The following is a 57671-nucleotide window of genomic DNA, read 5'->3' on the forward strand; positions in this document are numbered from 1 at the left end:
CGCAAGGATCTTCAAGAGATCTAAAAATATTTTTTGATCATACAGAATATTTACCGTAAATCGTCTAAAGTTATCCCCAGCATGTGGAAAAATGACAGCAAATTAAGATAACCCGGTCTATTTCTTCTTTATAACGGGTGCCTTATCACATTTACCTGTGGATAAAAAGCATAAAAACTGTGTAAAAGAATGGAGATCTCTGACTAATTTTGCGGTATGATCGCAGGTCTATTTCTGATCTAACGATCGGCAATATGCAGTAAGTAAGAGTTAATCTAAAACATTTTTGGGTCATGCTACTACATGCGATTAAAAGTAAGCCCGAGAAATTTCTTTGTTTACATCCGTACTTCTTGTTCCATTGACCTTGTTTAGGGGAGTCCAACGTGTCACTTTCGCTTTGGCAGCAATGTCTTGCCCGATTGCAGGATGAACTACCTGCCACAGAATTCAGTATGTGGATACGCCCCCTTCAAGCTGAATTAAACGACAATACACTGGCACTTTATGCCCCAAATCGTTTCGTTCTCGACTGGGTTAGAGACAAGTACATCAATAATATCAATGAATTATTGAATGACTTTTGTGGAACTGACGCGCCTGCACTACACTTTGAGGTAGGCAACAAACCGATTACAGTCGCACCGGCAGCAACACAAGCTCGTACCGCTCAACAAGTACCTGCGTTTGCCGTTCCGTCAGCCCCAATTAAACCGAGTTGGGACAACTCAGCCAAAGTACAACCAGAAGTTGCTTATCGTTCAAATGTAAACCCTAAGCACACTTTTGATAACTTTGTTGAAGGTAAATCGAACCAATTGGCTCGCGCCGCAGCGAGGCAAGTGGCAGAAAATCCAGGTGGGGCCTACAACCCATTATTTCTTTATGGTGGGACTGGTTTAGGTAAAACCCACTTATTACATGCTGTCGGCAATAGTATTATGCAGCATAAAGCCAACGCTCGCGTGGTTTATATGCATTCAGAACGTTTTGTTCAAGATATGGTCAAAGCTCTACAGAACAACGCAATTGAAGAATTTAAACGTTATTACCGTTCTGTAGATGCATTGCTTATTGACGATATCCAGTTTTTTGCTAACAAAGAGCGCTCGCAAGAAGAGTTTTTCCATACTTTTAATGCGCTACTTGAAGGTAATCAACAAATTATTTTGACCTCCGACCGTTACCCCAAAGAAATTAACGGTGTGGAAGATCGCTTAAAATCGCGTTTTGGCTGGGGTTTAACCGTGGCAATCGAGCCTCCTGAGTTAGAGACTCGCGTGGCGATTTTAATGAAAAAAGCAGATGAAAATGAGATTCAACTTCCGGGTGAAGTGGCCTTTTTCATCGCCAAGCGCCTTCGTTCGAACGTTCGTGAGTTAGAAGGGGCGTTAAATCGTGTCATTGCCAACGCAAACTTTACTGGCCGCGCGATTACTATCGATTTTGTCAGAGAAGCACTGCGTGACCTATTAGCACTACAAGAAAAACTGGTAACTATTGATAATATTCAAAAAACAGTTGCTGAATATTATAAAATTAAGGTAGCAGATTTACTGTCTAAACGCCGTTCCCGTTCTGTCGCACGTCCGCGTCAAATGGCAATGGCACTGGCGAAAGAGCTGACTAACCATAGTTTACCTGAAATCGGGGATGCCTTTGGCGGCCGTGACCATACCACGGTGTTACATGCTTGTCGTAAAATTGAACAATTACGGGAAGAAAGCCATGACATCAAAGAAGATTTTTCTAATTTAATCAGAACATTATCATCTTAATTGCTATGAAATTTACAATAGAACGCGAGCAGTTATTAAAACCGTTACAACAGGTTAGTGGTCCTTTAGGTGGGCGTCCAACTCTGCCTATTTTAGGTAACCTTTTATTACAGGTAAAAGAAGGCACCCTCCAACTCACTGGAACCGACCTTGAAATGGAGATGATGGCCAATGTTGCCCTAACTGGGGAACATGAAATTGGCGCAACGACCGTGCCCGCACGCAAGTTTTTTGATATCTGGCGTGGGTTACCTGAAGGTTCTGAAATTCATGTAGAGCTGAATGATGACAGACTGCTCGTCCGTTCTGGGCGTAGCCGCTTTTCATTATCTACGTTGCCAGCCGCTGACTTTCCAAACTTGGATGACTGGCAAAGCGAAGTGGAATTTTCTCTTCCGCAATCAATACTGAAACGTTTAATTGAAGCAACTCAGTTTTCAATGGCGCACCAAGATGTCCGCTATTACCTCAACGGCATGCTATTTGAAACCGAAGATCAAATGCTCAGAACCGTTTCAACCGATGGGCACAGGCTCGCCGTGTGCGCGATGGATATTGGTCAATCGCTACCTTCTCATTCAGTGATAGTGCCTCGTAAAGGGGTAATTGAGTTAATGCGTTTGTTAGATGGCGGTGATACTCCTCTACAGCTGCAAATCGGCAGTAATAATATTCGCGCTCACGTGGGGGACTTTATCTTTACCTCTAAATTGGTTGATGGCCGTTTTCCTGATTACCGCAGAGTACTACCGAAAAACCCAGATAAAACCTTAGAAGCACGCTGTGATTTACTTAAACAAGCATTTTCGCGTGCGGCTATTTTATCGAATGAAAAATTCCGTGGTGTCCGTCTGTATTTCAGTGAAAACCAATTACGCATCACTGCCAATAACCCAGAGCAAGAAGAAGCTGAAGAAATTGTTGATGTAAGCTACCAAGGTACTGAAATGGAAATTGGCTTTAACGTCAGCTACATCTTAGATGTCTTAAATGCGCTAAAAAGTGAAAATGTGCAACTTCTGTTAACCGACGCCGTTTCCAGTGTGCAGATTGAAGACGCTGATAGTAAAGCAGCCGTGTATGTTGTCATGCCAATGCGCTTGTAATCGGTATTTATGATCCTTTCGCGTTTATTGATCCGTGATTTTCGAAATATTGAAAACGCGGATCTCTCCCTTGCTAATGGGTTCAATTTTTTAATTGGCCCCAATGGGAGCGGAAAAACTAGCATATTGGAAGCCATATATACACTCGGTCATGGTCGTGCATTTCGCAGCATTCAAGCGAACAGAGTTATTCGTCATGAGCAAGAACAATTCATTCTTCATGGTAAACTTAGCCATTTAGATGAACAGCGAAACGACCTTTCATTAGGTTTAAGTAAAAACCGTGATGGTGACAGTAAAGTTCGAATAGACGGTACTGATGGCCATAAAATTGCAGAACTAGCAAAATTATTGCCAATGCAATTGATTACCCCAGAAGGGTTTACCTTGCTAAATGGTGGCCCTAAATATCGGCGGGCTTTTATTGATTGGGGTTGTTTTCACAATGACCCACTGTTTTTTTCAGTATGGTCAGATTTAAAACGGTTATTAAAGCAACGTAATGCCGCTTTACGACAAGTTACCCGTTATGAGCAAATTCGTCATTGGGATAAACAACTGGCACCGCTTTCTGAGCAAATAAGCCAATGGCGTCATAACTATATTGCAGGTATTGCCGAAAATATTGAGCAAACTTGCCAACAGTTTTTACCCGAATTTTCACTCTCGGTATCCTTCCAACGTGGTTGGGATAAAGAAATTGATTATTCAGAACAATTAGAGCGCCAATTTGAGCGTGATAGAGCACTAACCTATACCGCTTCAGGGCCACATAAAGCGGATTTGCGTATACGAGCAAATGGAACCCCTGTTGAAGATATGCTTTCGCGGGGGCAATTGAAGCTACTTATGTGTGCATTAAGGTTAGCGCAGGGTGAATTTTTCACCCATCAGAGCGGGCAACGATGCCTGTATCTACTGGATGATTTTGCTTCTGAACTTGATGCAGGCCGTCGCCAATTGCTGGCAGCCCGCCTCAAAGCTACACAAGCGCAAGTGTTTGTCAGTGCCATTACACCTGAGCAAGTTAATGATATGATAGATGCAAATAGCAAGATGTTTAGTGTAGAACATGGCAAAATAGAAGTTCAACCTCAGGAATAGAAAGAGCAGGAAACGTTGATGTCGAATACATATGACTCCTCAAGTATCAAGGTATTAAAAGGACTGGATGCGGTGCGTAAGCGCCCGGGCATGTATATCGGTGATACAGACGATGGAACAGGTCTTCATCACATGGTTTTCGAGGTTGTCGACAACGCTATCGACGAAGCCCTCGCAGGCTTTTGTGATGATATCGTGATCACTATCCATGCCGATAACTCTATCTCCGTACAGGATGATGGACGTGGTATCCCTACAGGTATCCACGAAGAAGAAGGCGTCTCCGCCGCAGAGGTTATCATGACCGTTCTGCACGCTGGCGGAAAATTTGATGACAACTCCTATAAAGTCTCCGGCGGTTTGCACGGTGTTGGGGTTTCCGTTGTTAACGCCTTATCTGAAAAATTAGAATTAGTTATCCGCCGTGATGGCAAAGTTCATGAGCAAATCTACAAACACGGTGAGCCTCAAGGGCCTCTGACTGTAGTCGGCGAAACCGACCAAACAGGAACACGCGTTCGTTTTTGGCCAAGTATGGACACCTTCAAAGGTGTGACTGAATTTGAATACGACGTCTTAGCAAAACGCTTACGTGAGTTATCGTTCCTAAACTCAGGTGTTTCTATTAAGCTCGTCGATAAACGCGATGGCAAAGAAGACCATTTCCATTATGAAGGCGGTATTAAAGCCTTTGTTGAGTATTTAAGCCGTAACAAAACCCCTATCCACCCTTCTGTCTTTTATTTTTCAACTGAAAAAGACGGTATTGGCGTCGAAGTTTCAATGCAGTGGAATGATGGTTTCCAAGAAAACGTATACTGCTTCACCAATAACATTCCTCAGCGTGATGGGGGAACTCACCTCGCTGGTTTCCGTGCAGCAATGACGCGTACATTGAATAACTACATGGAAAAAGAAGGCTATCAGAAAAAAAGCAAAGTCAACGCAACTGGTGACGATGCACGTGAAGGCCTGATTGCCGTTATTTCAGTGAAAGTTCCAGACCCTAAATTCTCATCACAAACCAAAGAAAAATTAGTCTCTTCCGAAGTGAAAACTGCGGTTGAAACGATGATGAATGAGAAATTAGTTGAGTATTTACTGGAAAACCCAAACGACGCGAAAATCGTTGTGGGTAAAATCATCGATGCAGCACGTGCACGTGAAGCAGCACGTAAAGCCCGCGAAATGACTCGCCGTAAAGGCGCGTTAGACTTAGCTGGCTTGCCAGGTAAACTGGCTGACTGCCAAGAACGTGACCCTGCGCTATCTGAACTGTACCTTGTGGAAGGGGACTCCGCGGGCGGCTCTGCAAAACAAGGCCGTAACCGTAAGAACCAAGCCATTTTGCCACTGAAAGGTAAAATTCTAAACGTAGAGAAAGCGCGTTTCGATAAAATGCTTTCTTCACAAGAGGTTGCAACCCTGATTACGGCATTAGGTTGTGGTATTGGTCGCGATGAATATAACCCAGACAAACTGCGTTATCACAGCATCATTATCATGACGGATGCGGACGTCGATGGTTCGCACATTCGTACGTTACTGTTGACCTTCTTCTACCGCCAAATGCCTGAAATTGTTGAACGTGGTCATATCTTTATCGCTCAACCACCACTGTATAAAGTGAAACGTGGTAAACAAGAGCAATACATTAAAGATGACGATGCGATGGACGATTACCTGATTTCTATCGCACTTGATGGTGCTGAACTTCATTTAAGTGCCGAAGCTCCAGCAATGAAAGGCGAAGAACTGGAAAAACTGGTTGTCGAATATAATGCCGCACACCGTATTATTCGTCGTCTTGAGCGCCTTTACCCTCAAGCCCTACTTAACAACTTGGTTTATCAGTCAACCTTGACTGAAGATGATTTAAAAGTCAGCGAAAAAGTGGAAGAATGGGCTAAAACTCTGGTTAAGCGCTTAGAAGATAACGAGCAATTCGGTAGCACATATAGTTATACCATTAACGAAAACCGTGAACGTCAATTATTCGAACCAACTATCCGTATTCGCACCCATGGTGTTGATACCGACTATAATCTCGATTTTGATTTTGTTCATGGCAGTGAATACCGCCGTATCACTCATTTAGGTGACTTAATCAGTGGCTTAATTGAAGAAGGTGCTTACATCAAGCGTGGTGAACGCCGTCAAGATATCAGTAACTTCGAAGAAGCTTTGGCTTGGTTAACACGTGAGTCACGTCGCGGCCTATACGTACAGCGTTATAAAGGTCTTGGTGAAATGAACCCTGAGCAACTTTGGGAAACCACCATGAACCCTGAGACGCGCCGTATGATGCGTGTAACGGTGAAAGATGCAATTGCAACCGACTTACTATTCACCACATTAATGGGTGATGCTGTTGAGCCGCGCCGTGCATTTATCGAAGAGAATGCATTAAAAGCAGCAAATATTGATATTTAACTATTCTGCTAATTAAACGTTATTCAATAACCCCATACGAAAGTTTGGGGTTATTTTTTATGATTTTTTTTATAGCTATTATTTTATTTTTACCATTTAATCCAACCAATAATAAAATAATAAAAAAACAAAACCAATCAATAAAAAGCCTCTTCGTAAAAAACAAAACAATTAAAAATAAAACTTATCACTTTAATTAATAACGGTTTTTTATTTTTAAAACTGTCATAAAAGATAAATATATTATAAATAAACTCCGCCAAATGAAATTTTTACCAATAGCATCGGCGGAGTTATAATGAGAAAAATTTTTATTTCAGCATCAATGACCTTATTGCCATTCATATTCACCAATACTCTAACAGCAAAAACGAATCTTTTAGAATTAGAGAAAAATATTATCGATACAAGAAATGCATGGCTTGAAGATATAAAGCACAATATTATTAATGATACACCTAAAGAAGGTAGCGAAGTTGCTGAGCAAGATAGGCTGATTAGTAACGAATACATCAATATTACAGGTGAAAGGAAAAATTTAGCACTCGCGGATAAATCCCAAAACTCAGGTTATTTATTTAATAGTTATCAAACCATCCTGTTTGGCGAACATGATATTAACCTAAGAAACCATAGCCAATACAAAGAAATCAATTTATTACATGACACAAGTACTCGTGCTTATGATGAAAAAAAGCAGCGTACTCGGTCAGTCGATTTTATTCTTAAAGACCATTTTAAACGCGGTCGCCCTTATCAAGTGTTGAATGATGAAGGCCATTATATTGCGGGCTACTCACAAATACAGGGCTCATCTTACCCTAGTGGCCATACGTGGAATGGTTTTAAACAAGCTGCCGTATTAGCGATGATTTTCCCTGAAAAAGGCAGTGAAACGTTCAACCGAGCGATTGAATACGGTGAAAGCCGCGTGATTGTTGGCGCACACTTCGCCACCGATACCATCGCTTCCCGTGTAGGTAATTATTATTTATTATCACAGCTACTATCCGATGAAAAAAACACCAAATTCATTGTTGAATCGGCAAAAAATATTCGTAATGACATTTCATCATCATGTTCAAATAACATACAAAATTGCCTAACCGTTTCTTCCCCTATTACCAATGACCACATTGGTTATTATGGAAAAAAAGAAATACAAGATACACCAATGATCGCCCCTAAAAATATCCCTAAAACGGCGGGTTATTTACTTCGATTACGTTTCCCTTACTTGAATAATGCACAATGGAATAATATTTTAGCCAGCACGGCATATCCAAGCCAGTCAATTGCGGGTTGGAATATCAAAGAAAATGATCCGAACTCTTATTGGGGATTAATTAACCTACCTACGGCTTATCATGGCCCCGCTTATTTATATGAAAACTTTATCGTCAACCAAAACACTAATGACTTTGATATTGCTAATTTTGGAAAGTTAGATGAATGGACAAACAATATACAAGGCACAGGAAAGTTAACGAAACAGGGCCAAGGAACATTAGTATTATCTGGTAACAATACCTTCGGAGGCTTTACAGTAAACCAAGGCCATTTAGTCTTAACGGGTGAAAATAAATACTCGCAAAAATCCTATATTAATGGCGGAACCGTCACCCTGAAAAAAACCTTAAACTCTTCATTAGATATCAATAAAGGCGCGCTGGTCCTAGATAACGGCAAAATCGGAGCTTCCGTCAATATTAACCACCACGGTTTACTAACGGGCAATGGAAGCATTCATCAATTAACCGCCAACCAAGGCGCTGTTGTTGCACCAGGCCATTCAGTTGGCACAATTAATATTGTTGATTCCGTGAGTTTTGCACCAGATAGCCATTATTTGGTTGAAATCAATCCAGCAGGTAAAAACGATAAGATCATCAGCCAAGGCTCAGCTTCATTAAAGGGCGGGACCGTCAGTGTCACTCTTGAAAATCAAAATAGCCCGCTTTCTAAGCAAGATATCAACCAACTATTTGATACACAATATACGATATTAACTGCTCAAAAAGGGATTGATGGCCAATTTGATGCCGTTGTACCTAATTACCAGTTTATTGGAACGACGCTAAATTACTCCCCCAAAGAAGTCACACTTAAAATAGGGCGTAATAACACGGCATTTTCCAGCACGGCTGCAACACAAAACCAAATCGCAGTGGCTGAAGCCATTGAAACACTTCCTACGCACCATGCGCTTTATGAACAAACGTTGAAAAGCCAAACAAAACAACAAGCTCAAACGATATTTAGCAATGTCACAGGCCAAATATACGCTGACGTATTATCCAATCAAATAAATAATAGCCGTCAGATTAAAGAAACACTACTTGAGCAAGCTCGCTTATCTGAATCATGGGGCAGCGAAAACAAAAGCAATGTGTGGGTCAAAATGCTCTATGATTGGGATAAAACGACCGACGATAACAATGCCACTGGGTATAAATCATCAAATTATGGTTTATTGCTTGGGGCAAATCGACGTTTTATTAACGAAAAAATGACATTAGGTATCGCCGCAGGTTTTAGCCAAAGTGACTTATCTAACCACTTTGACCACGCTAACAGTAATAACTACCATGTCGCCATTTATGGTAGCGCTTTATGGCAACCTATCGCAGTTCGTGCAGGGCTCGGTCACACTTCACATCTCATTCATACCGAACGCTCAATCAGTGATGGTACAAGTCACTCATCGAGCTATTATACCAATACACATCAAGCATTTATGGAGCTGGCCTATCCAATTAACTCAAAAGGGATAAATATTGAGCCATTTACCAATCTCACTTATATCAGCGCAATGAATCATGCTATTAATGAGAACATCAACAGCACATCACTACAGGCACGTAAACAGCGCATCAATACGGTGTTATCAACCCTTGGGCTACGCCTTGATAACCAATGGAAATTGAGTAAAACATCCAATATCGGTTTACACGGTGAGCTTAACTGGCAATATCAATACGGGAATTTAAATAGAGGACTAAAATTGAATTTTACCGATACCCCGAGCTCATTTACAACGCATAGTGTTCCTGCATCACGCCATGGTGTCGCATTAAAAGTCGGTACCGATATCAATATAAAAGAAAATACTAAGCTATCAATTAATTATAATAAATTTTTATCAAAAAATTATCACGATAACAATATTGATGCCAAAATTGCGGTAACTTTCTAACTCAATACTTTACCTCCCCTCGCAACTTGTGGGGGGCAGGTCATGACTAAACATCACGAGATTTTACAGTTTTTTACGCCACTATTTTGATTATCTTATCTTTTTTTATGTTATAAACAAACAACGCCCTAAGTTAATTAGATGTTAATTAACTATTTTTTAATTGTCTCTATAACCTCAGGTAAGGTCAAAAATACGTAAAATAACACTATGATACGCCAACTTATTATTTCAATTTATGCATTATTGATATCTATCACCCCTGTATTTTTCAGTGGAGATGCCAGCATTATGGCTGACATTGCCATCGTCATTTCAGGGGCGCTGATAATACTGTTATGTGCCGGTATTTATCGCTTTTTGCTTGGCAAAATTTTCACTGTGTTTGTTTCACTCCTGTGGGCTCTCAATTTATCTGTTTCATTCTTCTTTTATCAAAAACACGATATCCGCTTTTCTTCTTCGATTGCAGAAACTTTTATCAATACCAATAGCAGTGAAACCGTAGGAATGCTTTCCTATAACATTGGTTATGTTATTTTTTATTTATTTGTTTTTTCTGCTTATTTAGCATGTATTCATCAATGTGCAAAATACATGAATCGTCGTATAACAACGACAAGTATGGCTCTACTTTGTGGCTATCTATTAGCTATTCCAACCTATTACGCCTCATTACTAAGCAAGCCTGATAGCGCGTTATTGATCACAGAAAAATACTTCTTAAATACCCCTTTCTACAATGCGGCGGCTTTAGTCAAAAATTTATATGAAAACAGAGGCATAAAAAAAATATCATCACAAAAGGTCGCATTTAACTACCAGAAAAAAGCATCTGAAACTGAAATCTATGTTCTTGTCATTGGTGAGTCATTGCGCCGTGATCATATGGGTTTTTACGGCTATCAGTATAATACAACGCCTAACTTAAATAAGCGCAAATCACAAATATTGGCGTTTCAACAAGCTTATTCCCCTGCACCTGTGACTATCTTGTCAGTCCCTATTTCACTGTCTAATATTCGCTTTGAGCAAATGCAGGATAAATCACACTATTCGGACAATATCATTTCATTAGCCAATCATGCGGGCTTTAAAACCTATTGGATCAGCAACCAGGGAAAAACCAATAAACGTACCAGTATCATTTCTGCTATTGCTTCTATGTCACAAAAGAAAACGTGGAACGAATTTGTCGGCTACGATGAAGAGCTGCAAGCTGACTTCAATAACGCGATCAATGACCCTACTGATAAGAAAAAACTCATTGTGTTACATACTTATGGCAGCCATGAACCTGCCTGTAACCGTTTTCCTGAAGATGAGCTAAAAAAATTTAGCGGCCAAGACGATGACGATTGCTACGACAGTTCAATTGCTTATACCGATAAATTTATCGAAAGCCTAATGCAACAACTCGAAGGGAAACCTGCGACGTTGATGTACTATTCAGACCACGCATTACAACGCCTAGACAGCGATAACAATATTCACTACCACCATGGCGTTAACAACCCAAGAAAAGAAGCCTATGAAATCCCCTTGCTGATTTGGTACAGTCAAAGCGCCAGTAAACCAAGTATCAGCCCAGAAAATTTACAGTCTCCCTATTCTACTGCGAATAATTATTGGCTAATCAGTGATTGGCTTAATATACAACAAGGTTCACAGCAAGCTTGTTTATCACCTTTACGTGAATGTTATCAACCCAATAAAAATATTCAGGTAATCGATGGCAATCGAAATATTTTATCCATTAGCCAATTACCTTCTGAGACGATAGATCCACAATAAAACTCGATATTTTGCGAATATTTGCCCATAGTTAACAAATATGAATTCTGCTTACCTATCGAGGTTTTAATGTTCGATTTAGTTTTTTTACGTGAATTACTGGTGTCTAGTGTTCACGTACTCCAGTTACTTTTAGAAGCAATTTCAGTCATCTGCGTGGTGATTGGGTTAATCAAGACCCTAATCGTGTGGATGAAAACCCAAAAAGCACGTACCGCTCGCTATTGTTTTGGTGATTGGTTAGCGACTGCATTGGAGTTCCAACTCGCTGCGGATATTTTAGCAACGACTGTCGACCCTGATTTAGATAGCCTCATCAAATTAGGTATTATTGCCGTGATCCGAACATTCTTGAACTACTTCTTGGCAAAAGAGTTAGAACACCAGCCACCGCAGAATGAACCTGATCGTCAGTAATTTAGGTATAAAAAAACCTGCATATTGAATTATGCAGGTTTATCGAATACGACTTATCGCTGTGCCGCGCTTATAATAAAATTCTTAGCATACGGCGAAGAGGCTCGGCGGCTCCCCACAATAATTGGTCACCAACCGTAAAGGCAGATAAGTATTCAGGGCCCATATTCAGTTTACGCAAGCGACCAACAGGAGTGCTAAGCGTACCAGTAACTGCCGCTGGAGTTAACTCACGCATAGTAATTTCGCGGTCATTAGGAACCACTTTCACCCAATCATTATGTGAGGCAAGCAATTGCTCAACTTCATTCAACGGAACATCTTTTTTCAGCTTCAATGTGAAAGCTTGGCTATGACAGCGCAGCGCACCAATACGTACACATAAACCATCAACTGGAATAATGTTATTGCCTGTTGCAAGAATTTTGTTCGTTTCCGCTTGACCTTTCCATTCTTCACGACTTTGACCGTTTTCTAATGCTTTATCAATCCATGGGATCAGGCTACCCGCTAATGGTACGCCGAATGCATCCGTTGGCATTGTGCCACTGCGAGTGAAATCTGTGACTTTTTTCTCGATATCTAAAATAGCGGAGGCCGGGTTTTGGAGTTCTTTAGCCACTTGCGTGTGCAAAGACCCCATTTGTGCCAGAAGCTCGCGCATATTGCGTGCCCCAGCCCCTGATGCCGCTTGATACGTTGCCACAGATGCCCATTCCACTAAATTATTAGTGAACAACCCACCTAAAGACATCAACATTAAACTTACCGTACAATTCCCACCGACAAAGGTCTTAATGCCTTTATTTAAGCCATCTTGGATATGTTGGTTATTCACGGGATCCAGAATAATAATCGCATCATCTTTCATACGTAATGAAGACGCAGCATCAATCCAGTAACCATTCCAGCCAGACTCACGCAGTTTAGGATAAACTTCATTCGTGTAGTCGCCGCCTTGGCAGCTAATAATAATATCCAATGCTTTTAGTGCATCGATATCAAAAGCATCCTGTAAAACGCTACGATGGCCACCATAAACCGGCGCTTCCGCACCCTGTTGTGACGTGGTAAAGAAAACAGGACGGATCGCATCAAAATCACGTTCTTCTACCATTCTCTGCATCAATACTGAGCCGACCATTCCTCGCCAGCCAACAAACCCTACATTTTTCATTTTCACTCACCCTGTTCGTTTGAATTTTCACCAAAAAATTTCTAGTTTCGACCCCACAAAGTAAATACCGTCATTGTTATCATTCATTCAGTATTCACAAAAATTGAAGCTAGAAATTTTTCGCATGTATTAAACCTGACAAAATATGCATCTATGTGCAAGTGAATTTCATCACTAATAATAAGAAGATTAGTAATCATGCTAATGATCGAGGGAATCAGTGGACAAAAAAACAAATAAAAAAAGCCACGGCAGAGAGCAATAATCTGCAATGGCTAAGCAAATACAATATAAAGCGATACAGGAAATTTTATAATTATATTTAAATTCAATAATTAACGTTTTTTCTTACAGCCTTGCACTGCTTTAAAACGCGGGTTTGTTTTGCATATCACATACACCCGGCCACGGCGGCGAACAATTTGGCAATCTGGATGACGGGTTTTTGCCGTTTTTAATGAACTCAGTACTTTCATCTTTATTTACCCTCTGACTGTAAAAAACGACCAAAACGCTTTTGAAACTGTGCCGTTTTACCTTCCTGTGAAATCATTTTTTGTTTACCGGTATAAAACGGATGCGACTGAGAAGAGACATCAAGCGTGACATACGGAAATATTTCACCCTCATACTCGATTGTTTTTTCGGTTTTTATTGTTGACCCTACTTTAAAATAGGCATCTGCACTTGTGTCATGGAAAACCACGGTACGATATTGTGGATGGATCCCCTGTTTCATAATAACCACCTAAATGTAATGTTATAATATAACAATAACGCATTTAAAATAGTGGTGCAATTATTTTTTATTCAAAAAGGTTCAAAAAGGCTAAAAGTTAAGAAAAGGTGCCATATACAAAATAAAAACCAAAACAGTAATTTATCCTCTGATGAACTTTTGTATAATTAGATCAGTAGATTCCATCATTTATTATTTATCAAATAGATACGTTATCTTTTTAATAAATAAACCATTAGGGGAAGATGAAAATGTATTACGGCTTTGACATGGGCGGGACAAAAATTGAACTTGCCGTCTTTGACAACGAATTAAATCAGGTCTGGCAAAAGCGTGTTCCTACACCCAAAGATGACTACCAAACGCTCTTAAATACATTTCTCGAGCTCACACAAGAAGCAGATGAAAAATTTAACTGCCAAGGAAAAGTAGGTGTTGGCGTTCCCGGTATCGTAAACCATGCTGAAGGAACCGTATTTACAACCAATGTCCCTACTGCACAATACAAACCTTTAATTCATGACCTTGCAAATATATTACAACGCCCAGTAAAAGTAGAAAATGATGCAAATTGCTTTGCATTATCAGAAGCTTGGGACCCTGACTTCAAACGCTACCCTACCGTCCTTGGTTTAATTTTAGGGACAGGTGTGGGCGGTGGGTTTATTATAAATGGCAAAGTTTTATCTGGTAAAAATGGAATCGCTGGAGAAATAGGCCACATGAACCTCAGCGTTCGTGGAGCCAAGCTATTAGGGGAAAAAGTTCCTGAAATAACTTGCGGCTGTGGCCAAATTGCTTGTTTTGAAACCTACCTATCAGGCCCAGGCTTTGAGCGTATTTATTCCTCATTCACCAATGAAAAACGTTCCGCTATCGAAATTATCGAACAATATAAACAAGGTGATATTCAAGCAAAAGAACATGTTAACCGCTATATGTCATTACTTGCGATGTTTATGGGGCAAATTGTCACTGTTTTTGACCCCGATTTAGTGGTTATTGGCGGAGGTTTGTCACAGTTTGAAGAGATCTATAAACAACTACCAGAAGTGCTTCCACAATACCTTTATGGCATCGCAACACTACCTGCAATTGAAAAAGCACGTTATGGTGACTCTGGAGGTGCACGAGGTGCGGCATTCCTGAACTTGATAGACTAATCTTACTTTTTTGCGCTTCATAGATGCTTTAAACAGTGAAGCGCAAATTTATCACCTTAATCAACTCTATTCTCCCCATTTTGTACTTTAAACCCCCATTCTTTGTTTGAGAATGATTATCATCAACTTAACGATTAATGGTAAAATTCTCTCCTATCAATGCCCTGTTATTATCGATAAGACTTTAGGAATAACTTCACCAAATAAAACTGGATAAACAACCAGTGTTATAAGAAACTCCCAAAAAATAAAAGTGCTTATAGACTAGTCTGATACTGCTATTAATTAAAAAATATATTATTAAGTTAAATTATTTTATGGTGATAAATTAAACAAACGTTACTTTTCACGTAAACTCAATAATGTATTAATAATAAAGAGAAAACCCTATGAGTTTGTTTTTCCATAACAGTTTGATGTTCCCAACAATTATCTTTAGTGGTTTGCTAATCATTGTTTTATTTTATTGGTTATGTGCCGCTTTTGGTTTATTGGATATCGACGTATTTAATATTGATACCGAATTTGATGCCGGTATTGATGCAACAGGTTTCGCAGGCTGGTTAACCAAGCTTGGCTTAGCGGGGATCCCAATCACCATTATTGTCACGTTATTTACTCTTTTTGGCTGGATAATCAGTTATTTCAGCGTACATATCTTTATTCGCTTCATTGATACTGATTTATTACGTTATCTCGTCAGCTTCGCCGTTTTTGCGATCACCCTATTTATCTCTCTTCATTTAACCGCTTTGTGCTTAAAACCTGTGCGCAAAAAATTGGTGAATCTCAATAAACCTAAAACAGTACAACAGCTTATCGGTAAATACGCCACAGTACGTTCAGGAACGGTAAATGAACAAAATGGCGAGGCACTATTAGAAGATGGCGGGGCTGGGTTAATTTTACAAATACGCGCCCCATCCTCCGAGCAGTTAAAACGCGGTGATCGTGTTGTCATCATTAGCTATGACGCATCATCGCACAGTTACCAAGTTGTCAGTGAAAATGAGTTTCGCCACGGATAACTTCACTTTTAAAAAATAAATATCTTGCTTGCATAATCGAAATGACGTCATCGTCAGAACCAATGGAGAATTAATATGGATTTGGCTGCACTAATGCCCTTTTTAACCATTATCGGGGGGATCATCCTAGTTATTCTAGGCTTCTTTGGATTATTCAAAGCCTTCTATATCAAAGTTCCACAAGGTACTGCTTTGATTGTCAATGACATGTCGTCACAGCCTAAAGTACATTTTACTGGGGCATTAGTTTACCCTGTCATCTACAAAAAAGAATTCATGCGTATTTCTTTGCTAACACTTGAAGTTGATCGCCGCGGTAAAGATGGCTTAATTTGTCATGATAACTTACGTGCTGATATCACCGTTGCTTTCTATTTGCGAGTGAATGAAACGACGGAAGACGTGCTGAAAGTTGCAAAAGCTATCGGTGTTGACCGTGCATCAGACCATCAAGCGGTCAGCACGTTATTCAGTGCAAAATTCTCTGAAGCCTTAAAAACAGTAGGTAAGCAACTGGATTTAGCCACTTTATTTGAAAACCGACAAGACTTCCGTGACCGCATTGTTGATGTGATAGGAAAGGACCTTAACGGCTACGCCCTTGAAGATGTAGCTATTGATTACCTAGAACAAACACCTAAATCAGCCTTAGACCCAAATAATATCTTTGACTCCGAAGGTATTCGTAAAATTACTGAAATCACCGCAATTCACAATATTGAGACCAACCAAAAAGAGCGTGACCAAGAGCTCGCAATTCAAAAGAAAAATGTTGAAACTCGCGAAGCAAGTTTGGCTTTAGAGCGCCAACAAGCCGATGCCGAAGCACGCCAAAAGCGTGAAATTGATAATATTCGTGCACGTGAACAAGCTGAAACTTTACGTGTTCAAGAAGAAGAACGCCTTAAAGCAGAGCAAGCACGTATTCAAACCCAGCAAGAAATTGAAATCCGCGAAGAAAACCGCATGCGAGAAGTTGAAGTCGCACAACAAAACCGTACTCGAGCTGTAGCTATCGAAGAAGAACGAGTGAGCCGCGCACGTGAACTTGAGATTGTTGCCCGAGAAAGAGAAGTTGAGTTACAACGTATAGAAAAAGAAAAAGCACTCGAAGAAGAACGCAAAAATATCTCCAATGTTATACGTGAGCGTGTAGCCGTTGAAAAAACCGTGGCACAAGAAGAAGAGCGCATCAAAGAAGTTCGTGAAGTCTCTGAAGCTGAACGCATGCGCCAAGTCACCGTGATTAACGCACAGGCAGAAGCAGAAGAGTCACTCGTTCGCCAAGTGAAAAAAGCCGAAGCTGATGAAGCCAGTGCTAAACACCGTGCAGAAGAAATAAGCACCATGGCACAAGCAGAACTCGAAGCATCGGCAAAGCAAGCTGAAGCCAAAAAACGCTTAGCGGAAGGGGTTGAAGCCGAACACGCGGCATTAGGTTTAGCAGAAGCTCGAGTTCGTCAAGCAACTGCAGAGGCAGAAGAAAAAGAAGGTCTTGTTCTTGCCAATATTACGGCTGAGAAACTGTTAGCAGAAGCACGTGGGCTGAAAGAAAAAGGCTTAACGGAAGCTCAGGTTATGGAAGCTAAAGCTAAAGCAGAGCAACAACAAGGGTTTGCTGAAGCAAAAATCCTTGAAGAGAAATTAGCAGCCCAAGCTCGTGGTGAAGAACAGCAAGCAAATGCTAAAGAAAAACTAGGCTTAGCTGACGCGAAAGTACTGGAAGAAAAACTGGCAGCACAAGCTCGAGGGGAAGGACAATTAGGTTCAGCGCAAGCCGAAGTTATCCGCCAACGCTTGAAAGCTGAAGCCGATGGTTTAACCGACAAATTTAAATCAATGGATCACCTCAGCGATACCGCACGTTCACATGAAGAGTTCCGTATGCGCCTTGAGAAAGAGTTCGAACAATCCATGGCCTCTATCGACGCCAATAAAGAAATTGCCCGCGAGCAAGCTGATGTACTGGCTGCAGCACTTAGCAAAACCAATATTGAAATTGTGGGCGGCGACGGCAGCTTCTTCAATACCTTCTCTAAAGCACTAAGCCTCGGTAAAGCGGTTGATGGCTTTATGGATAAAAGCAGTTTCGCAAAAGAAAATGTTGAAAAACTCATTAATCGTAGCAAAGAAGACAAAAAAGTTGATATTGCCGCATTATTGAAAAACCCCGAAGTTCAAGATCTTATAAACGGTTTTATGGCAGCTAAAGGGGTTAATCAGCCAGCAAAAACGGTCATATCAAAACCGATTCCACCAACGGATGACCAACTGTAAACCTTTAGCACATTGGGGTAGTGAACCTACCCCTATTGTTTTTCATTTTTATTGTCTTAGTTAAGGGAATTCGCTGCGCAATGTCAGATATTCAGGATACGGATCGCGAACAAGAAATACTCGATAGTGCTGTTGCAGAAGGTGGTGCTTATGAAATATTACGCAAACGCCTGACCGACCAAGGGCAACAACTTCATCAAAAAGCCGCTCAACTCAATGAAATGCGGTTGGATGAATTCGGCCAGAGCCAAATGGATATCATTGGCCGCATTCGCATTCGTACTGAAAATAATTGCCAAGCAAGGGACATTGTCCGCGTTGGCGAGTGGCTTTTATTTGGCTATAACGTATTCCTCGGCCTAAAAAAAGAAACGCACCTCGAAGATGTATTTTCACTATATCGGTTAATTGAAAACGACAATGAGTTTGATGTTGAAGCAGTCCCTTATGAAGATACCTTCTTGAGTGATAATCGCTTTGTTCAAGATTTTACTGAACTCTATACCTATTATAAGAACACACAGTTATTGCAACTTGTTGAACGGGACGGCAAACTTCTTGCTAGTTTTCAAATTGGCGATCGCATCACGGACGTGCGAGTTTTTCGCTGGTCAATCTCCAGCGACAAACGCAAAATTGAGTATATTGATAACCGGGGTGAACGCGATATCGCCCTCCCACCAGCCTATGACTTTGAATGGCAAAAAACCACGCGAGAAGACACCGTTAACGGCCGATACCCTCACATCAATATTCTTGACACAGTATTCATTGAAACTATCGGCGGTGATTTAACCATCAAGTGTGAAAATAACACTGAAGATGGTTTGGGGATTTACCGAGAAGCGGTTCTTGATAAAAACCAATCACTAGACGACGCCCAAATTGAATACGCACAAACTGGCAGTTTAATTATCTTAAAAGTTTTACCTTATCGGGAAGAAACTTGGCGTTATTTAGTTTACAACACGTTATCCCAATCCGTACAACGTATTGATGCTATTGGGCAAGCGTGCGTCCAGTTACCAGAAGACCACGGTATTATTTTCCCTGGCGGTTACTACTTACAAAATGGTGATTATAAAACGTTTGAACAGCCTATGGATGGAATGCATTTTCGCCGTTTACGTCGTTCCCCAAATGGAGAGGATGTTCTATATGTTTTCTATTCTCCAAATCAAGGTCGTATTGCCCTATTCAATTACAATTTAATTGAACGAACACTTTCAATTCCACTCATTGGGCATGGTTATGCCATGCTGGAAGATGGAAAAATGGTGTTATTTGAGGGCGAAGGGGAAGAAGCGACTCGCGTTCACCCAATGCAAGTTTGGCAGACCCCATTTTACTCAGAAGAGTTTGCCGACAAACAGCCTACTCGTAGCGGTTTTTTAGGCCGTATAGGCAATGCAGACTTAGTTCGTGGTATTTCTGAAATATTGCATGTATCCAAAGAAATAGAAGGCAGCCAAATTTCTATTGCTCGCTACGAACAACTTAGCCAACAAGCAAAAAATTTACTGGATATTTATTACTGGTTTGGTGATGAGCAATGCCTTGGTATTGGTAAATTGCTTAAAGAAATCAGTCAAACAAGTGAACTCGTCCTTGATGAATATGAAAAGGTCGAAAGCATACGGCAGCAATCTGCCAAATCAATGAATGAAGCCATCAGCCGCCAAAAATCACTGCTTTCATTAACATTGCCTGAAAGTTGGGCTGATATTCAACAATTTGTTGATGGCTTAAATGCCCTGAGTGCTCAACGCGGTCACTTGATTTCACTGCGTGAATTTCGCTATATGGATTTAGAAAGACTTAGCGAAATGGAAAGCGAAATAGAGAAAAATCAACAATATGTATCACAAGAAACCGCTGTTTTTCTTGCTAGTGATAAAGCGTTACAGCCCTTTAAAACACAATTAACTGTTTTTGAAGAACAAATAGAAAAAGCCCAAAACAGTGCCCAGCTAGACATTCCCATGAAAGATATGGAAAAAATGTCTGCTGACTTAGATATGCTTTCAAACCTAATGGCATCACTAAGCTTCAACGATGTTACACAACAAACCCACATTATTGATGCTATTTCTCAAATCTATGCTCAGTTAAACCAATCCCGAGCTCGCTTACAACAAAAACGAAAATCACAAAGCAATGTAGAAACTGTCGCACAGTTTGGTGCACAATTTCGCCTATTCAGCCAAGGCATTACCAATGCACTATCTCTTGCCACCGACCCTGAACGTTGTGATGATCAGCTATCAAGATTACTTGTTCAATTAGAAGAGCTCGAAAGCCAATTTAGCAGCCATGATGAATTTCTTGATGATATATTGGCAAAGCGTGAAGAATTACTCGAAACCTTTGAATCTCATAAACAAGTTCTTATTGATGACCGCCAGCGCCGCGCACAAAATTTAGTTACTGCTGCAGACCGTCTACTAGACAGCCTGCAACGACGAACAACTCGTTTACAGTCTCAAGATGAACTCAATGCTTTCTTTGCCTCAGACCCTCTGGCGCTTAAAACCCGTGAAATTATTGAAAAATTAAGGGAAATTAACGATAACGTTAAAGCTGATGATATTGACGCACGCCTGAAATCTTCTCGGGACCAAGCCATTCGAGTTTTACGTGATAAAACAGATATTTTTGAAAATGGTGGAAATGTCATTAAGCTCGGGCGTCACCGGTTCAGTGTAAATACCCAAGAGCTCGACCTCACCATTTTACCGAAAAATGAACAACTATGGGTTTATCTCACCGGGACAGATTTCCAAGAACCAATAGAAAATGAACAACTATCACAGTTAAAACCTTATTGGAGCGCCTCATTAGAGTCTGAATCTGATACGGTTTACCGCGCGGAATATCTTGCTTATTCAATTATCTATGCCGCAACAAAACGCCAAGAAGGGCTAAATTTTGATATACTAAAAAACGCATTAACATCAACGGAAAAACTTGAAAAAATTGTCCGTGATTTTGCGAGCCCACGTTATAAAGAAGGTTATGAAAAAGGTATTCATGACCACGATGCTGTTGCTTTACTGAAAAAACTACTGCCAATCGGTGAAAGTGCTGATCTATTACGGTATAGCCCAACAGCCCGTGCTATCGCAGCTATTTATTGGCAACAAGTTCAAAATGACGATTTTCCTGCACTATGGCCTGAACGTGCAAGAACAGCCATGAATATTCACCAATTATTCCATAATGACAATGCATTACTTGACCTACAAGCCGAAATCGAAGCGGGAATTAGCTTGTTTTTACAAGATAACCCCATTCAATGCCAAGCTTATGAGCAGACTCAAGCCGCCGAATATCTTAGCTTTGCACTTGCAAGAACCCCGATAGAACTCGTCTATAGCAAATATGCAAGAGAATTAGTTTTAGCACTCCAGAGCCGCTTAGAAGAAGCCCATATGTGGGGAGACTTTAATCGCTCACAACAAAATTTAGGGGCTCGCTATGCCCAGCGCTGGTCATTAGTTCAAAACTGGTTACAAGGGCTGTGCTCAACCCCTGAATTTTCTCACCTTGTTCCATACATACCCGGTGCTATTGCCATTATTATCTTAGATAAAGCTGCTTCCGCTCGCTTTAGTGAAGCTGACCTTTACTTTAAAGTTAACGGGTTACTTGGCGAACATGCGACCATTGAAAACCAAACTCTATCACTGAGTTTAGATAACTACTTCAGCCGTATGCGAGGGCAACGGAAACGTTTTATCCCCGAATTTCGTCAGTATCAAGCACTGCGCCAACAGATTGTTACTGAAGAGCGTAGCCGTTTAAAACTGCATGAATATAAAGCAAAACCACTAAGTTCTTTTGTACGTAATAAACTGATAAACGATGTCTATTTGCCTATCATAGGCGATAACATGGCAAAACAAATTGGGGCTTTAGGGGAAGGTAAACGCACTGACCTCATGGGGCTACTCTTAATGATCTCACCACCAGGGTACGGTAAAACTACCTTAATGGAATATGCCGCAGACCGTTTAGGGCTAATTTTTATGAAGGTCAACGGCCCTGCTCTTGGTCATGATGTGCTTTCTCTAGACCCTGAACAAGCGCCTAATGCAACGGCAAGACAAGAGCTAGAAAAACTCAATTTAGCTTTAGAAATGGGTAATAATGTGATGTTATACGTTGATGATATTCAGCACACTCACCCTGAGTTTTTGCAAAAATTTATTTCCTTATGTGATGGAACAAGACGTATTGAAGGCGTTTGGAAAGGCAAAACCAAAACTTATGATATGCGGGGTAAAAAATTCAGTGTCGTTATGGCAGGTAACCCCTATACCGAGTCAGGGGAAGTTTTCCGAATCCCTGATATGCTTGCAAACCGCGCTGATATTTATAACCTTGGTGAGGTATTAGGTGGTATGGATGAAGCATTTTCCCTGAGCTATATAGAAAACAGCCTGACATCAAACCCAGTATTAGCCCCTCTTGCATTACGAGACCTGAACGACCTGTACTTATTTGTTGATAAAGCGATGGGTAAATCTGTCTCTACCAACACTTTAAGTTACCCGTACTCTGATGCAGAAATTAATGAAATCACATCGGTAATCAGTAAATTAATCAAGTTACGAGATGTTGTATTGAAAGTGAATCAACACTATATCGCCAGTGCAGCACAATCCGATAAGTACCGGACAGAACCCGCATTTCGCTTGCAAGGTAGTTACCGTAATATGAATAAGCTCAGCGAAAAAGTCTCTTCCGTTATGAATAATGATGAACTTGAAAGATTACTAGATGACCACTACTTGGGTGAGGCACAGCTGCTCACAACCGGCGCAGAAGAAAACTTACTCAAACTCGCTGAGTTACGAGGAACACTTACCGAAAAAGATGCAGCACGTTGGCAACAAATTAAGAAAGACTTTATGCGTAATAAATCTTTAGGTGGTGATAATACAGATATTGGTGATCGGGTTGTTGGTCAGTTAGCGTCGCTTGTTGAAAGTGTACAAGCGCTGGGTAACCACTAATGAAATATTTACAAGGGCATCCTCGCATTAAGCTATTAGTCTGCATTGTCGCAATTTTTATTGCGGTACAGCTTATTAATAGCTTAATGGCTGGGGGGTTAACTTCATTCGGGATTATACCTCGCACTATGACCGGGCTCATAGGTATATTCTTTGCCCCATTTATCCATGGTAATTGGGGGCACTTATTCAGTAATTTACCGCCATTTATCATACTAAGTGCCCTATTACTGCACCGTACTATTAAGGCATATTTGCTTGCATCACTGTTTATTATTGTTGTTGGGGGTTTTACTGTTTGGTTATTAGGTCGTAATGCTATTCATATCGGTGCCAGTGGTTGGGTTTTTGGTTTATGGGGCTTACTCATCGCCCAAGGTTTTTTCCGCCGAAGCTGGGTTGATATAGCTATCGCGTTATTAGTGCTATTCTATTTTGGCACAATGGCTAGCGGCTTATTACCGACTCACTTGTACATCTCAACTGAATCCCATATAGCAGGGGCTATTGCTGGGGTCATCTATGCATGGCTAAGCAAGAAAGGTTATTCGATATCGTCCAAATAACTTTAATTAGCCTTTAACCTTTACACGATACACACAACGTCCAGCACCATTTAATAAGTACTGTTCGCGCTCAATGCTACCATCATCACCCACAATCTCACTGAACAACGCCAATTCCGAACGACAAAAGTTTTGGCAAGCGGTGGCTGCTGCACAAATTGGACAATGGTTTTCGATAAACAACCAACTGTCATCATCTTGTTCAACCTTCGCCATATACCCTTCTTCGCTACGCACTTCAGCCAGCTCTTCAAGCCGCTCAGCTAATGGTAAATTTTTACAACGGGCAAAATATTTTTCTCGGCTTTCCATTTCCCTTTGGCTAATCAGCTTTTCTAGCCCTTCATCACCAAAAATAGTTTGAACAGAATTAATTAATTGAAGAGCAAGTTGCGCATGAGTATCAGGAAAACGTTGATGCCCTAATTCCGTTAACACCCAATTTTGCCGAGGGCGCCCTGCCCCTGTTTGTGATAAGCACTGCGCACCTTCAACTAGCCCCAACGAAGTGAGTTTTTGAATGTGTTGCCTTGCAGCTTCCCCAGTCATATTTAAGTCATTTGCGATCACTGCGGTAGAAATTGGTCCTTTAGTTTTGATACAAAATAGAACCTTATCCACAGCCTGCGTTAGATTTAAATTATCAAAGTAATTACTTGCATTAATCATTATGCGACTCTATTATCCAAGCGATTGCTTGTATAATACATCTTTTTCTACTATTCCGTCTAGCGGGTCTCTCTATGAGCAATGAAACATCAACCGTATCTCAAGCCAAGTGGGCTGATTTACTTAGTGGCACCAATGCATTACTCACTATCGCCTTAACTGGTGGTGTTGCGCTACACGCTATCAATATTTATATCGTAACAACCATATTGCCTAGTGTTGTTAATGATATTGGCGGTCTTGAATATTATGCATGGAATACCACTTTATTTGTGGCAACATCAATTGTCGGTTCAGCACTTTCCAGTAAAGTATTAGACAGCTTTGGGCCTAAATTTTCTTATTTATTCGCACTCATTCTCTTTTCTTTAGGGTCTATTTGGTGTGCAGCTTCCCCATCAATGCTAGTGTTGCTGGGAGGCAGGGCATTACAAGGACTGGGTGGCGGTATTTTATTTGCTCTGAGCTACGCATTAATTCGCATTGTTTTTACTGAAAACTTATGGTCCCGAGCCATGGGTGTCGTTTCGGGTATGTGGGGAATAGCAACACTCTGTGGCCCTGCAATTGGAGGTATTTTTGCTGAAAGTGGCCATTGGCGTTGGGCATTTTGGGCTTTACTACCTGTCGCTATTTTTCTAGCGCTCATTGTCATCAATCAACTCCCCAAAAAACAATCCCAGGCACCAAAAACTAACAAAATCCCATTCTTAGCGATTTCTTTGTTAGTGATATCCGTTCTTGCTATTTCAATTGGAAGTTTGTCTGACAGCTTATTCATGAACCTTATTGGTTTATTAATTGGCCTAGCCATACTGCTGACGATTGCCTTACTCGATGGCAAAAATGAAAAACGTTTATTACCGACAGAAGCCTATTCACTCTATTTGCGATTAGCCCATTACTCGCAACTATATTAATCCGAAAAATAAAATAAAGTGTAAAAGGGAGCCTAAGCTCCCTTTTAGATAAAAAATCACTCTAATGAGTTTGGTAATCCCTTTTGGAACGTAACAAATAAGGCAGAACAATAATACTGATCAGCAGAACAAAAATAGTTGCTACCATCACCCCTAAGAAAGCATGGTCAAAGGCAATATTTGCCTGATTTATCAATGCTGATGCTGTATTTACTGGCAGTGATTCAGAAACTAATAAAGCCTCATCAATACTGTCATAAACTTTATCGCTGACAGTCATGTCTTCAGGTAATGAGAGTTTTAACGTATAGATAGCACTCATTAACCCCCCCATAAAGGTGACACCTAAGACACTGCCAATTTCATAAGCAATTTCTTCAATTGATGCTGCCATACCCGCTTTTTCATCAGGGGCGTTTAACATCACTGTCGTTGATGCTGTCGTGAATATCGCACCAAGACCAAAACCAATAAGAAAAAGAAATGAAAGCAGTAAGATACCCGTAGATGTTTGATAAACGACAGCCAATCCCACAACACCAATTAGCGTACAACTAAACCCTAAAATGGTAAGTTTAATCTCACCCAACTTATGTAAGAACATACCAGCTAAAGGTGCTGCAAATACTGACGCTAAGGGTATCGGGATGATGTACAACGCAGCTTGAAATGGGGTATAGCCCAATACCAGTTGTAAACGTTGGCTTAGTAATAATTCGACACCAACAATAACCACAATGGATAAAATCGCCATCATCAACCCTGCATTGAATTTAGGGTGCTTTAATAGCGTGAAATCAATCATGGGTGATGTAGATTTAATTTGTCGATTTCTAAATACCACCAAAAATAAAACCCCAATCACGCCTGAAACCAATACTGCTGGCCAGTCTGTATAAGGTTTACCAAGCTCCTTCAACGCATAAATAACGCCAATTAGACCAATTAAGACTAAAATAGAACCTAAAATATCAATTTTTTTATCACTGTTACCACCGCATTTAGGGATCAAATAACAAGCGAACGGAATAACCAATAAAACAACCGGCACATTAATGAGAAAAACAGAGCCCCACCAGAAATGATTAAGTAAAACACCGCCAATCAATGGGCCAATTGCCGCCCCACCTGACACAACTGCCGACCATATTCCAATAGCGAGAGCTCTTTCTTTCGGGTCTAAAAAAACATGTCTTACAATCGCAAGAGTGGCAGGCATACTTACTGCGGCACCTACAGCCAAAAAGCCGCGAGACAAAATCAAACTTGTTGCTGTTGGTGAAAATGCAGCACACAATGAAGCCATCCCAAACAGAGGTAACCCCAACAAAAACATTTGCTTGTGACCGACTTTATCACTTAGCATCCCTGCCGCAGGTAATAAACCAGCGACCACCAGTGGATAAGCATTCATTATCCACAGTTTTTCAGATGACGCAGCGCCTAAGTCATGGGTTAATTTAGGTAATGCGGTATACAGTACAGTGACATCAATAACGATAAGAAACAGTACACTTGAAACTAATAGAAGCACTATCCAGCGCTTATAATCGGTTAACATAAAATTCTCTCAATGAGTTTATTTGATCATGATTTCTGTGCTGATCGTGCTACAATATAAATCCATACGTACGTATTGAAAAGAGGTTTTTCTAAATGGGACGTCAACGAACAATCGATAGAGAAAAATTACTTGATACTGCTGAAGACATTGTTCTACAGCAAGGCGCTACAGCGCTCACTATCGACGCAGTCGCCAAAGCGATGGGGATATCTAAAGGTGGGGTTCAATATTGTTTTGGCAATAAAGATGCCTTAATCGATGCAATGTTTGAGCGTTGGGGCCAGTCCTATGATGAAATTTTCAATCAAACAATTGAACAAGATAACTCCCCTGAAGGGAAAATTTTTGCGCATATGCAAGCGACCCACCAGCACGACAAAGTCTCGATGGCAAAAGGCGCTTCCTTAATGGCATCCTTATTACAAACCCCTGAATATCTGGAAAGTACGCGTACTTGGTATCGTGAACGGCTTGCGAGACTAGATACTTCAACAGAAAAAGGCAAACAAGCAAGAATTGTTTTTCTAGCCACTGAAGGCGCTTTTATGTTGCGTTATATGGGATTTATGGAAATTGATGATAATGAATGGCAATCTATATTTAGTGATTTGGAAATTTTATTAAAAAATTATTCATAACATCATTTTTTAAAATAAATAATCTCCTAATTCAATATTATTGGATAAAAATCAAATGGAGATTATCATGAGAAAAATAATTACCACTACAATTCAAAATCATAAATATTATTATCAAGCTCAGAAACCGAATAAAAACTTCATAATAGAAAACATAAAAAGTATAAAATCAAAAAATAATAATGACTTAAAATTCAATCAATCTAGCCATAAAAAAGAATATAAATTTAATGTTGATGTTCCTTATCTTACATCGAAAGGAAAAAAAACCGTTCCTATAATTGAAAAACTAAAACCGATAACCCCTGCGAATACAACCAAACTAGAAGATATCAAAAATATCAATTCTTTCGTTAGAAGGATAAGGGAGGAAAATATCTATTTTGAGGCAAAAAATAAAAATAATTATGTTTATCAAGGATATTTAAATTCGGTAGGAAAGGAAAAAAACTCAGATTTGCATCTCAATATAACTAATTCATTAGGTCATGGAACTTATGGAACAGCCTACCGCGTTGGAAATTTTGTTATTAAAGTCCCTTTTTATGATACCTATAAATTTAGCCCTTACAGCAATGTAAAACGCTGCTCCTCTATACTCAATGAATTAAACAGAAACACTAATTTTTCAAGAGCTATAACTCTGAATAAGGGAAAGGATGTTTTAATTACGAAGTATATCGCTGGAAAAAACATTAAAGGTAATAGTGCTTATGATTTTGTTAAACAACGAGGACGCATCATGTTTGATTATAATTCTAATGGCAATGTTAAAATAGATAGTAATGGCGAAAAATATGTTATTGATGCTGACCTTGCAGTACAACCAACTAAATTAAAAAGATCCCCCTCATTAGGAACTCTAGAAGCACGTAAAATTTATATAAGTAAATTTATCAGAAAACCACTTGGAGTTAACGAAATAAAACCTCTGTATTATTCTGAAATAGAAAAATTTTTACCAAAATTAAAAAAAAGTGAAATAACATCCTAACTAAAGATACTATTCAACGGCACAGGGACATTTTTTTGAACGAAAAATGCCCCTGATGCAGGAAAATAAATGACTAAACCATTATAGAAAGACATAAAATCAGTTTTAATGATTAAAGAAAACCCCCTTATCATCGTCAGTTATAATTTGTTTTAACGATTTATGAATAGCGCCATCATCTGTTTGCAAGATAAACACAAATAAAACCTGACAAAGTACCGATTGAGGGCAATGACGAGGCCGATATTTTGAATAGACTGACCATCCATTAGCGATATACCTTTCATACATTCGCTTCATTGCATCAACAACAGAGTTCGCGGCTTGCCCTTTATTGATTTTAGTCGATTTTTTTTGGTGATATATAAAAGCATCGGTAACTGTTTTAGATATAATATAGAAAACTTGCCCTACAGATAAGTTTTCTAATAAACAGGTGATGTTTTTCGTGGTTTTTTCACCAATTTGAAAAGATGTGAAATTATATTCATTCATTTCATGGTTTAAATAAAAAAAAACTCAAATAGGTTATTTTTTTTACATAGTTCAATTAGTGATTTTTTATTTTCTTGTAAGTAATATAAATCAGATAATTTCCTCTCCAGTAAATCAATAATCGATGATAAGTTATCTGTTTCTTTAACAATAACTTCCCAGCACATAAACTCATCATTAAAATAAACATAATCACCACTAACACTTAAATATTTTAAATTAGTAACTGTACTTATTGCTATCACACCAGAAGCATAAAGCTGTTCTATAATTAATAAATCAAAATTATAACTAGGTGTTAATTTCTCATGTTTCAGATTGTTAAGACTATCTAAATACATTAGGTTTTCATCCGCACAATACCGTATAAGTGAAAGTAAAAAAACACTATTTTCAAAAGAAAGATCATTAATACTTAATGCATTTTCTTTTTTACAAAATAATAAGTCATTAATGTATTCAATTTTTTCCTGCCTTTCTTTTTCATTCTCTATACGAATACAATCAATACAAACATGTTCAAGACCGTTTAAATGTGAAAAGTGGCTTCTATCTCGTAGACATTCTATTTCACCACATGAAACACATTTTAGTTTTAAACTATAGGCTTTACAGCTTTTAGCAACAATAGTTTTTATTTCCTTAGATTTTAATTGTGTTTTTTCTTCTATCTTAATCATTGAATATGAAAATCGACCATTTCCCTCAACCTGCCAATATAATTGACATAAAAATTCATATTCCTTATCAATAACATCGATAAATATATTTTCCATATGTTTATTTCCTTATTTTTTTATTATGTTATATTAAAAAAAACAAAAAATAGAAATTATATTATGACAAAAAAAATAAAAAGGCTTATTATGATTAAATAATGAACATTTTATTAATCAATTGACCAATTCTAAATAAGGTTAACACTTTCCCAATCCACAATTGGAGAATGTTAGAAACTGCTCACTAAAACACAGTCAACACGATTATTCCCTTGCCTTTAAATTTCAGGTTGTTGACCAAGTTGAAAAAAGCAAACAAACCTATAAATAAGCCCAAGGCTACTACAGTATACAAGGATGCTCCGCTACTTTAAGTCAATAGATATTGATGATAACAAATGGCAAGAAGCATTCCGTGACATGTTACATCTTCTAGATTTCACCTTTCTTGTTAATTATTTGAATAACATATTTATTTCTCTCACTTACAATTGAGAATAAAAAAAAGAATAATTATTATTTACTATTCTTTTATGTAATGCTAACGTTATTAAAATCATCTTTCAAATATTCTTATCTATATCCTCCCTTTAGTGAATATAGATTACAGATGCCGTTAATTGATTCATTTTCGTAGCTTAAGAGGCTGATCATGATAAGTAACCCTATAAAGAAAGTAGCTTTTAACATTAATGAAAAACACTCTAATAATAATGCACTTAGACGTTTAATTCATTGTTTATTTGCTGAGAATCTTATTGATAAAAAGCAAGTTTATTGGGATATAGACCATTGTGGGTATATTTATAAATTTAAGAAAACCCCTTATAAGATTCTTTTTAAGAACATGGAAATATATCCGGTAGATACATTCTTTAATTATGGTGGTATTTATTTAATTAACAACAACAATAAAAAAGAAATTATTCAAACAATATATTATCTTCTAGAAAAATTAGAGGGTGAATTAAATATAACCTTTAATAATAACAATATTAATAAATTAAAATCAGATATTGAAAACAGTATTAATAATGATATTAACGCTCGCAATTATCGTACCGAATGGTCAGTACTGATTAACACTCAAATGGCAAAATACAATACCAACTATCTGACTGATTGGGTTACCGGACAATATAGTATACGTGATGCGGCTTTATTTCTTGATCAATGGGGCTCATTGGAAGGCCATCCCTATTATCCTACATGGAAAAGTAGGCCAAACATGAGCTTAGAAGATGTTGCAGCTTTATCTCCTGAGTTTAATGCAACGGTAAATTTGACAGTTATGGCGCTACGCCAAGATATGGCCTATGTTGAGTCACTACCTCATGTGGAAAACATTCATGATTGGTTCCTTCAACGATTCCCTATCGTTGGCCGGCAATGGGTCAAATGGCTTAAACAACAAGGGAAAAATCCATACCAATGGCTGCCTCTTCCCGTTCATGACTGGCATTTAAATCATTGGATAAAACAACAAGCAACATCACTGATTGACGAAGAAATTTTACTCATTGATGGCCCTCAATTAGAAACAAAACCCACAATGTCATTCAGGACAATGTTACCAACAGATGCAATTAACACCGCATTTATAAAGTTACCTATCGCCGTTTGGATGACCAGTGAAATACGTAGCTTACAAGCTAAGTCTATCCATATGGGACCTAGAATAAGTCAGCTAATAGATGACATTTTAAACCACGAACATTATTTTAATGGAAAAATGGAGTCTCTGCGTGAAGATGTAGGTATCCATTACCGCCATGCAGTAGAACAAGATGATTCAGCAGGACGCTTTATTTCTGTCGTATTTCGTTGCACCAACGCTTATGAAAAAAATGATCACTTACTGCCAATAACTGTGGCAACTCTATTTACTGATTTACCATATCAACCACGACCAATATTTACTGAATTGATTGAAAAATCAGGTTTAACACCTCAACAATGGTTTAACCAATATGCGACTGTAATTCTAACACCTTGTATTTCGATGTTTTTACTTTATGGAGTTGCTCTGGAAGCCCATCAACAAAACACTCAAGTGCTCTTCACTGTTCAAGGTATCCCTGAGAAATTTTTAATACGTGATTATGGTGATGGTCGAATATTTTTACCTTTATTGAATCAGCGGGGTTATCAGCTGCAAGCTTATCGTTGGCCTGGCATCTTACCTACTATTTTTGAAGAAGATATAGAACCCGTTAGAACATTTCTAATCAGTGCCTGTTTAGTCTGCCATTTACACGAACTTGCCGTACATCTAACTCGATTTTATCGATTGACTGATCACAAGCTTTGGTTAGAACTAAAAACAGTTGTTCATGATGTTTTTAAACAGCTCCAACCACGGGTTGATGATAATTTATGGCGACATGAATACCAAATGTTTATGAATGAACCTTGGCAAACTCGTTCGCTACTTAGTATGCATATTCAACAATATACTAATTATCGAATACAACATGGGTTAACAAATCCTTTTCTATTATTTCAAAAATAACAAATAGAAATCCATTAACTAAGAAGGCGAGTGTAATACTATTACCTTCATTTTATTAAAAATCAATTGAATGATAATTTAAATATGAAAAATAATTTAATAGAAAATAAAACTAAACACACCGATAAGAATATAAACATATTCTCTACATGGTTATATATTGTTATTGGGATATCTTGCACAATAACAGCACATGCTCAAACTAATGAGCAAAAAAATAAAGATAGTATTCTAGTTACCACAACAAGTAATAATAATCAGCAACCTAATAACTTTTCATCTAGAATAATGCAAGCAGGGTTAATAGGTGATAAGGATATTATGGATATTCCATTTAATATCTCAAATTATAATTCGGCTTATATGCAGTCGCAACAAGCACAGCAAATTTCAGATATTTTATCTCATGATACCTCAATACAAATTAGTAGCTCGAAAGGAGGTCTTCTTGATTCCTTATATATTCGAGGATTTCCTATTACTGAAGGTAATATCAGTGAGTTTGCATTAAATGGAATTTATGGTGTATCTCCTAATTTTCAACTTTTAACGGATTATGCCGAGCGTGTTGATATTTTAAAAGGACCCGCTTCACTGCTATATGGCATGTCTCCTGAAGGTGGAGTTGGTGGAGTTATTAATGTCGTAACTAAACGTGCAAGTGCCCAGCCGATTACACAATTAACCGCTCAGTACCTTAGCGACTCACTATTAGGTGGCAGACTAGATATGGGCCGCCTATATGATCTCGACAATAACCAATACTTTGGTATTCGTGTTAACGGTAGCTACACCAATGGTGATACAGCCGTCGATCATCAAACACGCAGGCAAAGTGTTGGTGCAATTGCGTTAGATTATTCTAATGAACGCTTTCGCTCATCTTTAGATTTAATAATTCAAAACCAAAATATGAATGCTACGAATCGACCATTTTATTTAGGTCCTGATGGTGTTGTCCCTTCGGCCCCGAGTGGGAAAATCAATTTAGCCAGCCCTTGGACATGGTGGAAATCTAATGATGATTCCGCATTACTACATATGGAATATGACATATTAAGCAATACATCGCTATTTATGGATATAGGAGGAGCACTTACTCGTATAGATCGAGTTAATGAGCAAATCTATACAATCCTTAACAATCAAGGCGATATTTCAACCTATATCATGAATTTCCAAACTAAAACTCAACGTTATTCAGTTGGTACTGGGGTTAAAAGTGAATTCATGACGGGTAGAGTATCACATCAACTTGCATTGCAGTGGAATCAATATTTTGATCGCTACCGTATTGGCACTACAGCAGGAACACCTTATACAACCAATTTATTTAATCCTACTTATATTGATAAACAGATCCCTGCTTACGCTAAAATAACTAAACGTTCTGAAAATACACTATCAGGAGTTTCTTTCGTCGATACTATCGGCTTCTTGAATGATTCTTTTATGGTGACTCCAGGCCTTCGCTATCAAAATGTAAAGTCTGACAATTTTACTTTGGGTAAGCTTTCAACTCGTTATGACGAGTCCGCAATCACCCCTCTCGTTAGTGTATTGTTTAAACCTGTAGATAATATTTCTCTATACGCTAATTATGTCGAAGGGCTAAGTAAAGGAAGCACCGCACCAGTTAATGCAAAAAATAGTGGCGAAATGATGAAACCATTTCGTTCAAAACAGTATGAGTTAGGGGTTAAATATGAACAACCATCTGCAATAACCACTTTAAGCCTATTCCAAATTAGTAAACCAAGTGGATCATTAGATCCTAACAGTTTGATTTACTCAGCAAATGATGAACAAAGAAACCGAGGAGTCGAACTAAGTATATCAGGCAAACCTTTTGAATCACTTCGTTTAACGGGTGGTGTTACCTATATTCAAGCCGAGTTGACTAAAACTGCTTCAGGGAAAAACAAAGGGCATGAACCCATCGGTGTATCTCCTTGGGTGGCTAATATTGGAGCCGAATATGATATTCCTTCAGTCTCTGGTTTAAGTATTAATGGCAATGTTAATTATCATACCCGCCAATATGTGAACAAAGAAAATACCCACTCAATTCCTTCATGGACAACCGTTGATGTCGGTTCTGCTTATAAAACAACTGTTTCCAATACCCCTGTAACATTGAGGCTAAACATCAATAATATTTTAAATGAACACTATTGGTCTGGCGTTGCTTCGTACAGCACCTTCGCTCAAGGCTCACCAAGAACTGTAATGGGATCAATTGCTGTTGACTTTTAAGAGGTGAAAATCATGGTGGAACAATCTAACTTAGTCAATATATCAACTGTTGTTCATTTATCAGCTAAAACAATAGCCCCAACAGAGCTTCCTCCTATTATGGATCCTCAGATTCATCAACTGTGTTTTTCTAATAATGAACAGCTTGTCGGATTGATTAAGCGGTATGGTTCACCATTGAACTTAGTTTTTCCTCATACGATGAAACAGAACATCCAAAAACTGAAGGTTGTTTTTCAAGAAAACAACGTGAATGGATGTATTTTATATGGTGTGAAAGTTAATCAATCAAACGTCCTGCTCAGAACAGCTATCGAAGAAAATATTGGAGTTGATGTTTCAAGCCTTCATGAATGGAGAGATGCCAACCAATATGGCATTTCACCTGAAAAAATTTGCGCTACTGGCCCTGCCAAAACAGATGATTTTCTCTGGCAACTGATATTACATAACTCACTAATTGTCGTAGACTCACTTGAAGAATTACAAGATATTCTACATTTATTAGAATTTCAATCACTTAAAGCAAGAGTACTACTGCGATATCAACCGCATTCAAGCCATTCACGATTCGGCATGAAATACCCGGCTTTTGTTAATGCACTTAAATTAGTGAAACAACATGATAAATTACAATGGCAAGGGATCCACTTCCATTTAGGTGGCTATACACTAGCCTCACGGGTACAAGCTTTTCACGAAATATTACCACTGATTGAATTATCACAACAATTAGGGCTTAACATCCAAACTATCGATATCGGAGGTGGGCTACCTATTCAATATGTCCCAACAGAACATTATCAAGCTTGGGTTAATAATCAATCCACTGAAACTTATCAAAATCACCGTATTCCAACAGATTTTTATCCTTATGGTAGTGAACAGTCAGCAGAACAATGGCTTAGCACATTACTCACAAGCAAATGTACCGATAATGAAACAATCTCCCAATATATTAATAAGCTAAATGTCACATTAGCGATAGAACCTGGGCGTAGCCTTGTTGATCAAAGCGCCATCACTCTATTTCGAGTTGTACGTACCTGCCAGCAATCCGAACACCCTATTATATTTGTCGAAGGCAGTAGCTTCAGCGCCTGCGAAACGTGGTTTAACTCTGAATTTTTAATCGACCCTTTTCATATTGTTACCAAACAATCAAAACAGCAACCTATCCGAGCATGGATAGCAGGACATAGCTGTTTAGAAGATGATGTTATTACTCACAGACTTATTTTATTTAACAACCTTCCCCAAGCAGGTGACTTATTAGGATTCGTTAATACCGCGGGATATCAAATGGATTTACTTGAGAGTCAATTTCATCGGCACCCAATACCTTGCCGATTATATGTACAGGAAAACAATGTTGGGCAGTTTATCTTTTTCAAAGACACTAAATAGGTAAGCTTATGATCTACAACAAAATCACTGATTTGATAGGTAATACACCCATTTTACGTATTGCAGTACCCCATAAAAAAAGTGCCTTATTTTTAAAAATAGAAAAGAACAACCCTGGTGGAAGTATGAAGGACAGAATGGCACGTAATATGGTTATTGCAGGGCTAAAATCGGGGAAAATTAAGCCTAAAAGTACCATTATAGAATCATCATCAGGCAATACTGGGATTGGCCTTGCGCTTGCTGCTATTGAATTTGATTTACATTTTATTGCCGTTGTTGATCATCACGCCGCTCCTGACAAAATAGCGATAATGAAAGCACTAGGTGCTGAAATCCGTTATGTTACTGGTAATTATCAGGAAGACGAAGTAGCTGTTGTCGAACGTCAGCGCCTTGCTAGTGAATTAGCCTCCCAACTTCCCAATACAACGTTTATGAATCAATCAGACAATGTAGCAAACTCAGGTGGTTATGCTGCATTAGTTTGTGAACTAATAGAACAAATTGGCAGAATTGATGCATATATAGGCTGTGTTGGCACTGGCGGCTCAATGACTGGTGTTTCTCAAGGCCTAAAGTCCCATAATCCACAAACTATCACTGTTGCCGTTGAACCTGAAGGGTCCATTATTTTTGGATATCCAGGAAAACCTTATTATCAATCAGGTACAGGCACTCCTGAAGGGGACGAAGTTGGATTAGTACTGGACTACAGCTGTATTGACCATAATACACAGGTTTCAGATATTCAAGCATTTGAAACTGCGCGATATATTGCTAGCCAATACGGTTTGTTAATAGGAGGCTCTACCGGAGGAATTGTCTATAAAGCCTTAGAGTATATTAATAACGATACTATTCACGGCAATATCGTTGTTATCGTAGCTGATGGCGGTGAAAAATATCTTAATACCGTATTTAATGAGCAGTGGCTTAGCTCTCGTAATTTGACCTCACCTGATATATCTCATCAACTTAATCATTGGCTTACTAATACTGTTTCTTTAGAGAAAGCTAGCTAAGGAGGAAGTCATGTCGGAAGAAAAACATCTTAATGTTGTGATTTGCGGAGGAGGTCAAACGGGTCACCTTGCTGTAGCTTTATTTAGTCAATATCTAAATATAAAAACATCACTACTGACCCAAAATGCAACAACGGTTGAACGCCATCAACAGCAAAACAATATTCTGTCTGTTCATTACAATAATGGTGAGATAATAAACCATTCTGTTGGATTAATAACCAATTCACCACAACTGGTGATACCTGAAGCTGACATAGTCATTCTTACTGTCCCTTCCCATCATCAAGCAAGTTGGTTACGTTTTATTTCTGCTTATCTATCTTCTTCTAAAACTGTTTTTATCGGTGCTATTCCTGGAATTAATGGTTTTGACTGGCTTGCTGAACAGTTCTTTAAAAACAATCCTAATATCGTGATTTGGGGAATGAAAGATGTTCCTCATATAGCATGGGGATTAGAACCTGGGACTAAAGTCTGTTTCGGTGGAGAAAAGTCGGCACTTTTTATTGCTTTTCATCGTCGAGAAAATGAATCCAATAAAAAGCAGCTTCATAAATTGTTATCAAGGCTATATTCCGCACCTATTAGTATTCTCGATAACTATTTGGAAATTACCCTAACACCAGCAAACCCTATAATGCATAGCTCGGTAATCTACGGGCTAATCGGCCCATACGCTCAATGGCATAATGACTATTTTGAGTCACCTATCTGCTGGTGGAATGATTGTACCGAGCTTAGCGCCTATTATTTACAGCGTTGTGATGAAGAACGACTCTCTATTTGCCGACACTTAATAGACAACTTAGGTATTCCTTTAGTCACAGTAAAGTCCTTAATTGATGAATTACGCGAAGTTTATCCTAAACAAATTAGTGATACAAAAACCCTTTGGTCAATACTTCGTACCAATGAGGCTTACCATGGTATCCAATTACCATTAATAAAACATAAGCAAAGTGGCTGGTCTTTTAATAAACAACATCGGGTATTTCAGGAAGATATTGTTTATGGGCTAAGTTTACTCGTTCATTTAAGTGAGCATCTCAATATTCCACTCCCTTATACGAATGAAATATACACTTGGTGCATGGGGTATCTAGGACTAGACCCTAACATTCCGCATCCTGCCTTCAGCGAGCTAAATCTAACTCAATATCAGGTAAGTTAACCGTGAATTTACTGAAAAGCCATCTGATTATTGGTTTCTTATTTGGTATCCAAATTGTTTCAATGGGAGCGATGGAAATGAGTGGGCCATTTTGGCCTATTCATTTACAACATAATAGCTCGGGTTGGCTACTGTCTTTTTCTTTGACAATGGTTTATGTCGCCCCTATGACTGGTGTCATGTTAACCAGTACATTTTGGGGAAGAATGGGTGATCGAATGGGTAATAAAGCAATGATGATCCGTGCATTGCTTGGCTTAGCAATTACCCAAATTTTATTATCATTTTGTAACGACCCTTGGCTAATTTTATTACTGAGAACTGTGCAAGGAGCTTGCGCAGGGTATATTGCTCCAGCTCAAGCTTATGGCGTTTCAGTCACCGATCCTAAAAAGCGAACACAGCTTTTTGCCTTCCTACAAGTATCTACAAATATCGGGTCTTTACTGGGGGCACTTTGTGGTGGGTTAATCTTAGATTATCTCAATTTCTTTTGGATCAATATAATTGCGGGGCTACTCTGTGGTGTTTGCGCAGTCACTGTATTTGTTTTCTTACCTTCAGATAAAAAACATCATCTAGTGATACAAGCAAAAAAAACATCTAACAACAAAAAAAAGTATCGCCCTCAACAAGTTGTGAAACACCTTATGTTATTAATGGGGCTTTTATTAATGAGCAGAATGCTCACCCTCCCCAGTTTTTCATTATACCTCAACCATTCCTACTCAATAGATTTCTGGGTTATTGGGTTAATTTATGGTCTACAAGCAATGGGGGTTATTCTATCTGCTCAGTTATGGGCTAAATGGTTTGAACACCAATCAATAACTGTTTCATTGGTTCGCTTAAAATGGATTATCTTCACCTGTGTCATTGTTGTTATCTGTCTTGCATTAACCCCTATAATTTTTTGGTTTGCCTCACTGTACTTGCTTTGGGGAGTTTTACTTGGTGCAACAACGCCAATACTCACGGCATTAATATCTTCAACTACATCTTCTGAACATCAAGGCTATGTACTTGGTTTATCACAAAGTATCAATCAATTCGCTTCTATTGGAGGAATTGCCTTAGGAAGTATATTTATTCTATTTCCTGGAATTGATTGGCTTTTTTATTATGTTTCAGCTGGTTATATCACAAGCCTAATTACAATCATTTTACTGATCAAACATTCATCCAATGAGGAATTATATGAAAGAAAAGCATAAATTATCTATCAAAATAGTATCCCTGTTATTGTTTTCTTTTACTTTGCTATTCTCTACTGTTATTTCAGCAGAGCAGATTGTTGTCACCGACATTCTAGATAGAAAGGTCAAGGTCAACGTTCCAGTGAAAAAAGTCATTTTAGGTGAAGGCCGTATGCTTTACCTAGTCGCCATGCTAGATAAAGAAAACCCTGCAAAACGTATTGTTGCAATGGGGAACGATATGCAAACCTCAGATCCTGCAACATGGCGCCAATATAGTGAGCATTTCCCTGAACTAAAAAAAATTCCAACATTTGGTGGCACAGAAAGACGTTCTTTAAACATAGAGCATGCATTAACTTTACAGCCTGATGTCATCATTATGAATATCGAAGCTAAAACCGCTATTGAAGAGCAAGGTCACGATAAAGCATTACAGAAGGCGGGGATCCCTATTATCTATGTCGATTTTCGCTTTAACCCATCAAAAAATACACCACCAACCATGCGCTTATTCGGTGCTTTATGGGGGAAAGAAAAAACAACTGAGAAATTCATTCAATTTAGAGAAAAACAGCTAAAACGAGTTAGTGATGTACTCACAAAAAATAATCCCCAAAAACCACGCATTTTTATTGAACGCATAGGTGGTTATACCGATGAGTGCTGTCTGACTTTTGGTGATGGTAACTTTGGTCGCTTTGTTTCACTTGCTGGTGGTAACAATATCGGCGCAAACAATGCCCCTAACACCTTCTATATGATGAATCCTGAACAAGTGCTTGCCGCTAACCCTGATAAAGTGATTATTACCAGCGCCAACTTTTCAAAATTCATGCCTGAAGGAGATTGGATAGGCTTAGGCCCAAATGAAAACCTCAATGCGGCTAAAATAAAACTAGAAAAATACTTAAAAAAACCCGCCTATACTGGCAGTAATGCCGTTAAGAACCAACAATTTTATGCTATTTGGCATCAATTCTATAACAGCCCTTATGATTTTATTGCTATACAGCAGCTCGCATATTGGATCCACCCAGAACTATTCGCTGATTTAAATGCAGATAAAACATTTAAAACATTCTATGAAAAATTTTTATCTATTCCTTATGAACCTGGATACTTTGTAAGCTTAGATAATAAGTAATTTTTTGATAAAGGTGATGTTATGACTAACGATACCTACCATATTGAATTGAAACCAATACAATTTTTTTGCTCATCAGAAGAAACAGATGAACAGCATGTTGATTATCTTAGCCACAAAATTGCCTGTGATGGGACTTGGACAACACCAATTACATGTGAAATTCACACTGGTATTATTATGGATGGTAACCACCGCTATCAAGTGGCTAAGCAACTAAAACTATCGCTGTTACCTTGTATATTACTGAGTTATCAAGATAATCGAGTCAAAGTCAACTATCAAAACTCAGACCAACCTTATGATGTGAAAAATATTTTTGAAGTTATTTTATATCAAAATAAGCTATAGCCTTATAAAACTACAAAACATCATTTTTCGCCATTATTACCAACAATTAATTTTAAATTAAGCCTATTAAAAGGCCTGTAAATATAAATAAAAATCCGATTATGCCACTAACAACATAATCGGATTTATTTATATTTCAATCATCTGAGTTACTCAACTGTCACCGACTTCGCCAAGTTACGTGGTTGGTCAACGTCTGTGCCTTTAATTAATGCAACGTGATAAGACAACAGTTGCAGAGGAACAGTGTAGAAAATTGGTGCGATCAGTTCTTCAACATGAGGTAGCGAAACAATTTTCATATTTTCACTGGCTTCAAAGCCTGCATCTTGGTCAGCGAATACATACAGCAAACCACCACGCGCACGGACTTCCTCAATGTTTGATTTCAGTTTTTCTAACAGCTCATTGTTAGGTGCAACGATGATAACAGGCATATCGGCATCAATTAACGCTAATGGGCCGTGCTTTAACTCACCCGCTGCATATGCTTCTGCGTGAATGTAAGAAATCTCTTTTAATTTCAGAGCCCCTTCAACTGCAATAGGGAACTGATCACCGCGACCTAAGAACAATGCGTGATGTTTATCTGAGAAATCTTCTGCCAATGCCTCGATAACTTTATCTTGCGATAACATGCTTTCAATACGAGCCGGTAGCGCATGTAGAGCGTGAGAAATGTTTTCTTCGAGCTCAGGATTAGCACCTTTCAAGCGGCCCATATACGCAACTAACATCAGTAAGACGGTTAACTGTGTGGTAAATGCTTTAGTGGATGCCACACCAATTTCTGCCCCTGCCTTGGTCATCAAAGCAAATTCAGATTCACGTACCAGTGAAGAACCTGCGACGTTACATACCGCTAAAGAGGTCAAATAACCTAACTCTTTCGATAAACGCAATGCTGCCAGTGTATCAGCGGTTTCACCTGATTGGGATAGCGTAATCATTAAGCTATTTTTACGGTGCGCAGGGTTACGGTAGCGATACTCTGAAGCGATTTCCACATCACATGGAATACCGGCCAAAGACTCAAACCAATAACGTGCAACCATGCCAGCATTGTAAGATGTCCCGCAAGCTACAATTTGGATATGTTCAACTTGAGATAAAATTTCACTCGCACGAGGACCTAACTCGCTTAAATCAATGCCATTATCTTTGCTAAAACGCCCTTCAAGGGTGTTTTTAATCGCCATCGGCTGTTCATAAATCTCTTTTTGCATGTAATGACGGTAAACGCCTTTATCGCCCGCATCATATTGAACGTTTGATTCAATTTGCTCGCGATCGACCGCTTCACCACTTTTATCAAAAATACGAACAGTACGACGAGTGACCTCGGCAACATCCCCTTCTTCAAGGTAAATAAAGCGACGAGTCACAGGCAACAGCGCTAATTGGTCTGATGCTAAAAAGTTTTCACCCACACCTAAACCAATAACCAATGGGCTACCAGAACGTGCGGCGACTAATAATTCAGGAATACGGCTATCCATAATCACAGTACCGTAAGCACCGCGCAATTGTGGGATAACACGTTGAACTACTTCCACCAGCGAACCGCCCTTTTGTTGCTCATGGTGAACAAGGTGCGCAATGACTTCAGTGTCAGTTTCTGAACTAAAGACATAACCGAGTTTTTTCAGTTCATCTTTCAGTTCTAAATAGTTTTCAATAATGCCGTTATGAACAACAGCAATATAACCAGAGGTATGTGGGTGAGCATTACGTTCACTTGGAATACCATGAGTCGCCCAACGGGTATGTGCAATCCCCGTTCCACCCGATACTGGGTTTTTCTCCGCTTCTTCCGCTAACATTTGCACTTTGCCGACTTCACGTAAGCGTTGCAAATGACCTTCGTGATCAACTACAGCCATACCCGCTGAGTCATAACCACGATATTCAAGACGACGAAGACCTTCTAACAGAATTTCTGCAATATCACGTTGTGCAACAGCACCTACAATTCCACACATATTTTTTTGATTCCTAGACAAAAGGTTTCTTTCTTGAGAAACCTTTATTTGTCGCAACCTAATTGTTGTACAGTTTTCACTGCTCCCCAGCCTTGTAGAAAATGGGGATATTATTTTTATATTGCTACCTTGGGTAGCTATTTTAATTTTTGCTATTTAAATAGCTTTTTTATAATAGGTGAGATAACGCTACCTCTCCTCAATATTTACTTATTTTTTCTTAACTGGACGTTGCCAGTTTTTAATATGCATTTGTTTTACACGGCTAACGACAAGTTCGTCTTCATTCACATCACGTGTAACCGTCGTGCCAGCGCCTATTGTTGCACCTTTGGCAACAGAAACTGGCGCAACTAACTGAGTATCAGACCCTACAAACACATCATCACCAATAATGGTTTTATGTTTATTGGCACCATCATAATTACAAGTGATGGTACCTGCGCCAATATTCACGTTATCACCAATTTGGGCATCTCCGAGGTAACTTAAATGACCCGCTTTAGAACCTAAACCTAAAGAGGCATTTTTCATTTCGACGAAATTACCGACGTGTGCTTTGGCTGCTAATTTAGCACCTGGACGTAAACGCGCAAAAGGACCAATCGTACATTCAGCTGATAATTCAGAGTTTTCTATGACTGAATACGGGCTAATCACTGAGTTATCACCGATTACACAATCTTTCAAAATACAGCCAGATTGAATATGTACGTTATTCCCTAATGTAACGTTACCTTCGATAATCACGTTAGTATCAATAATAATATCGCGACCATGAGTTAGATTTCCGCGCAGGTCAAAACGTGCAGGGTCAATCAACATAACACCGGCTAATAACAGTTTTTCCGCTTGTTCTTTCTGATAAACTCTTTCTAACGCAGCCAGCTGTAGGCGGTTATTCACCCCTTCCATCTCACTTAAATGTTTAGGATGAACGGTTGCAATTTTATTACCTTCTTTATGTGCTAATGCAATAATATCAGTAATATAGTATTCGCCTTGTGCGTTATCGTTGTTCAGCTGTGCCAACCAACGTTTGAAATCTTTACCACTGGCAACCATGATCCCAGTGTTAATCTCTTGGATTTTACGTTGCTCTTCAGTCGCATCTTTTTGCTCAATAATACCGACAACTTCATTATTTTCACGAATGATACGGCCATACCCTGTTGGGTTATCTAAAATAACCGTCAGCAAGCCAATACCACCTTGTGGTTTGACTTCAATCAGCCTGTCCAAGGTATCTTTAGCGATTAACGGCACGTCACCATAGAGCATGACAATATCTTCATCATCTTGGAAGCTAGGGGCAGCTTGTTGCATCGCATGGCCCGTACCGAGTTGCTCCGCCTGCAATACCCAATTGAGGTTTTGCTCACCTAGTTTTTCTTTCAGTAAATCACCGCCATGTCCGTATACCAGATGAATATCTGATGCACCAATGGATTTTGCTGTATCTATAACATGCTGAACCATTGGTTTGCCTGCAAGCAAATGCAAAACTTTAGGTAGCTCTGAATACATCCGTGTGCCTTTACCGGCAGCTAAAATCACGACACTTTTTCTTTGCACAGTCATTTTTCCTGAAACTCCAACTTAGGGATGAAAGTAAACCTATTTCCTTTATAAATTACTACATATTTCGCTCAAATAAAAAAGCCAGTTAGACTTAACCAACTGGCTTTTTTTACTATACCGCTATCATTACATTAGCTTTTTAGTTAACTCGATAACTCGAAGTTTCGCTATTGCTTTTGCAAGTTCTGCTGATGCCTGAGCATAATCAACATCGCCGTGAGCTTTACGGACGTGTTCTTCCGCTTTGCGTTTAGACTCCACTGCACGAGCTTCGTCTAAATCTTTACCACGGATCGCTGTATCAGCGAGTACGATAACACCATTTGGTTGTACTTCTAAAATACCGCCGGAGAGGTAAATTAGCTCTTCTTCACCAAACTGTTTGGTAATACGTACCATGCCCGGTTTTATGGCAGTCAGCAGCGGGGTATGCTGCGGGTAAATCCCCAGCTCACCTTCACTACCTGTCACCTGAATTTTCTGTACCATGCCTTCAAACATTTGTTTTTCAGCACTCACTACAGTCAGGTGGTATGTCATTGCAGCTACCATATCAACCTCCTGTCAGCTGGATTAAAGCTTTTTCGCTTTTTCCACAGCTTCTTCAATGGTACCAACCATATAGAACGCTTGTTCTGGCAGGTGGTCGTAATCACCGTTCAGGATCCCACTGAAGCCACGGATAGTGTCTTTAAGAGAAACGAACTTACCTGGTGAACCGGTAAATACTTCAGCAACGAAGAATGGTTGAGACAGGAAGCGCTGGATCTTACGAGCACGAGCAACAACCAGTTTGTCTTCTTCAGACAGTTCATCCATACCCAGGATTGCAATGATATCTTTCAGTTCTTGGTAACGTTGCAGAATAGACTGAACGCCACGAGCAACATCATAGTGCTCTTGACCAACAACCAGTGGGTCAAGTTGACGGCTAGTAGAATCCAGAGGGTCAACCGCAGGGTAAATACCCAGTGATGCGATTTGACGGCTCAGAACTACCGTTGCGTCTAAGTGAGCAAAGGTGGTTGCTGGTGATGGGTCAGTCAAGTCATCCGCAGGAACGTAAACCGCTTGAACGGAAGTGATAGAACCTGTTTGAGTTGAGGTAATACGTTCTTGCAGAACACCCATCTCTTCCGCCAGCGTTGGCTGATAACCTACCGCTGAAGGCATACGGCCTAACAGTGCTGATACTTCAGTACCTGCCAGTGTATAACGATAGATATTGTCAACGAACAGCAGTACGTCACGACCTTCGTCACGGAATTTTTCAGCCATAGTCAGACCAGTCAACGCAACGCGCAGACGGTTTCCTGGTGGCTCGTTCATCTGGCCATAAACCAGTGATACTTTATCCAAAACGTTTGAGTCGGTCATTTCATGATAGAAGTCGTTCCCTTCACGAGTACGCTCACCAACACCTGCGAATACTGAGTAACCTGAGTGCTCAATCGCGATGTTACGGATCAGTTCCATCATGTTTACTGTTTTACCAACACCCGCACCACCGAACAGACCAACTTTACCACCTTTCGCGAATGGACAGATTAAGTCCATTACTTTGATACCGGTTTCCAGCAGTTCTGTTGAGTTAGCTAATTCTTCATAGCTAGGTGCAGCACGGTGAATTGACCAGCGCTCTTCTTCGCCGATATCACCTTTCATATCAATAGGTTGACCCAGAACGTTCATGATACGTCCTAAAGTTGCTTTACCTACTGGTACTTCAATTGGGTGCTCTAAGTTTACAACTTCTAAACCACGGCTCAGGCCATCTGATGTACCCATTGCGATACAACGGACAACACCACCGCCTAACTGTTGCTGAACTTCCAACACCAGTTTTTCTTTACCGTTAACAACCTCAAGAGCGTCGTACACTTTTGGTACGTCATCTTGAGGGAACTCGACGTCCACAACGGCGCCGATTACCTGGATAATCTTTCCAGTAGCCATCTTGAATCCTCTACGTAATTCGTAAACCTAGCTGTTAAACCGCGGAAGCACCCGAAACGATTTCGGTAAGCTCCTGAGTAATGCTGGCCTGACGAGCTTTGTTGTAAACCAACTGTAACTCTTTGATCAGGTTTCCACCATTATCAGTAGCGGCTTTCATCGCTACCATTCGTGCGGCCTGCTCACTAGCCAGGTTTTCAACGACGCCCTGATAAACCTGCGACTCGATATAACGACGTAGCAGGGTATCCAGCAACGCCTTAGGATCGGGTTCGTAAATGTAATCCCAAGACTTCTTCTTCAGTGTTTCATCATCACTTGCAGGCAATGGTAACAATTGAAGAATAGTTGGCTCCTGAGACATTGTATTGATGAACTTATTCGTCACCACATACAGTTTATCCAAACGCCCTTCATCATAGGCTTGTAGCATAGTGTTAACTGGACCAATCAAGTCCGAAAGCGTTGGGTTATCCCCCATTCCGGTAACTTGAGTCACGACATTACCGCCCACAGAACCGAAGAATGATACCGCTTTAGAACCGATTAAAGCCAAATCAACCTGAACGTTTTTCTCAGACCATAACTTCATATCTGCTAACAGTTTTTTGAACAAGTTAATGTTCAAGCCACCACACAGACCACGGTCTGTTGAAACAACCAGATACCCGACACGCTTAACTTCACGCTCTTCGAGATATGGGTGTTTATATTCCAGATTACCTAACGCTAGGTGACCAATCACACTGCGCATGGTTTCTGCATAAGGACGGCTGGCCGCCATGCGTTCCTGCGTTTTACGCATTTTGGACGCAGCGACCATTTCCATCGCTTTAGTGATCTTTTGTGTATTTTGTACACTTCCGATCTTGGAACGTATCTCTTTTGCGCCGGCCATTTCTGCTTCTCCTTATTAACCAGACGGCCCTAAGAACTGGGCCGAATAGTATTACCAGGACTGAGTTGCTTTAAATGATTCGAGCAGTTTTTTCAACTTGCCTTCGATATCATCGTTATAGCTACCAGCCGGGCCAATTTCGTTCATAAGGTCAGCATGCTCGCGCTGTGCAAAAGAAACTAAAGCAGCTTCAAACGCACCAATTTTCGCTAACTCAACATCATCCAAGAACCCACGTTCTGCCGCGAACAGAGACAGTGCCTGCTCTGCTACTGACATAGGTGCGTACTGTTTCTGTTTCAGCAGTTCAGTTACTTTCTGACCATGACTTAACTGTTTACGAGTCGCGTCATCGAGGTCGGAAGCAAACTGAGCAAACGCTGCCAGTTCACGATACTGAGCAAGTGCGGTACGGATACCACCAGACAGTTTCTTGATAATTTTAGTCTGAGCAGCACCACCAACACGAGATACTGAAATACCTGGGTTAACCGCTGGACGAATACCAGAGTTAAACAGGTTAGATTCCAGGAAGATCTGACCATCTGTAATCGAAATTACGTTTGTTGGTACGAATGCAGAAACGTCACCAGCTTGGGTTTCAATGATAGGCAGAGCTGTCAATGAACCTGTTTTGCCTTTAACTTCACCTTTAGTAAAGTTTTCTACGTATTCAGCGTTAACGCGAGCAGCACGCTCAAGTAAACGTGAGTGCAGATAGAAAACGTCACCTGGGTAAGCTTCACGTCCTGGTGGACGACGCAGCAACAGTGAGATTTGACGGTACGCAACAGCCTGTTTAGACAGGTCATCGTATACAATAAGTGCATCTTCACCGCGGTCACGGAAATATTCACCCATCGCGCAACCAGCATATGGTGCTAAGTATTGCAGAGCAGCTGATTCAGATGCTGTAGCAACAACAACGATAGTATTTTGCAGTGCGCCGTGCTCTTCCAGTTTACGAACTACGTTAGAAACGGTAGACGCTTTCTGGCCGATAGCTACGTACACACATTTGATGCCTGAGTCGCGTTGGTTGATGATTGCATCGATTGCCAAAGCAGTTTTACCTGTTTGACGGTCACCGATAACAAGCTCACGCTGACCACGACCGATTGGAATCATGGCATCGACTGATTTATAACCAGTTTGAACTGGTTGATCAACAGATTGACGGTCGATAACACCTGGAGCAATAACTTCTACAGGAGAGAAGCCATCGTTATCAACAGGACCTTTACCATCAATTGGTTGACCCAGTGTATTCACAACACGTCCTAGCAGGCCACGGCCTACTGGAACTTCAAGAATACGACCAGTACATTTAACTTTCATGCCTTCTGCCAAGTCGGCATAAGGACCCATGACGACCGCACCAACAGAGTCACGCTCTAAGTTCAGTGCGATAGCGTAACGGTTGCCAGGCAGCGCGATCATTTCACCCTGCATGACTTCGGCTAAACCGTGAATACGAATAATACCGTCATTAACGGATACAATCGTACCTTCATTGTGAGCTTCACTCACAACATCGAACTGAGCAATACGCTGTTTGATCAGTTCGCTGATTTCGGTGGAATTCAGTTGCATATGCTCCAGTCCCCTTAAGACTGCAAGACGTCAGTTAAACGCTCTAAGCGACCGCGGATACTCCCGTCAATAACGAGGTCTCCAGCACGAATGATCACTCCAGCAATAACAGACTTATCAATTTTGCAATTCAGCTTAACTTTGCGTGACAGACGTTTTTCCATCGCTGCAGAAATTTTAGCTGACTGCTGTTCACTCAGTTCGTTGGCAGAAATTACATCAACTTCAATAGTTGATTCCAGAGAATCACGCAATTGGATAAATTGCGTTAACACTTCTGGTAGCGTCGTTAAACGCCCGTTATCCGCCATAACACGAATCAGATTCTGAACATGCTCGTCAATTTCATCTCCACAAACAGAGATAAACGTTTTAGCTAATGTTTCTGGTGCAATAGAACCAGAAAGCAGCTCTCCAACCTGTTCATTGCGCGTCACCTCAGCGGTGAAGGCTAGCATTTCCTGCCATTTAGCAACAGCTTGGTTTTCCACAGCAAAGTCAAAAGCTGCTTTGGCGTAGGGGCGAGCTACAGTAGCAATTTCAGACATGCCCCTCCCTCCTTACAGTTCAGCGACTAGTTTATCAACGATGTCGCTGTTAGCAGCTTCATCCACGGAACGTTCGATGATCTTCTCGGCACCTGCGATAGCAAGCATCGCAACCTGTTTACGTAACTCTTCACGTGCACGTTTGCGCTCAGCATCAATTTCAGCTTGCGCTTGCGCGACGATTTTTGCACGTTCTGCTTCCGCTTCTGCTTTTGCTTCATCAATCATTTGAACGCGCTGTTTATTCGCTTGTTCAATGATGACTTGTGCTTCAGCTTTCGCTTTTTTCAGTCGGTCGGTTGCGTCGGTTTGCGCCAGTTCCAGGTTCTTTTTAGCACGTTCTGCGGAAGATAAACCGTCAGCAATTTCTTTTTGACGTTTTTCAATGGCCGCCATAATCGGTGGCCATACATACTTCATACAGAACCAAACAAACAGGACAAACGCGATAGCCTGGCCGAGGATTGTTGCATTTAGATTCACAGACAATACCTCATATTCATTAGTGAATTAATGTTCTTACAGTGTTCCGTAACGTTAATTAGGCAACAGCGAACATTACATACAAGCCCAGACCAACAGCAATCATCGGAATAGCATCGACCAGACCCATTACGATAAAGAACTGTGTACGCAGCAGAGGAATTAAATCTGGCTGACGAGCAGCACCTTCTAAAAATTTACCACCTAGGATGCCGATACCGATCGCAGCACCGATCGCCGCTAAGCCCATCATCACAGCGGCAGCCATGTACAGCAGATCCATACTCAGGTTTTCCATGACAGTCTCCAGTTTGTTTCAGTTAATACAATTATTGATAAAATTAAATTAGTGTTCTTCAGATGCCATCGACAGATAAACAACCGTCAGAACCATAAAAATAAAGGCTTGTAGCGTAATAATCAGTATGTGGAAGATAGCCCAAGGTAGGCTTAACAACCACTGTGACCACCACGGAAGCAGAGCCGCGATAAGAATAAAGATCAATTCACCTGCATACATGTTACCAAACAGTCGCAGACCGAGTGATACAGGTTTTGACAGCAGGCTTACCCCTTCAAGAATCAAGTTGACTGGAATGAAGACAGGATGGTTAAAAGGCTGCATTGTGAGCTCTTTTGTAAATCCGCCAATTCCTTTCATTTTGATGCTGTAGAAGAGGATTAGGATAAACACACCAATAGCCATCGATAATGTGACACTAACATCTGCGGTTGGTACTGCACGTAATGCAGGTAACCCGAGATAATGCTCAGCAATATACGGAAGGAAATCAATTGGGAGTAAATCCATTAGGTTCATTAAGAATACCCAGACGAACACCGTTAATGCTAAAGGAGCAATAACTTTGCTCTTGCCGTGATACATATCACGGACTGAGTTATCAACGAAACCAATGATCAGTTCTATTGCAGTCTGTAACTTACCGGGTACGCCACTAGTCGCATTGGCTGCAACTCTTCTAAATAGCCACAGGAACAGAGCCCCGAGAACTACCGAGAAAAAAAGCGAGTCAATGTTCAACGTCCAAAATGTTGGACTAGCGTGGGGATCGACCAACTTAAAGGTACTCAGGTCCAACTGAAGGTTTTTCAGATGGTGGCCTATGTAATCCTCTGTAGTCATCACTTCTCCTGATGCAGACATGATGCCTCTTACCCTTTTGTAGTTTAAAAATACTTACCGTTTAAAAACGGCTGGTGCAACAATCTGAACAATTAGCACCGCTAAATAGGTCAAACCCAGTGGTGTTAATGACGCTTTGAACACACCGAAAGCAACAACTAAGACAGCGATAGTTGTAACAACCTTTAGCCCTGCTCCTAATGCTAAGAACCAGGCAATGCGGACAGGTTCATCCTCTCCTTTTGCTTTCTGAAATTGTGCTAGCAGCATAAATACGATATTTGGTAACCAGCATGCTAACCCACCAGCAAGAGCAGAGGCCCCCCATTCTATACTATTTGCACAGAAAGCCCCACTGAGGATCACTAAAGTTATAAACTGAACAGACAACTGCTTTGCAGCGTGTTTGTTGTCATAAAGGGATACAGACATAACTTTTTGTTTACTCCCAGCTCTTCTCAGCCTCAGAAACGCTAAGTGTTGTATAAAACTGCCTTTGCGTAAATGTGTCAAGAGACAAAAACGTGCAAATTATACGGGCAGGCGAAATGAATTCAATCAGTAAGTAGCGAAAAGGTGAATAAATATTTAATTTTTTCGAGTTGGCGCAGAATTGTCGCTGTAATAATTAATAAATAGTTAATGAATTGCTGCACATATTCACATTAATGTGATAAATATCACATTTGACTTTATCCTCTTTATTTATTCTTTCAACTTTACTGACAACAAAAAATAGATTTAATCTGTAAATCAAACAATTAAATAATTAGTTTTTTAAGTTAAATTTAAACGTGATAAATCAAATATTTCACTGTTAACTATTTACCTAGCTAAATCGATTAAGTAAAAATTGCCAATTAGCCAGCATTTTTTCTATCAACACTTTATTTTTGAAACTTATTCGTTATTTCCATGTAAATAACACGTGAAATATAAGTATTTATTCTTTAGCTAAAAATAAAAATAGCCGGTGCTTTTTAACACACCGACTATCGCTCTAAAAGACAAAATATTTTGACAGAAAGCAACTTTATTTTATAGAAACTTTAACTAAATGGCGCTGCTCATCAAGTTCAGGTACTTCAAGCTCTGTAATAGATTCAATCACAAAACCTTCTGGTAGCACCATTTCATCATCACGAATGACACCTTTAAGTGCATAAAAGCGCCCTTCAGATGAAGGTAAATGATGGCACCAACTCAACATATCATTCAGCGAAGCAAATGCGCGGCTAATCACACCATCAAAACCATCTTCAACTGGATATTCTTCAACACGTGATTGAACAGGCTCAATATTAGTTAGCCCTAACTCATGTTGAACCTGTTTTAGAAAGCGTATGCGCTTCCCTAAGCTGTCCAGTAAAACAAAATGGGAATCAGGTCGAACAATTGCTAAAGGAACACCAGGCAAACCAGGACCGGTTCCTACATCAATAAATTTTGTTCCGTTGAGTTGATCGTTCACCACTATGCTATCCATGATATGGCGGATTAACATCTGCTGTGGGTCACGTACCGATGTCAGGTTATAGGCTTTATTCCATTTCGCTAATAACCCAACATAATCAACTAACTGCTGTTTTTGCTTTTCCGTTAAGTCGATATCGGTTTTTACTAGCAATTGATTAAGTTTCGATAATAAATCCACGTTAAGCGCTCCGGCGTAGCATGCCTTGTTTTTTCAGCCAAACAAGTAAAATAGAGATTGCAGCAGGCGTGATCCCTGAAATTCGTGATGCTTGACCAATAGATGTTGGTTTATGATCGTTTAGTTTCGCCATCACTTCGTTAGACAACCCTTTGACTTGTTTGTAATCAAGGTCAACAGGCAACAAGGTATTTTCATTACGCAGTTGTCTTTCAATTTCTTCTTTTTGACGAGCAATATACCCTTCGTATTTAACTTGGATTTCCACTTGATCCGCAGCTTGAGGATCATCAATACCCGGTGCAAAAAGGTTGAGTGAAGTTAACATTTTATAAGTCATTTCTGGGCGACGGAGTAAATCTTCCCCATTTGCTTCTTTAGATAATGGAACGATTAAAATTCCATCTATTTCTGTGTGGTTATCCGATTTAGGATGAACCCAGATATCTTTTAAGCGCTGACGCTCTTTTTCAATCAATTCGACTTTGTTATTAAAATGCGCCCAGCGAACATCATCAACTAAACCTAACTCTCGGCCTTTTTCTGTCAGACGTAAATCTGCATTGTCTTCACGAAGCATCAAACGGTATTCAGCACGTGAGGTAAACATACGGTAAGGTTCTTTTGTCCCTAAAGTACAAAGGTCGTCAACGAGAACACCAATATAAGCTTGGTCACGACGAGGGAACCAACCTTCTAAACCAAAGGCATGTTGTGCAGCATTAAGGCCGGCTAGTAGTCCTTGGGCCCCTGCTTCTTCATAACCTGTTGTACCGTTAATTTGGCCAGCAAAAAATAAGCCATCAATAAATTTACTTTCAAGCGTTTGTTTTAGATCTCTAGGGTCAAAGAAATCATATTCAATAGCATAACCAGGACGAATGATCCTTGCATTTTCCATTCCTTTCATGGAATGAACAATTTGCATTTGAACATCAAATGGTAAGCTGGTGGATATCCCGTTAGGGTAAATTTCATTGCTTGTTAAGCCTTCTGGCTCTAAGAAGATCTGATGTGAGTCTTTATCGGCAAAACGCATAACTTTATCTTCGATCGAAGGGCAATAACGTGGGCCGATCCCTTCAATAACCCCTGCATACATAGGGCTACGATCCAAGTTATTTCTGATCACTTCATGGGTTTTTTCATTGGTATAGGTGATATGACAAGGCATCTGCTGTGGATGTTGATCTTGTGAACCTAAAAATGAAAATACCGGCATTGGGTCGTCACCTAGCTGTTGAGCTAACTGACTGAAATCAATAGTTCTTGCATCAATACGTGGTGGCGTTCCTGTTTTTAAACGATTAACACGTAAAGGCAATTCTCTCAAACGTTGAGAAAGTGAAATTGAAGGGGGATCACCTGCACGACCACCACTGTAATTTTCTAAACCTATATGAATTTTGCCATCAAGGAAAGTACCAACGGTTAAGACTACCGCTTTGGCTTTAAATTTTAAGCCCATGCGAGTAATAGCCCCTGTAACTCGATTGTTTTCAACAATTAAGTCTTCTACAGGTTGTTGGAAAATCATCAAATTAGGCTGATTTTCTAAAGCCATTCTGACAGCTTGGCGATAAAGAACACGGTCAGCTTGTGCTCGGGTTGCACGAACTGCAGGCCCTTTGCTGGCATTTAATGTTCTAAATTGAATACCTGCTTTGTCTGTTGCTGTGGCCATTAGACCACCAAGGGCATCAATTTCTCTAACCAGATGCCCCTTACCGATCCCACCGATGGCTGGGTTGCAAGACATCTGGCCCAATGTATCAATATTGTGAGTCAGTAATAGGGTTTGACGCCCCATACGTGCAGCTGCCATTGCTGCTTCAGTACCGGCATGACCACCACCAATTACGATGACGTCAAATTGCTCTGGATAAAACATGTGTGGACCTTAAACGTTAGAAAATGCGGATTGTGCATTTGAGGAGAGAATTCTACTCAAGTTTGAGGAAGAGACCAAGCTTTAGGTTTCTCCCCTATATAATATAAAGATCTTTTTATTTAAAGATCTCTTTATTAGATCTTTTATTAGGATCACTCGTTTCTGTGGATAAGTGGATTTTCACTTTAAAGATCATAAAAGTGTAAAGGGTCATATACTGTGAATGATCCGTGATCCATTTGCGTATAAGCTGGGATCAAAAAGGGTACTTATACACAGGGCATGGGGAGCCTAAAACTTATACTCTGGATAACTACGGGTTAATACCGGGATCTTCCCTGAGTTATCCACAGTTGATTGCTGTTATTTTAATCAAATTAGAGTCCGTTTGCCCAAATTTTAACCCATTCCCCTGCGGGATCTTCGGGTATTTCGTGTTGTTGGACATCAATTTCCAAACATTCACCGATCCTTTTAGCCCCTTGCTTGGTTAACAAGTCATCTATTTTATGGATCGCACCACAAAAAGTGTCATATTCAGAGCTACCGATCCCTACCGAGCCAAATTGAACTTGGCTTAGATCAGGAGCACTTTCTTCTATTGAATCAAAAAGAGGTTGAATATTTTCAGGGAGATCACCTGCACCATGTGTTGAGCTCACCACCAGCCATATGCCTTCAAGTGTTAAGTCATCAAGCTCCGGGCCATGTTGAATTTCGGTTTCATGACCGAGTTCTTCTAAAATCTCAGCCATGTGCTCGGCAACATACTCCGCACTGCCCATTGTACTGCCACTTATTAAGGTTACTTTTGTCATGGTGATTCTCTTTCACAATAATAGGGCGCTATTGTACGCTGTGAATGAGCTGGGATCTACCTGTGGATAATGTGGTTATATCATTTTTTTTCTACGGATTGATTGTTCGTAAGATCGGGTTTTGTAAGGAGATCAGTGTTTCTGTGGATTGTATCTCATCAATGGTCTGAATTTTGTTGATAAGTACGTCTTGTAAAGAATCGATAGAACGGCACATTACTTTAATAAAAATGCTGTATTGCCCTGTTGTATAGTACACCTCGACAACTTCTTCTAAGGCATCTAATTTTTTTAGTGCGGTTGGGTAATCTTTTGCACTTTTTAAAATAATGCCAATAAAGCAGCAAACATCGAACCCTAATTGTTTTGGGTTTATATCAATACGTGTGCCTTTAATAATTCCTGCTTGTTTCATTTTTTCGACACGGACATGAATTGTCCCGGGACTAACAGCGAATTTTTTGGCTAATTCAGCATACGGTGTACGTGCATTTCCCATTAATTCGTGAAGTATGTCACGATCGAGATTATCGATTTGATAATTTTCCGGCATTATTTCACCTCTATTTTAACGATTATTCATTTTTATACCTATTTTTTTATTCAAAATAAACAGTAAAGGCTTTTTTTAATGATGGATATTGAATTTATACCTCATTTTGTTGCTTAATCTATACATCAGCTAATACAGCTAACAAATTATGGGAATAAATTATGGACAAGTCATTTATCGAACATCAGCAACAAATTAGTTTTGTGAAATCATATTTCTCACGTTTACTTGAAAAAGAATTAGGGTTAATTGAAGTTCAAGGGCCAATCCTAAGCCGCTTAGGTGATGGTACTCAAGACAACTTATCTGGCAGCGAAAAAGCCGTTCAAGTGAAAGTGAAATCAATTCCAGGTGCAACCTTTGAAGTGGTTCATTCTTTGGCTAAATGGAAACGTAAAACCTTAGGGCGTTTCGGTTTTAGTAAAGGCCAAGGTTTATACACTCATATGAAAGCGTTGCGTCCGGACGAAGATCGCTTAACCCCAATCCACTCCGTTTATGTTGATCAGTGGGATTGGGAAAAAGTGATGGCAGATGAGGAACGTACACTTCCTTATCTGAAGCAGACAGTGGGTAAAATCTATAAGGCAATAAAAGAAACAGAAGCTGCCGTAAGTAAAGAATTTGGGTTGGCACCGTTCCTGCCTGACCAAATCCACTTTATTCACAGTGAAGAGTTGTTACAGCGCTACCCTGATTTAGATGCGAAAGGGCGTGAACGCGCAATCGCAAAAGAATTAGGTGCAGTATTCTTAATTGGTATCGGTGGTAAGCTATCTAGCGGTGAATCACATGATGTTCGTGCGCCAGACTACGATGACTGGACAACAAAAAATGAAGACGGTTTTTGTGGTTTGAACGGCGACATCATTGTGTGGAACCCTGTTTTACAGGACGCATTTGAGCTTTCTTCAATGGGAATTCGCGTAAGTCCTGAGTGTTTAACTCGTCAATTAAGTTTAACTGGCGATGAAAAACGTATGGAATTAGAGTGGCACCAAGCGTTAGTGAAAGGTGAAATGCCACAAACTATCGGTGGTGGTATTGGCCAGTCTCGCTTAGTTATGCTACTTCTTCAACGCCAACACATTGGCCAAGTGCAATGTGGTGTATGGGGTGCTGAAATGCAAGAATCCGTTGAAGGTATGCTGTAATTAGCGGCTAAAGCGGCGTAACAGCCTGCTTTTTAACCCAGTATCAAAACGCCAAATATGGTCAAAGATCTTCATGATACTGGGTTTCCCATAATTTGATACAGATACCGCATGGAAGCGGTATTTACCTTTCTTCTGCATAATCTTTATTTTCTGAATTAACTCATCCGGTAAACGCTGAGCAACAAAATCAGAAATCACCACGGCATCTGCATCAATCCACTGTTTTGATTCCAATTTTATTGCGGTTTCTTGCAAACAAGCCGCAAGGTCAGTCCCACCTTTAAATGTTTGATGTAAAAAACGAATACATTGCTCTAAGCCATCAATAGAAAGTAAATCGTAATGCACAATTTCTGTGGAAAATAACATCACATGGCATGAGCGGTTATCCGCCAGCGCAATTTTCATTAGCGCGAGGCAAAATGCTTTGGCGCAGCGTTCATTTAAACCGCCCATCGAACCCGATGTATCAATACATACAACAAATGGTCCTCTTGGCTGTTCTTCATTATGGTGGTGGGTAATAGAGCGCAGAACTTTTCTTTCTTGC

46 protein-coding genes and 1 pseudogene (1 of these 47 running past the window's edge) are annotated in these 57671 nt (G+C 39.8%); 24 read left to right on the plus strand and 23 right to left on the minus strand.

What is annotated here, in order from left to right:
- Positions 1-386: 386 nt before the first annotated feature.
- The 7 genes from dnaA (at position 387) to P3L44_RS00035 (ending at position 11828) form a co-directional block, all read left to right on the plus strand.
- Entirely contained in the window at positions 387-1778 is a 1392-nt protein-coding gene (dnaA, locus tag P3L44_RS00005; protein ID WP_004906241.1) for a chromosomal replication initiator protein DnaA, read from the plus strand.
- Positions 1779-1783: 5 nt separating this feature from the next.
- A complete protein-coding gene (gene dnaN / locus P3L44_RS00010) occupies positions 1784-2884 on the plus strand; it encodes a DNA polymerase III subunit beta (RefSeq protein ID WP_004906243.1) in 1101 nt (366 codons plus the stop codon).
- Between the two features lie 9 nt (positions 2885-2893).
- Positions 2894-3988 (plus strand): DNA replication/repair protein RecF, encoded by a 1095-nt coding sequence (gene recF / locus P3L44_RS00015; RefSeq protein WP_004906245.1) that lies wholly within the window; start codon positions 2894-2896, stop codon positions 3986-3988.
- Positions 3989-4006: 18 nt separating this feature from the next.
- Positions 4007-6421 (plus strand): DNA topoisomerase (ATP-hydrolyzing) subunit B, encoded by a 2415-nt coding sequence (gyrB, locus tag P3L44_RS00020; RefSeq protein WP_140172677.1) that lies wholly within the window; start codon positions 4007-4009, stop codon positions 6419-6421.
- 298 nt (positions 6422-6719) lie between these two features.
- Positions 6720-9617: an autotransporter domain-containing protein gene (locus tag P3L44_RS00025; RefSeq protein WP_140172678.1), complete on the plus strand. Its 2898-nt coding sequence runs from the start codon at positions 6720-6722 to the stop codon at positions 9615-9617.
- A gap of 210 nt (positions 9618-9827) precedes the next feature.
- Positions 9828-11411 (plus strand): phosphoethanolamine transferase, encoded by a 1584-nt coding sequence (locus tag P3L44_RS00030; RefSeq protein WP_140172679.1) that lies wholly within the window; start codon positions 9828-9830, stop codon positions 11409-11411.
- A gap of 69 nt (positions 11412-11480) precedes the next feature.
- Positions 11481-11828, plus strand: coding sequence for a DUF1622 domain-containing protein (locus P3L44_RS00035; RefSeq protein WP_140172680.1), 348 nt, complete (start codon positions 11481-11483; stop codon positions 11826-11828).
- A 70-nt stretch (positions 11829-11898) separates the two neighbouring features.
- Here P3L44_RS00035 and asd read toward each other — a convergent pair whose 3' ends face one another.
- The 3 genes from asd to P3L44_RS00050 all read right to left on the minus strand — a co-directional run bounded on the left by asd (position 11899) and on the right by P3L44_RS00050 (position 13744).
- On the minus strand, positions 11899-13005 hold the full coding sequence (asd, locus tag P3L44_RS00040; RefSeq protein ID WP_140172681.1) for an aspartate-semialdehyde dehydrogenase: 1107 nt from the start codon (positions 13003-13005) through the stop codon (positions 11899-11901).
- A gap of 335 nt (positions 13006-13340) precedes the next feature.
- On the minus strand, positions 13341-13481 hold the full coding sequence (ykgO, locus tag P3L44_RS00045; RefSeq protein WP_004906260.1) for a type B 50S ribosomal protein L36: 141 nt from the start codon (positions 13479-13481) through the stop codon (positions 13341-13343).
- Between the two features lie 2 nt (positions 13482-13483).
- A complete protein-coding gene (locus P3L44_RS00050; RefSeq protein ID WP_004906261.1) occupies positions 13484-13744 on the minus strand; it encodes a type B 50S ribosomal protein L31 in 261 nt (86 codons plus the stop codon).
- A 251-nt stretch (positions 13745-13995) separates the two neighbouring features.
- On the opposite strand from P3L44_RS00050, the gene nagK reads away from it, so the two are divergent.
- The 5 genes from nagK to P3L44_RS00075 all read left to right on the plus strand — a co-directional run bounded on the left by nagK (position 13996) and on the right by P3L44_RS00075 (position 23796).
- Positions 13996-14907, plus strand: a complete 912-nt coding sequence (gene nagK, locus P3L44_RS00055; protein ID WP_140172702.1) for an N-acetylglucosamine kinase — start codon at positions 13996-13998, stop codon at positions 14905-14907.
- A gap of 389 nt (positions 14908-15296) precedes the next feature.
- Positions 15297-15935 carry an OB-fold-containig protein gene (locus tag P3L44_RS00060; RefSeq protein WP_272662498.1) on the plus strand — a complete coding sequence of 213 codons (639 nt, stop codon included), beginning with the start codon at positions 15297-15299 and terminating at the stop codon, positions 15933-15935.
- 75 nt (positions 15936-16010) lie between these two features.
- Positions 16011-18212: a flotillin family protein gene (locus P3L44_RS00065; RefSeq protein ID WP_140172683.1), complete on the plus strand. Its 2202-nt coding sequence runs from the start codon at positions 16011-16013 to the stop codon at positions 18210-18212.
- Between the two features lie 80 nt (positions 18213-18292).
- Positions 18293-23230, plus strand: coding sequence for a DNA repair ATPase (locus P3L44_RS00070; protein WP_272662500.1), 4938 nt, complete (start codon positions 18293-18295; stop codon positions 23228-23230).
- The gene (locus tag P3L44_RS00075; protein WP_140172685.1) at positions 23230-23796 is read left to right on the plus strand and encodes a rhomboid family intramembrane serine protease; all 567 of its coding nucleotides are present in this window, start codon (positions 23230-23232) and stop codon (positions 23794-23796) included. Before P3L44_RS00070 ends, P3L44_RS00075 begins: the two co-directional genes overlap by 1 nt.
- A 6-nt stretch (positions 23797-23802) precedes the next feature.
- On the opposite strand, the gene P3L44_RS00080 is transcribed toward P3L44_RS00075, so the two are convergent.
- A complete protein-coding gene (locus tag P3L44_RS00080; protein ID WP_140172686.1) occupies positions 23803-24465 on the minus strand; it encodes a helix-turn-helix transcriptional regulator in 663 nt (220 codons plus the stop codon).
- Positions 24466-24539: 74 nt separating this feature from the next.
- Here P3L44_RS00080 and P3L44_RS00085 point away from each other — a divergent pair.
- A pseudogene (locus tag P3L44_RS00085) lies at positions 24540-25349 on the plus strand (MFS transporter); the annotation flags it as partial.
- Between the two features lie 97 nt (positions 25350-25446).
- On the opposite strand, the gene P3L44_RS00090 reads toward P3L44_RS00085, so the two are convergent.
- Positions 25447-26946: an MFS transporter gene (locus P3L44_RS00090; RefSeq protein WP_272662501.1), complete on the minus strand. Its 1500-nt coding sequence runs from the start codon at positions 26944-26946 to the stop codon at positions 25447-25449.
- Positions 26947-27041: 95 nt separating this feature from the next.
- On the opposite strand from P3L44_RS00090, the gene P3L44_RS00095 reads away from it, so the two are divergent.
- Together P3L44_RS00095 and P3L44_RS00100 are read left to right on the plus strand one after the other, a co-directional pair.
- A complete protein-coding gene (locus P3L44_RS00095) occupies positions 27042-27587 on the plus strand; it encodes a TetR/AcrR family transcriptional regulator (RefSeq protein WP_215954313.1) in 546 nt (181 codons plus the stop codon).
- A 67-nt stretch (positions 27588-27654) separates the two neighbouring features.
- Positions 27655-28581: a hypothetical protein gene (locus tag P3L44_RS00100; RefSeq protein WP_272662503.1), complete on the plus strand. Its 927-nt coding sequence runs from the start codon at positions 27655-27657 to the stop codon at positions 28579-28581.
- Between the two features lie 105 nt (positions 28582-28686).
- On the opposite strand, the gene P3L44_RS00105 is transcribed toward P3L44_RS00100, so the two are convergent.
- Both P3L44_RS00105 and P3L44_RS00110 read right to left on the minus strand, forming a co-directional pair.
- Positions 28687-29076 carry a hypothetical protein gene (locus tag P3L44_RS00105; protein ID WP_272662504.1) on the minus strand — a complete coding sequence of 130 codons (390 nt, stop codon included), beginning with the start codon at positions 29074-29076 and terminating at the stop codon, positions 28687-28689.
- An 8-nt stretch (positions 29077-29084) separates the two neighbouring features.
- Positions 29085-29852: a hypothetical protein gene (locus P3L44_RS00110; RefSeq protein WP_272662505.1), complete on the minus strand. Its 768-nt coding sequence runs from the start codon at positions 29850-29852 to the stop codon at positions 29085-29087.
- Positions 29853-30447: 595 nt separating this feature from the next.
- Here P3L44_RS00110 and P3L44_RS00115 point away from each other — a divergent pair.
- The 8 genes from P3L44_RS00115 (at position 30448) to P3L44_RS00150 (ending at position 40863) form a co-directional block, all read left to right on the plus strand.
- A complete protein-coding gene (locus P3L44_RS00115; RefSeq protein WP_272662507.1) occupies positions 30448-32307 on the plus strand; it encodes an IucA/IucC family protein in 1860 nt (619 codons plus the stop codon).
- Positions 32308-32628: 321 nt separating this feature from the next.
- On the plus strand, positions 32629-34563 hold the full coding sequence (locus P3L44_RS00120; RefSeq protein WP_231135965.1) for a TonB-dependent receptor: 1935 nt from the start codon (positions 32629-32631) through the stop codon (positions 34561-34563).
- Positions 34564-34575: 12 nt separating this feature from the next.
- Entirely contained in the window at positions 34576-35970 is a 1395-nt protein-coding gene (locus P3L44_RS00125; protein WP_272662508.1) for a Y4yA family PLP-dependent enzyme, read from the plus strand.
- 8 nt (positions 35971-35978) lie between these two features.
- Positions 35979-36995, plus strand: coding sequence for a PLP-dependent cysteine synthase family protein (locus P3L44_RS00130; protein WP_112308047.1), 1017 nt, complete (start codon positions 35979-35981; stop codon positions 36993-36995).
- 10 nt (positions 36996-37005) lie between these two features.
- On the plus strand, positions 37006-38169 hold the full coding sequence (locus P3L44_RS00135) for an NAD/NADP octopine/nopaline dehydrogenase family protein (RefSeq protein ID WP_140172693.1): 1164 nt from the start codon (positions 37006-37008) through the stop codon (positions 38167-38169).
- 2 nt (positions 38170-38171) lie between these two features.
- A complete protein-coding gene (locus P3L44_RS00140) occupies positions 38172-39383 on the plus strand; it encodes an MFS transporter (RefSeq protein WP_140172694.1) in 1212 nt (403 codons plus the stop codon).
- A complete protein-coding gene (locus tag P3L44_RS00145) occupies positions 39367-40512 on the plus strand; it encodes an ABC transporter substrate-binding protein (RefSeq protein ID WP_140172695.1) in 1146 nt (381 codons plus the stop codon). The genes P3L44_RS00140 and P3L44_RS00145 overlap by 17 nt, the downstream gene beginning before the upstream one ends.
- Positions 40513-40533: 21 nt before the next feature.
- A complete protein-coding gene (locus P3L44_RS00150; RefSeq protein ID WP_227528864.1) occupies positions 40534-40863 on the plus strand; it encodes a hypothetical protein in 330 nt (109 codons plus the stop codon).
- Positions 40864-41012: 149 nt separating this feature from the next.
- Here P3L44_RS00150 and glmS read toward each other — a convergent pair whose 3' ends face one another.
- The 15 genes from glmS to asnC form a co-directional block, all read right to left on the minus strand.
- Entirely contained in the window at positions 41013-42845 is a 1833-nt protein-coding gene (gene glmS / locus P3L44_RS00155; protein ID WP_036959190.1) for a glutamine--fructose-6-phosphate transaminase (isomerizing), read from the minus strand.
- Positions 42846-43055: 210 nt separating this feature from the next.
- Positions 43056-44426: a bifunctional UDP-N-acetylglucosamine diphosphorylase/glucosamine-1-phosphate N-acetyltransferase GlmU gene (glmU, locus tag P3L44_RS00160; RefSeq protein ID WP_272662510.1), complete on the minus strand. Its 1371-nt coding sequence runs from the start codon at positions 44424-44426 to the stop codon at positions 43056-43058.
- 126 nt (positions 44427-44552) lie between these two features.
- On the minus strand, positions 44553-44978 hold the full coding sequence (locus tag P3L44_RS00165) for a F0F1 ATP synthase subunit epsilon (protein ID WP_004906291.1): 426 nt from the start codon (positions 44976-44978) through the stop codon (positions 44553-44555).
- Between the two features lie 21 nt (positions 44979-44999).
- A complete protein-coding gene (gene atpD, locus P3L44_RS00170; RefSeq protein ID WP_004906293.1) occupies positions 45000-46382 on the minus strand; it encodes a F0F1 ATP synthase subunit beta in 1383 nt (460 codons plus the stop codon).
- 34 nt (positions 46383-46416) lie between these two features.
- Positions 46417-47280 carry a F0F1 ATP synthase subunit gamma gene (gene atpG / locus P3L44_RS00175; RefSeq protein WP_004906295.1) on the minus strand — a complete coding sequence of 288 codons (864 nt, stop codon included), beginning with the start codon at positions 47278-47280 and terminating at the stop codon, positions 46417-46419.
- A gap of 51 nt (positions 47281-47331) precedes the next feature.
- The gene (gene atpA / locus P3L44_RS00180) at positions 47332-48873 is read right to left on the minus strand and encodes a F0F1 ATP synthase subunit alpha (RefSeq protein WP_004906297.1); all 1542 of its coding nucleotides are present in this window, start codon (positions 48871-48873) and stop codon (positions 47332-47334) included.
- Between the two features lie 14 nt (positions 48874-48887).
- Complete coding sequence (gene atpH, locus P3L44_RS00185; protein ID WP_004906300.1) at positions 48888-49421, minus strand: F0F1 ATP synthase subunit delta; 534 nt, start codon at positions 49419-49421, stop codon at positions 48888-48890.
- 12 nt (positions 49422-49433) lie between these two features.
- The gene (gene atpF, locus P3L44_RS00190; RefSeq protein ID WP_004906301.1) at positions 49434-49904 is read right to left on the minus strand and encodes a F0F1 ATP synthase subunit B; all 471 of its coding nucleotides are present in this window, start codon (positions 49902-49904) and stop codon (positions 49434-49436) included.
- 58 nt (positions 49905-49962) lie between these two features.
- A complete protein-coding gene (gene atpE / locus P3L44_RS00195) occupies positions 49963-50202 on the minus strand; it encodes a F0F1 ATP synthase subunit C (RefSeq protein WP_004093904.1) in 240 nt (79 codons plus the stop codon).
- Between the two features lie 48 nt (positions 50203-50250).
- Complete coding sequence (gene atpB, locus P3L44_RS00200) at positions 50251-51069, minus strand: F0F1 ATP synthase subunit A (RefSeq protein WP_004906316.1); 819 nt, start codon at positions 51067-51069, stop codon at positions 50251-50253.
- A gap of 33 nt (positions 51070-51102) precedes the next feature.
- The gene (atpI, locus tag P3L44_RS00205) at positions 51103-51480 is read right to left on the minus strand and encodes a F0F1 ATP synthase subunit I (RefSeq protein WP_004906317.1); all 378 of its coding nucleotides are present in this window, start codon (positions 51478-51480) and stop codon (positions 51103-51105) included.
- A 601-nt stretch (positions 51481-52081) separates the two neighbouring features.
- Entirely contained in the window at positions 52082-52702 is a 621-nt protein-coding gene (rsmG, locus tag P3L44_RS00210; protein WP_140172698.1) for a 16S rRNA (guanine(527)-N(7))-methyltransferase RsmG, read from the minus strand.
- A 1-nt stretch (position 52703) separates the two neighbouring features.
- Positions 52704-54593, minus strand: a complete 1890-nt coding sequence (mnmG, locus tag P3L44_RS00215) for a tRNA uridine-5-carboxymethylaminomethyl(34) synthesis enzyme MnmG (RefSeq protein WP_140172699.1) — start codon at positions 54591-54593, stop codon at positions 52704-52706.
- A 377-nt stretch (positions 54594-54970) separates the two neighbouring features.
- Positions 54971-55411: an FMN-binding protein MioC gene (gene mioC / locus P3L44_RS00220; RefSeq protein ID WP_004906324.1), complete on the minus strand. Its 441-nt coding sequence runs from the start codon at positions 55409-55411 to the stop codon at positions 54971-54973.
- 91 nt (positions 55412-55502) lie between these two features.
- A complete protein-coding gene (gene asnC, locus P3L44_RS00225; protein WP_125893840.1) occupies positions 55503-55964 on the minus strand; it encodes a transcriptional regulator AsnC in 462 nt (153 codons plus the stop codon).
- Positions 55965-56125: 161 nt separating this feature from the next.
- On the opposite strand from asnC, the gene asnA reads away from it, so the two are divergent.
- Complete coding sequence (gene asnA, locus P3L44_RS00230) at positions 56126-57118, plus strand: aspartate--ammonia ligase (RefSeq protein WP_004906329.1); 993 nt, start codon at positions 56126-56128, stop codon at positions 57116-57118.
- Here the strand turns inward: asnA and viaA are convergent, their stop codons facing one another.
- Positions 57119-57671: the end of an ATPase RavA stimulator ViaA gene (gene viaA, locus P3L44_RS00235; RefSeq protein WP_272662511.1), read on the minus strand. Its footprint extends 905 nt past the window's final position; only the last 553 of its 1458 coding nucleotides appear in the window; the start codon falls outside the window, past its right edge; it ends in the stop codon at positions 57119-57121.

This window comes from Providencia sp. PROV175, assembly GCF_032707045.1.
In the GTDB taxonomy this organism is placed as follows: Bacteria; Pseudomonadota; Gammaproteobacteria; order Enterobacterales; family Enterobacteriaceae; genus Providencia; species Providencia hangzhouensis.

Coding starts and splice junctions, on each gene's coding strand:
- P3L44_RS00075 (WP_140172685.1), top strand. CDS start 23,230: ATGAAATATTTACAAGGGCATCCTCGCATTAAGCTATTAGTCTGCATT.
- mioC (WP_004906324.1), bottom strand. CDS start 55,411: ATGACAAAAGTAACCTTAATAAGTGGCAGTACAATGGGCAGTGCGGAG.
- atpI (WP_004906317.1), bottom strand. CDS start 51,480: ATGTCTGTATCCCTTTATGACAACAAACACGCTGCAAAGCAGTTGTCT.
- P3L44_RS00120 (WP_231135965.1), top strand. CDS start 32,629: ATGGATATTCCATTTAATATCTCAAATTATAATTCGGCTTATATGCAG.
- P3L44_RS00080 (WP_140172686.1), bottom strand. CDS start 24,465: ATGATTAATGCAAGTAATTACTTTGATAATTTAAATCTAACGCAGGCT.
- P3L44_RS00130 (WP_112308047.1), top strand. CDS start 35,979: ATGATCTACAACAAAATCACTGATTTGATAGGTAATACACCCATTTTA.
- P3L44_RS00065 (WP_140172683.1), top strand. CDS start 16,011: ATGGATTTGGCTGCACTAATGCCCTTTTTAACCATTATCGGGGGGATC.
- P3L44_RS00030 (WP_140172679.1), top strand. CDS start 9,828: ATGATACGCCAACTTATTATTTCAATTTATGCATTATTGATATCTATC.
- nagK (WP_140172702.1), top strand. CDS start 13,996: ATGTATTACGGCTTTGACATGGGCGGGACAAAAATTGAACTTGCCGTC.
- asnA (WP_004906329.1), top strand. CDS start 56,126: ATGGACAAGTCATTTATCGAACATCAGCAACAAATTAGTTTTGTGAAA.
- P3L44_RS00145 (WP_140172695.1), top strand. CDS start 39,367: ATGAAAGAAAAGCATAAATTATCTATCAAAATAGTATCCCTGTTATTG.
- P3L44_RS00100 (WP_272662503.1), top strand. CDS start 27,655: ATGAGAAAAATAATTACCACTACAATTCAAAATCATAAATATTATTAT.
- asnC (WP_125893840.1), bottom strand. CDS start 55,964: ATGCCGGAAAATTATCAAATCGATAATCTCGATCGTGACATACTTCAC.
- gyrB (WP_140172677.1), top strand. CDS start 4,007: ATGTCGAATACATATGACTCCTCAAGTATCAAGGTATTAAAAGGACTG.
- P3L44_RS00105 (WP_272662504.1), bottom strand. CDS start 29,076: ATGAATGAATATAATTTCACATCTTTTCAAATTGGTGAAAAAACCACG.
- mnmG (WP_140172699.1), bottom strand. CDS start 54,593: ATGTTTTATCCAGAGCAATTTGACGTCATCGTAATTGGTGGTGGTCAT.
- P3L44_RS00090 (WP_272662501.1), bottom strand. CDS start 26,946: ATGTTAACCGATTATAAGCGCTGGATAGTGCTTCTATTAGTTTCAAGT.
- P3L44_RS00150 (WP_227528864.1), top strand. CDS start 40,534: ATGACTAACGATACCTACCATATTGAATTGAAACCAATACAATTTTTT.
- P3L44_RS00115 (WP_272662507.1), top strand. CDS start 30,448: ATGATAAGTAACCCTATAAAGAAAGTAGCTTTTAACATTAATGAAAAA.
- atpE (WP_004093904.1), bottom strand. CDS start 50,202: ATGGAAAACCTGAGTATGGATCTGCTGTACATGGCTGCCGCTGTGATG.
- P3L44_RS00025 (WP_140172678.1), top strand. CDS start 6,720: ATGAGAAAAATTTTTATTTCAGCATCAATGACCTTATTGCCATTCATA.
- atpH (WP_004906300.1), bottom strand. CDS start 49,421: ATGTCTGAAATTGCTACTGTAGCTCGCCCCTACGCCAAAGCAGCTTTT.
- dnaN (WP_004906243.1), top strand. CDS start 1,784: ATGAAATTTACAATAGAACGCGAGCAGTTATTAAAACCGTTACAACAG.
- atpG (WP_004906295.1), bottom strand. CDS start 47,280: ATGGCCGGCGCAAAAGAGATACGTTCCAAGATCGGAAGTGTACAAAAT.
- glmS (WP_036959190.1), bottom strand. CDS start 42,845: ATGTGTGGAATTGTAGGTGCTGTTGCACAACGTGATATTGCAGAAATT.
- P3L44_RS00060 (WP_272662498.1), top strand. CDS start 15,297: ATGAGTTTGTTTTTCCATAACAGTTTGATGTTCCCAACAATTATCTTT.
- glmU (WP_272662510.1), bottom strand. CDS start 44,426: ATGACTGTGCAAAGAAAAAGTGTCGTGATTTTAGCTGCCGGTAAAGGC.
- P3L44_RS00125 (WP_272662508.1), top strand. CDS start 34,576: ATGGTGGAACAATCTAACTTAGTCAATATATCAACTGTTGTTCATTTA.
- P3L44_RS00165 (WP_004906291.1), bottom strand. CDS start 44,978: ATGGTAGCTGCAATGACATACCACCTGACTGTAGTGAGTGCTGAAAAA.
- P3L44_RS00110 (WP_272662505.1), bottom strand. CDS start 29,852: ATGGAAAATATATTTATCGATGTTATTGATAAGGAATATGAATTTTTA.
- atpB (WP_004906316.1), bottom strand. CDS start 51,069: ATGTCTGCATCAGGAGAAGTGATGACTACAGAGGATTACATAGGCCAC.
- atpD (WP_004906293.1), bottom strand. CDS start 46,382: ATGGCTACTGGAAAGATTATCCAGGTAATCGGCGCCGTTGTGGACGTC.
- recF (WP_004906245.1), top strand. CDS start 2,894: ATGATCCTTTCGCGTTTATTGATCCGTGATTTTCGAAATATTGAAAAC.
- P3L44_RS00035 (WP_140172680.1), top strand. CDS start 11,481: ATGTTCGATTTAGTTTTTTTACGTGAATTACTGGTGTCTAGTGTTCAC.
- P3L44_RS00095 (WP_215954313.1), top strand. CDS start 27,042: ATGGGACGTCAACGAACAATCGATAGAGAAAAATTACTTGATACTGCT.
- atpA (WP_004906297.1), bottom strand. CDS start 48,873: ATGCAACTGAATTCCACCGAAATCAGCGAACTGATCAAACAGCGTATT.
- P3L44_RS00135 (WP_140172693.1), top strand. CDS start 37,006: ATGTCGGAAGAAAAACATCTTAATGTTGTGATTTGCGGAGGAGGTCAA.
- P3L44_RS00050 (WP_004906261.1), bottom strand. CDS start 13,744: ATGAAACAGGGGATCCATCCACAATATCGTACCGTGGTTTTCCATGAC.
- ykgO (WP_004906260.1), bottom strand. CDS start 13,481: ATGAAAGTACTGAGTTCATTAAAAACGGCAAAAACCCGTCATCCAGAT.
- P3L44_RS00070 (WP_272662500.1), top strand. CDS start 18,293: ATGTCAGATATTCAGGATACGGATCGCGAACAAGAAATACTCGATAGT.
- asd (WP_140172681.1), bottom strand. CDS start 13,005: ATGAAAAATGTAGGGTTTGTTGGCTGGCGAGGAATGGTCGGCTCAGTA.